Raw genomic sequence first — 56,670 nt, 5'->3', positions numbered from 1 at the left:
GCGGCGACGTCGGCGTACACCCCGGCGCACGCCCACTTGCCCGCGACCTCCGGCTTCTCGATCATGATCCGGTTGTTCTTCGCGACCGTACGCAGGGTGTTGCGGTCGTCGGGCAGCTCCTCCTGCGCCATCGTCGTCATGACGCAGCGCATGGTCTGGAACGTGTAGGCCACCCGGACCCCGTCGCCGAGCGTCATCTCCCGCCCCGGCCAGTCGTTCTCGGCGAAGCCGGGCTCGGTGTCGGCGAGGACGATGTTGGGCCGGTAGCGCCGCACGTCGAACGAGCTCTCGGGCGCGAGCTCGGCCAGCCGCGCGAGCGTCGACTCCGTGACGACGTGCAGGGCGGCGAGGTCGTAGAAGCGCCCGGGCGGGGCGAACGCGGCGACGTCGAAGCTGCTGATGGCCTCGCCGGTGTCCTCCTGGCGCGACGTGGTGGCGTCGATGATGTGCTCGGGCGCGAGGCTCTCGCGGTCCATGTCGTCGAGGTCGGCCCAGAGCTCCTCGAACTTGGGGGCGTCGGGCGCGGTGGTGACCAGCCGGACCTCGCGGCCGAGGGCGTCGGACAGCGCTGCGTCGATGTCGGCGTCGTCGCTGCGGCGGGTCGACCCGTCCGGGAAGGTGATGACCACCGGCGGCGCGGGCTCGCCGGGCACCGGCTCGCCGGCGAAGGTCGCGGAGAACCGGAGCAGGTCGGCCCAGCGCTTCGGCACCTTCGCGCTCGCGATGATGCCGGTCTCGACGTCGAGCACGGCGTAGGCACGGTCGCCCACGACCCCGCGCTCGTCGAGCACGGCGCGGCCGAGGGACTCCCCGAGCATCGACTTGACGGGGTAGCGGTAGAGCGCGGCGATCGTCACACCGCAGGGCATATCACCCGCCGCGGCCCGCCGGGAACGGTCCGATCGATCAGGTCCGTCCGCGAGCCGCCGCGTGCACCGCAGCCCCCGCGCCCGCGGCCAGGACGAGCCCGGCGACGACGAGCGTGTAGGACCCGAGCCAGACGTGCTTGGCGAGCTCGCAGTACCCGTCGCCGAGGACGGCGACCAGCACGACGCCGACACCGGTGCCCGCGAGGAGCGCGGCGACCCGCAGGAGACCCACGGCCGTCGGGGTCGCCGCGCGCCCGAGCGCGGACGCGGCGACGCGGCGGGTCGGGAGCAGGGTCAGAGCGCCGGCGAGCAGGGCCAGCGTGACGACCGTCGGCGGTACCCAGCGGCCCGGGAGCGCGTCGAGGTAGGAGAACATCACGCCTGTGTAGGGCGAGCCCTCCGGCGCCCTGGTCAGCGGGACCTCCACGCCGTCGACGGTGCGCGGCCCGGCGGCCTGCGCGGCGAGGTAGCGGACCCTCGGCTCCAGGGTGGCGGTCAGGCCGCGGTGGACCATGCGGGCGAGCACGGGCGGGTGCTCGGCGACGTAGTGCAGGGCCGCGGAGCGGAGCTCCCCCGGGCGGGAGCCGACCGTGGCGTCCCAGTCGGGCACGCTGCGCCCGCCGTCGAGGAAGATGTCGTGACCGGCCTCGCGGAAGGCCTCGGGCCGCAGGCCGAGGGGACCGGTGGCCGACGGCCCGGCCTCGGTGAGCACCGCGGTGAACGCGAGGTTGTGCGCGTTGGCCTTGTCGTAGGCCGCGGTCTGGGCCTGCAGCGCGGAGAGCACCGGCGCGATCGCGACGGCCACGGCGAGCGCCGCGGCCACGAGGCCGGGGACGCGGCGCCACCGGCGGCGGACGCCGACCGTGACCAGCAGGCACGCCACCACCGCCGCGAGGCCGACGGGCAGGAACCCGGGCTTGGCCGTGGCCGCGGTGACGCCGCCGAGTGCGACCAGGCCGAGGGCGGCGACCCGCGCGAACCGGTCGACCGGGCGCGAGACGGCCAGCGCCAGCATTCCCCACGCGGTGCACACGGTGCCGACGAGCCCGGCCGGTTCGCCGAACGTCGACACCAGGAACCGCGACCACCACGGCACCAGGAGCAGCGGCGCCAGCGGGGGAACGATCACGGTCAGCAGGACCGGGAGGCTGCGCCGAAGCCGCCGGCCGGCCGTGGCCGCGAAGGCCGCGACGCCCGCGCCGGCCGCGAGCAGAGCGGTGTAGGCGGCCCCGAGCCACTCGAGGGAGAAGCGGGTGGAGCCGTCCGGGGCCGGGGGCGTGCCGTCGAGGGCGGTGGCGACCGCGACGGTCGACTGGAGCGCGAGCCCGGCGGACGACAACGAGGACGAGGGCCCGCAGGGCGGCCCGCCGGTGCGGTACTCGGTCACGACGACGCCGTGGGCGGTCGCGAAGCCGTCCGTGGTGTCGGGCACGAGCCCGGCGAGGCAGTACAGGCGCGGCCCGTCGCCGTTGTCGGCCGCCCCGATCGGGGCGCCGCCCGCCAGACCGAGCCGGAGCACCAGCGCTGCCCCCACCAGCAGGGCGACCAGGACGGCGAGGAGCAGCCGGGGTCCGACGCGCGACGGCGCGGCCGATACCACGTCCCCGGCGCCGTCCGGGTCCGCGAGCAGGGGGGACGCCGCACCGTCACGGTCGTACGGCCTCGTCCCGGCGGTCATCGTCCTCCTCGGGCGGCCCCGTCACCGGCCGCGGTGGTCCCGGCCGCACCCGACGGTGCTCGTGGCGTGGACGAGGGTGCCAGAGCGGGTGCTCCGGCCGACGGCGGCGTCAGCCCGTGGTGGCCAGCACCAGGGGGAGCACCGCGGGCGCCCCGGCCCGCCGCAGCAGCGCCGCCGCGACCGTGAGCGTCCAGCCCGAGTCGGCGACGTCGTCGACGAGCAGCACCGGTCCGCCGCTCGGATCCATGCCCGACGGCACCGAGAGGCGCGACCACACCTCGGCGAGGCGCTGGGCGGAGTTGGGGGCCTCCGGCTCGGCGTCGTCCTCCGGATCCTCGTAGATCGGGGGAGCGGTGTCGGCCAGGGCGCCGAGCAACGGGAGGCGTCCGATGCTCCCGATGCGCTGGGCGAAGCTCTCGACCAGCACCGGGCGGCGGCGCGAGGGCAGCCACACCACGCTCGCGGGCCGCTGCGCCCAGTCCCAGCCCCTGAGCACCTCGACCGCGGCGTCCACCGCGGCGTCGGGCACGAGGTCGTCGGCGCGCAGCAAGGGGCGCAGCCGGGGGCCCCAGCCCACGTCGGTGAGCCGGCCCAGCGCGCGGCCCTCCTCGGCGGCCTCCTCGGGCTTGATCTTGCCCTTGAGCGGCACGTCGAGGGCGTCCATGCCGCTGGGCCACTGCTTGCGCGCGGCCAGCGGGACGCCCGGCCGGTCGAGCGTCGTCTGCGCCTGGACGCGGACGTCCTCGCCGATGGTGGGGTCGGCGTGGCGGCCGGTGCAGTTGTCGCAGCGTCCGCAGGGGGCGGCGCCGGGGTCGTCGAGCTGGCGGCGCAGGAACTCCATGCGGCAGCCGTCGGTGGCGATGTAGTCGAGCATCGCCTGCTGTTCGACGCGCCGGGCCTTGGCCAGGCCGGTGTAGCGGGCGCCGTCGTACTCCCACGGCTCGCCGGTGGCCTCCCAGCCGCCCTTGACCCGGCGGACCGCCCCGTCGGTGTCGAGGACCTTGAGCATCATCTCCAGGCGCCCCCGGCTGAGCTCGACGCGCGGCTCGAGGGCCGCGGTGGACAGCGGGCGCCCGGCGTCGCCGAGCACGCTGAGGGCGACCCGGACCTGGGGCTCGGCGGGAAAGGCCAGGGACGCGAAGTAGGCCCAGATGTCCCGGTCCTCCGGGCCGGGGAGCAGGAGCACCTCGGCGCGCTCGACGCCGCGGCCGGCGCGGCCGATCTGCTGGTAGTACGCCACCGGCGACTGCGGCGCCCCGAGGTGGACGACGAAGCCGAGGTCGGGCTTGTCGAAGCCCATGCCCAGCGCGCTCGTCGCCACCAGCGCCTTGACGCGGTTGGCCAACAGGTCGTCCTCGGCGCGCTCGCGGTCGGCCGGGTCGGTCTTGCCGGTGTAGGAGGCGACGGCGTGGCCGCGCTCGCGCAGGAACTCCGCGAGCTCGTCGGCCGTCGAGACCGTCAGCGTGTAGACGATGCCGGACCCCGGCAGGTCGTCGAGGTGCTGGGCGAGCCAGGCGAAGCGGTCCGCGCCCTTCTCGAGCGGCAGGACGCCGAGGCGCAGCGACTCGCGGTCGAGCTCGCCGCGCAGCACGAGCGCCCCTGACGCCGTGGTCGAGCTCCGCTCCGCTTCGTCTCCCGCGTGGCTCTGCGACACCCCGAGCTGCTCGGCCACGTCGGTGGTCACCCGGTCGTTCGCCGTCGCCGTGGTGGCGAGCACGGGGACGCCGTCGGGGAGGTCGGCGATCAGGGTGCGCAACCGGCGGTAGTCCGGCCGGAAGTCGTGGCCCCAGTCGGAGATGCAGTGCGCCTCGTCGACCACGAGCATGCCGGCGGTGCGGCTGAGCTCGGGCAGCACCTGGTCGCGGAACTCGGGGTTGTTGAGCCGCTCGGGGCTCACGAGGAGCACGTCGACCGCGCCGGCCTGGACCTGGGCGTAGACGTCCTGCCAGTCGTCGGTGTTGGCCGAGTTGACCGTGACGGCATGGATGCCGGCCCGGCCCGCCGCGTCGATCTGGTTGCGCATCAGCGCGAGCAGGGGGCTGACGATGACCGTCGGGCCCTTGCCCGCGGCGCGCAGGAGCGCCGTCGCCACGAAGTAGACCGCCGACTTGCCCCAGCCGGTGCGCTGCACCACCAGGGCCCGCCGACCCTCGGCGACCAGCGCGTGGATCGCCGCCCACTGGTCCTCGCGCAGCGCGGCGTCGGGACCCGCGAGGCGCTGGAGCGTGGCCTCGGCGTCGGAGCGCAGATCGGCCTCGGTGGTCGTCATGTCCCCATGGTGGCCGACGGGTCCGACAGCGCGGGGGTGGTCCCACCGGGGAGGAGAAGTTAGGGTCCCCTCAGTGGATCAGCAGCAGACGTCGGAGATCACCGACGAGGCCGCGCTGCGCGCGATCGTCTCCGAGCCCCCGCCGGTCATCGCCGACAAGGCCATCGACCACGTCGACGCGCAGTCGCAGCGGTTCCTCGAGGCCTCGCCGTTCTTCCTGCTCGCGACGACGGGCGCCGACGGCAGCGTCGACGTCTCCCCGCGGGGCGATCCGGCCGGGCAGGTGCTGGTGCTCGACGAGGGGCGGGCCGTCGCGTTCGCCGACCGTCCTGGCAACCACCGGCTCGACTCGTTCCGCAACATCCTGGGCCACCCGCAGGTCGGGATGCTCTTCCTCGTGCCCGGCCACGACCACACGCTGCGGATCAACGGGCGCGCGCGGATCCTCGCGGATCCGCCGTTCGCGGACCGCTTCGCGGTGACGGGCAAGGTCCCCGAGCTCGCCGTGGTCGTCGACATCGACGAGCTCTTCCTGCACTGCGCCAAGGCGTTCCTGCGCTCGTCGCTGTGGGACCCGGCGGCCTGGCCCGGCAAGCGCGACGTGCCCTCGGCCGGGAAGATCGCCAAGAGTCAGTCGGGCACCCACGTCCCCGCCGCGGCGATCGACGCGGCGCTCGCGGTCGACGCGCGGACGAACCGCTACTGACCCGGGTCAGACCCGCGCGATCGGCGTGGTCGCCGCGACCATCGGGATCGCCTCGGTGGGGGAGTCCTCGACGACCGACTCCACCGACTCCTCGACCACCGGTTCCGGCGCCTCGCCCGCCCCCACGTACCGCACCGCGAGCGCCCCGGTGGCCCGGCGCACCGCCAGCGCGCTGGTCGCGGCGCCGATGAGCAGCAGGGCGCCGATGTTCTCGCCCAGCTCCTCGACGTGGTAGGCGAGGACCTCGACGGCGTGGTCGCCCGCGTTGCTCGCGATCACCGCTCCCTCGATGCCCTCCAGGCCGAGGGCGAAGAAGAACAGCACGCCGAGCCCGCCGACCAGGAGCCAGCGCGGCCGCCCGCGCAGGCGCAGCGCGAGCGCGCCGACGATCACCGCGATCACCAGCGCGACGCCGGCGCCCGGGATGACCCAGTAGAAGGAGAAGGTGCCGCCGGGCGTCGCCGGCGCCGCGGCGCCCTCGGGCTTGAGCATGTCGCCCACCCGCTCGTGGATCGAGGTCATGTCGTCGAGCGACATCCCCGCGAGGATCACGGCCGTGACGAGCCACCCGACCGCGGCGCGCGCGCCCTGGGCCCGTCCGACCAGTCCGGTGACCAGGTGCGCGACCGCCGCCGCGGCGAGCAGGCCGACGGCCCACCACGTGGGCAGGTTGCCCTCCGCGTCGACGTTGAGGTAGCCGATCCACTGCTGGAGCTTCGGACCCGGCGTCGGGAACGCGAGCGTCACGAGCAGGCTCAGCGCGCTGAGCGCGAGCGTCGGCACGACGAGGGCGATCCACAGCGTCCGGCGGCCGAGGTCCGGGCGCGCGTGGGAGACGCGGGCGTCGGCGGATCCGGCGCCGGCCGGCTCGACACGCAGGTCCGCTCCGTCGCGGACGACCCGGACCGCGCACACCGTCGCGAGGAGAAGGCCCGCCGCCCCGGCGTCCTGGAGCCCCTCGGCGACCTCGGCCAGCGCGCGGCCGCCCGGCCCGAGCGTCCGGGTCAGCAGCTCGCTCGCCAGGGCCCCGGCGCCGAACAGCGTGACGGCGGCGACCATCCACCGCCCGTGCGGGAGCCGCCGGGCGAGCACCACGAACGGCACGGCGAGCACGAGGCCCGCGATCACCGCCGTGGGCAGCCAGTCGGTGGTCAGCGGGTTGGAGCCGACGACCTGGCGGGCGAGACCGTCCACGCGGGTGTGGAACCCGGTCGCGACGCACAGCGACGCCAGCGTCGGCCCGATCGCGGCGCCGCCCCACCACCAGGCCGCGCGCCGGTCGCGGGTGCGCGCGGCGAGCCCGGCCGCGAGGCACGCCACCGCCGTGAGCAGCAGCAGCATCGCGTAGAGCCACGTCGGCAGGTTGTAGGGCTCGAGGGCGTCGACGTAGGCCCACAGCCCCGACGGAGCCGGACGCAGGAGTGCGGTGACGAGGCCCAGGACCGTGGTGAGCGCCACCGCGGCGGCGAGCGCCACCGCGAGCAGCCGCACGGGGGAGACCGTCCGGTTCACGTTCACCTGACGTTCAACGAGGTGACGTCCGGGTGGTTTCTCCGGGACGTCCGGGATTCCCCCGCGCGAGGGTGCGAGCGGGCCACATCGCCGGGACAACACGGGATACGTTGGGCAGGATGCGGCCCGTGAGCACCGAGCCGGTCGACCAGAGGGCCCAGAAGCCGCTGTTCGACTCCGTCGACGACGTGACCACCCGGCTCGCCGACGTCGGGTACCTCGCGTCCACCGCCGTCGCGACCACCGTCTTCCTGGCCGACCGCCTGGGCAAGCCGTTGCTCGTCGAGGGCCCCGCGGGCGTCGGCAAGACCGAGCTGGCGCGCGCCGTCGCCGACGCGACGGGCTCGGGCCTGGTGCGGCTGCAGTGCTACGAGGGCATCGACGAGGCGCGCGCGCTCTACGAGTGGAACCACGCCAAGCAGCTGCTGCGCATCACCGCCTCGCAGGGCGAGTCCTGGGACGACGCGCGCGACGACGTCTTCTCCGAGGAGTTCCTGCTCCCGCGCCCGCTGCTCACCGCGATCCGGCGTACCGACCCGACGGTGCTGCTGGTCGACGAGACCGACAAGGCCGACGTCGAGGTCGAGGGGCTCCTGCTCGAGGTGCTGGGCGACTTCCAGGTCACCGTGCCAGAGTGGGGCACGATCACCGCCAACCAGCGCCCGTTCACGCTCCTGACCTCGAACGCGACCCGCGAGCTCTCCGAGGCCCTCAAGCGCCGCTGCCTGTTCCTGCACCTCGACTTCCCCGACCCCGAGCTCGAGCGGCGCATCGTGCTCGCCCGCGTGCCCCAGCTGCCCGAGGCGCTGGCCGAGGAGCTGGTGCGGATCGTCGGCGTGCTGCGCAGCATCCAGCTCCGCAAGGCCCCGTCGGTGTCCGAGACGATCGACTGGGGCCGCACGCTGCTCGCCCTCGGGCTCGACACCCTCGACGACGAGACCGTGCGCTCGACCCTCGGCGTCGTCCTCAAGCACCAGGCCGACGCGCAGAAGGCCGTCGCCGAGCTGCGGCTGAACTGACATGACCCGGGAGACGGAGCGATCAGGGGAGCACGCCGATAGGGGAGCTCGACCGTGAGTGCCGTCGTCCAGGGTGGGCTGCCCGCCCACCTCGTCGACTTCGTCGGTGCGCTGCGCCGGGCGGGGATCGCGGTGGGCCCCGGGGAGTCGGTGGACGCCGCGGCGGTGATCTCCGAGCTCGACCTGCTGCGCCGCGAACAGCTGCGCGAGGGCCTGGCCGCGGCGATGCTGCGCCGCTCCGGGCAGCGCGCGGTGTTCGACGCGCTGTTCGACCTGTGGTTCCCGCTGGGGCAGGGCGCCGCACTCGGTGAGGTCGCGCTGCCCTACGCCGACGACGGGTCGGTCGACGTCGAGGCGCTGCGCGACCTGCTCGCCGGCCTGCTGCGCGACGGCGACACCGCGGCGATGGCCGAGCTGGCCCGCGCGATCGTCGACGGCCTGGGCGCCGTGGGACGCGGCTCCGGTCAGGGCGGTCAGGGGCAGGGCCAGGGCGAGGGTGGCGGCGACCGCGGCGAGGGCGGCGGCGGTCGCCCGTCGACGTGGTCGGCGTACCAGGCGCTCAACGCCGTGCGCCCCGAGACGCTGCTGGCCCGCGTGCTCGCCGACCTGCGCGGCGGCGCGGACGCGGACTGGGACAGCCCGTTCGCCGAGGAGGTGTCCCGCCGCCAGGTCCGCGAGCGCATCGCGTCGTTCCGCCGCATGGTCACCGACGAGGCCCGCCGGCGTGGCGCCGAGATCCGTGGACGCGAGGCCGCGGCGCGCACCGGGGTGCCGAAGCAGGGCGACCGCGTCGACTTCCTCACCGCCAACTCCGAGCAGCTCGCCGACCTGCGCCGCCGCGTCGCCCCGCTCGCGCGGCACCTGGCGTCCCGGCTGGCCGCGCGGCGCCGGCGCGCCCGTCGCGGGCCGATGGACCTGCGCCGCACCCTGCGCCGGTCGATGTCCACCGGCGGGGTCCCGATGCGGCCCGCGTTCCGCCGGCCGCGACCCGGGCGCCCCGAGCTGGTGCTGCTCTGCGACGTCTCCGGCTCGGTGGCGGGGTTCAGCCACTTCACGATGATGCTGGTCCAGGCCCTGCGCGAGCAGTTCTCCCGTATCCGGATCTTCTGTTTCGTCGACGGCTGCGTCGAGGTCACCGACCTCTTCGGCCCGAACGCCGACCTGGGCGGTGTCATGGCCGACATCACCGCGCGCCCCGGGCTGATCGCCTTCGACGGGCACAGCGACTACGGCGCGGCGTTCGGACGCTTCCGCGAGGGCTGGCCCGACGTCGTCGGCCCGCGGACGTCGCTGCTCGTGCTCGGCGACGGCCGCACCAACTACCGCGACCCGAACCTCGCCGTCCTCGGCGACCTCGCCGGGCAAGCCCGCCACGCGCACTGGCTCAACCCCGAGCCGCAGGCCCAGTGGGGCACGGGCGACTCGGCCGCGCGCCGCTACGGCGAGGTGATCCCGATGCACGAGTGCCGCACCGCGGCGCAGCTCGCGGGCGTGGTGTCGGGGCTGCTGCCGGTGTGAGGTGCGCGCGGCGATCTAGGCTGAACGGATGAGCGGCCGCCGGATCGGGGTCATGGGCGGCACCTTCGACCCCATTCACCACGGCCACCTCGTGGCCGCCAGCGAGGCCCAGGTCCGCTTCGAGCTCGACGAGGTCGTGTTCGTCCCGACCGGCCAGCCCTACCGCAAGGAGAGCCGCTCGGTCAGCCCGGCCGAGGACCGCTACCTCATGACGGTCGTCGCCACCGCGTCGAACCCGCGCTTCACCGTCAGCCGCGTCGACGTCGACCGGACGGGCCCGACCTACACCGTGGACACCCTGTCCGACCTCGCGACGATCTTCCCCGAGGACGAGCTCTTCTTCATCACCGGCGCCGACGCCCTCGAGCAGATCCTGTCGTGGCACCGCGCCGACGAGATGTTCCGGCTCGCGCACTTCGTCGGCGTCACCCGGCCCGGCTTCGACCTCGACGGCGACCACCTCCCGAGCGGCGCGGTCAGCCTGCTCGAGGTGCCCGCCATGGCCATCTCGTCGACGGCCTGCCGCGAGCGCGTCGCCGCGGGGGAGCCGGTCTGGTACCTCGTGCCCGACGGGGTCGTGCAGTACATCGCCAAGCGCGGGCTGTACCGCGAACGGGGTCAGGGTTGGGTGCTCGGTCCGACGGAACACGTCGCCCCCGAGTAGTGCCCTGGTCCACCGTTCGTCGCATCGACGACACGAACGAGTGACATGGCGGCGCGGCGACTAACGCCGCTCCGTGAGCAACCGAGATCCACTCTGAGTGCCGCCCGTGGGGGGCGGGTCCAGGGGAACGGATCTCGGATGATCATGCCGCCGCCGGCCGTCGCACCGGTCCAGCCACCGCCGCGCCGCACGTCCCGGGGGCTCATCGCCGCCCTCGTGGTGCTCGGCATGCTCGTCGCGGCCGCCGCGGGGATGCTCGTGGCCCGCGAGATGAGCGCGCCGACCAACGTCGCGCTCGAGCCCGTCTCCACCGCCGGCGCGGACCCGTTCATGCCGAGCGTGGGCACCGACGCCGTCGACGTCCGCCCCGTCGCGAACACCAGCGGACGCCACTCCGGCACGACCCCCGGCCTCTACGGCGGCTCCGGCAGCAACACGTGCGACCGCGAGCAGCTCAGCCGCTTCCTGGGTGAGCACCCGGACCGCGCGGCCGGCTGGGCGTCCGTCCTCGGCCTGCAGGACTCGTCGGCCTCGTCGATCTCGCGCTACGTCGACGGGCTCACCAGCGTCGTCCTGCGCTCGGACACCTACGTCACCAACCATGGCTGGGCCGGCGGCCACGTCACCTCGTGGGCCTCGGTCCTGCAGGCCGGCACCGCCGTCCTCGTCGACCGGTACGGCAACCCCGTCACCCGCTGCTTCTGCGGCAACCCGCTCTCCGCGCCGCAGTCCTTCAGCTCCGTGGCCTACTACGGCCCGCGCTGGTACTCGTTCACCTCGAACTCGATCACGGTGATCAACCACCAGACGACGACGGTGACGAACAACTACACGATCGTCGACGTGCACACCGGCCGCGGCTGGGACCGCCCCGTCGGCAGCGACGGGCACCACGACACGATCAACGTGAACGTCACGAACAACTACTTCCCGCCGCCGGCGAAGCCGAGCGACGAGAAGGACGGCGGCGGGCAGGGCGGCCCGGACAGCGGACCCACCAACGTCTCCGACCCGGACTCCGACACCGTCGCCGGCTCTCCGACGGGCGACTCTGCCGCGGGGGGTGGTGCCGGCGGCGCCGGGACGGGCGTCGACGCCGGATCGGACGGCGGGCCGCAGCCGCGGGTCGCCGTGCAGCCGGGGACGGGCAGCGAGCCGCAGGTCGACGCGCAGCCGGAGGGCTCGGAGGGTTCCTCGGACGGCGTCGTCCCGGCCCAAGCTCCGGCCCTCGCGCCGGCAGGGCTGCCCGAGGACACGCAGTCCGGTGGATCGGACGCCGCCGACACCCCGGTGACCTCGTCGACCACGACCACCACGACCCAGTCGGCCGCGGCGCCCAGTGGCACGCTGACCGCGTCCGGGTGCTTCGGCGACGGGTCCGTCACGTTCTCCGGCAGCGGCGGGACGAGCGGCAGCTACAGCGCCGGCGAGGCCGGGGGGACCTGGACCTTCAGCGGCACGATGCTCGAGATGACGCCCGCGTCGGGTGATGGCTCGGCGACCACACTGACGCCGTCCTCCTCGGGGTGGACCGACGGCTCCTGCACGCTGACCACGCCGTGAGCAGGCACCGCCGACCCGACGACGAGGACGACGAGGACGTCGTCCCAGGCGTCCTCACCGACGACGAGCCCACCACGGGCTCGCACGCCACACCGCCGCGGACGCGGGTCGTGATCGTCCCGCGGCCCCGGCTCTCCGAGCCGGAGCCCGGCGGTGGCGGTGTCGCGGACGCGCCGGACGCCGCGGCGTCCGGCGCCCCGCGGACGGGTCTGCCCGGGCCGGCGTCGGAGACCCCGGTGGCCCGGCGGCGGGAATGGTCGGACGCGCCGGGCGGGTTCGTCCGCGCGGGCGACACGGGGCCGCAGACGCTCCCGCCGACGCCCGCGCCGGTCGTCAGCACGCCGTTCGTGCCGCTCCCGCACGACGCCTGGGGTCCCTGGCCGCCCGACGGCCAGTACCCGTTGCCCTCGATGCCGTCGTCCCGACCGATGATCCCGACGACCCCGCCACCGCGGCGTGGACCCGGGCCTGCCGTCATCGGCGGGATCGCCGTGCTCGTCGTCCTGCTCCTCGGGCTCGGCGTCGCGCTCGTGCAGCCCGGTCTGGTCGGGCTCCACGGGTCGCCGCTGTTCGAGGTCGCCGGCGAGCCCGGTCCGGGCACGACCGAGGCGGGCACCACCAGCGAGGTCGCCCCCGTCGGGAGCGGGAGCCCGAGCGCGGCGGCCCCGGCCGACCCGGCCACCGAGCTGCGGGACCTCGCGCGGTCCGATGCGGCGTCAGTCGTGGGCGTCGAGAACACCTGGGTGCCCCAGCTCTCGTCCAAGCGTCCCGGCACCGTCGCCGACGGTCGCACGTGGGACGCCGCGGCGATCCTCGCCGAGCACCAGCAGCTCCGTGCCCGTTACCCCGAGGCGCGGCTGCTGTGGTCGGGCGACTGGCCGGTCTTCGGCAGCGGGGACTACTGGGTCACGGTGCTCGCGTCGCCGGCCCTGTCACCGGGCGGGGCCAACGGGTGGTGCGACCGCCAGGGACTCGGCGCCGACGCGTGCTTCGCCAAGTACCTCTCGCGTACCGCCGGCAGCGACGGCACGGCGGTGCACCGCTGAGCCGGTCGCTCAGCCCTGGCGGTGCACGGCGGTCGGGACGATGCGCAGGATCAGGCGCGTCTGCTCCCGGCCGCCGAACCACGGGTAGGGGCCGCCGAGGTAGCGCCGCGACAGGTGCTCGATGTGCTCGGTGGCGCCGTCGGGGGTGATGTCGACGACCCGGCCGCGGACCGCGATGTACCGGCTCGGTCGACCGGCCTCGGCGACGGCGACCGAGATGCGGGGGTCGCGGCGCAGGTTGCGGACCTTCTGGAAGCCCTCGACGGTGTTGATCACTATGTGGGTGCCGTCGGTGTCGACCCAGGTCTCGGTGGTCTGCGGCGAGCCGTCGGGCATGACCGTCGCGACGAAGCAGGGGTTCGGGCCGCGCAGGAGGGCGACGACGTCGTCGGGCAGGCGCCGCGGGGGCTCCGGGGTGCGCGGCGCGTCCTCCAGGGGAGGCCGGTCGTCCTCCGGGGAGCGCCGGCCGTCGGGCCGGTGCGCGGGGCTCATGGTGATGTCGTGCTCCTGGCGAGGCGATCGCGAACGGCGTCCACCGTAGGAGTGACCGCACCCGCCCTCGACAGGGCCCCCGGACGGACGGCCCCGGCTACGCGGAGTCCCCGAACGCCAGCACCGAGGCCGTGAAGGCGTGGAGGTGGTTGCGCGCGGCCACCGGTCCGATCTCGCCGGCGGCGAAGAAGCCCGCCACGCCCTGGGGCTCGAGGCCGCGCCGGACGGCGAGGACGTCGTGGTCGGCGTCGGGGAACATGGCCCGGCCCCGCCCGTTGCAGGAGAACAGCAGGGCGCCGGCCGTGCCGCCCTCGCCGCGGAAGCGCGTCATCAGCCAGTCGAGGTCGGCGTCGGCGCTCGCGGCGTCGCGCACCTGGAACCGCACGGTGCGGCCGACCTCCACGATGTCGCCCACGGTCACCGTGCCCTCGTCCGGGTCGGCGCCGACGACGCCGCGGATGAGGAAGTCGCCCTGGCGGTGGTCGTCGGCGTACTCGTCCATCGCGACCCCGAGGTGCAGGCCCTGCGCGACCATCTGCTGCTCGGCCTCGTCGAGCTCGCCGATGATCTGCTCGAGCTTCCGGTAGGCGGGCTGCCCCGCCAGACCATGCAGGTGCGGGCCCTCGGCCGCCGTGACCGTCATCGCGGGGCCGACGGGACGGCACCCCTGGCTGACCAGCGTGCGGACCCGCACGTCCCCGCCGATCGTCACGCCGACGACGCCGCGCTCGTACACCGTGCCGTCGAGGAACAGGCGCGTGCCGCCGGCCCCGCCCGGGCCGGACGCGAGCCCGCCGACCATCGGCAGCCCCTTCAGCGCCGTCCCGGAGTGCTCGACGAAGCCCTGGATGGGGAAGGTGTACGGGTCGGCGAGCACGAGGGCGACCTCGTCGGCGTCGGTACGCGCCGGCATGCCGCCGACGACGATGCCGGTGTCGGTGCGGCTCGCGTCGAGGTGGAACGGCGTGAAGGTCGCCTCCGGCAGCGCCCCCGCCCAGGCCGCGACCGCCGGCGCGGCCTCGACACCCCGCCCGTCGCCGATCACGCCACCGGCGCTGCACCCCACGGCGACGCGGGCCCCGGCGACCTCCATCGCCCGCTCCCCGGCGCGGGCGATCTCGGCGGGGTCGGGGTGGCAGACGAAGAGGGCGAGCAGGTCGGGTCGGCGGCCCCCGAGCGGAGCGGTGGCCTGTGAGACGGCGTTCTCGGCGGCGGCCACCAGGTCGGCGCCCTGGGCCAGCCCGTCCCCGTAGTCCGACATCGGCCCAGTATGCGACGGCCGCGCGCCCTTGATGGCGTCGAGTACCATCACAGCGCCGTTGCCGTCGACCTCCGAAGGGTTTCGTGGCCGTCACCGACCGCGCACGCCGTCTCGCCGAGACCGCCGCGCTCGCCGCTGCCGACAAGTTGGCCCAGGACGTCGTCGCCATCGACGTGTCCGAGCGGCTCCCGCTCACCGACGCCTTCGTCATCGCCTCCGCGCCCAACGAGCGCCAGGTGCAGGCCGTCGTCGACAATGTCGAGGAGAAGCTGCGGCCCCTCGACGCGAAGCCGGTGCGCCGCGAGGGCACGCAGGAGGCCCGCTGGGTCCTGCTCGACTTCGGCGACATCGTCGTCCACGTGCTGCACAGCGACGAGCGCGAGTTCTACGGGCTCGAGCGGCTGTGGAAGGACTGCCCGGCCGTGCCGTTGCCCGCGGAGGTGTACGGCCCGCCCGCCGACCAGTCCGCCGCCGGCGAGTGAGCCTGTCCCGACTCGTCCTCGCCCGTCACGGGCGGACGATGTGGAACGCCGAGAGCCGCATGCAGGGCCGCCTCGACCCCGACCTCGACGACACCGGGCGTGCGCAGGCCCTGGCCGCCGCACCGCTGCTCGCGGCCTACGAGCCCGCGCTGCTCGTCGCGTCCGACCAGGTCCGGGCCTGGCGCACCGCCGAGGCCGTCGCCAAGGAGGCCGGCCTGGTCCCGCGGCCGGAGCCCCGCCTGCGCGAGACGTCGCTGGGCGACTGGGAAGGCCTGACCGGGGCCGAGGTCGAAGCGGGCTGGCCCGGCGGGCTGGAGGCGTGGCGCACCGATCCCGCGTGGGCGCCGCCGGGCGGCGAGTCCCGTGTCGACGTCGCGGAGCGCGCCTTCCCCGTGCTCGCCGAGCTCGACACGGAACTGGGCGGCACCGACGAGCGCCAGACCGCGATGGTCGTCGCCCACGGCGGCACCATCGGGGCACTGACGGCCTCGGCGCTGGGGTGGCCGGTCGAGACGTGGCACTCGCTCTCGCCGTTGGGGAACTGCGCCTGGGCGATCCTCGAGCACCGCATCGACCGCTGGCGGCTGAGGGCCTGGGGCCTCGGCGCGTGACCGTGGGGGACCCGGTCCTCGTCGTGATCGCCGACTCGCTGTCCTTCCACGGCCCCGACCGCGCCGAGCCCGCCGACGAGCCGCGACTCTGGCCGCACGTGGCCGCACACGCGCTGGGCGGGCGAGCCGAGCTGCACGCGGGTCTGGGGTGGACCGCGCGGCACGCCTGGCGTGCGATGGTCGGCGACCCCCGGATCTGGGCGTCGCTGCGGCACGCCGACGCCGTCGTCCTCGGGGTCGGCGGGATGGACACCCTGCCGTCGCCGGTGCCGACGGCGGTGCGCGAGCTGATCCCGGCGGTGCGTCCGACGTGGCTGCGGCGCGCGGTGCGCGACGCCCACCGGCGGGCGACGCCGGAGGTCGCCCGGGTGCTCGGCCGCGTCGGGCCGGTCGCGCTGCCGCCCGCCGAGACGGTGCGGTACCTCGAGCGGCTCCGCGTCGCGGTGACCACCCTGATCCCGGGGCTCCCGGTGGTCGGCATGCTCCCCGCGGTGCACCGGGCGCCGGCCTACGGCGGCGTGCACGCCGGACGGGAGCGCCACGTCGCGGCGATGACGGCGTGGGCGGCGGCGCACGACGTCGTCCTCGTCGACCCGGTGCCGCACGTGGCCGCGCACGTCCTCGGCGGGCACGGCAACCCCGACGGCATGCACTGGGGCTGGACGGGTCACCGCGCCGTCGGCGAGGCGGTCGGTCGGGCGGTGGGGGAGGCGCTGGCCGGACGGTGACGGCTGCCCGCCCTTTGCCGGATGTGCCCCGACCTCCGGACGACGAGGATGGCGCCGTGACGATCGTGGTGAACCACCTGGACTCCGACGCCGACCCGGAGACCGTGTTCGACCACGTCGCCGACCTGCGCACCGAGGCGGTGTGGAACCCCGCGGCCCGGCGCATCGACCTGGTCGGCCCGGATCCCGTGGGACCCGGCGCGCGCTTCGACGGGACCTGGCTGGGGCTGGGGCGCGGGAGTGCCGAGATCCTCGAGTACACCCGGCCGACCCACTGGCGCACCCGGTGTCGTTTCCGCGGCCTCGACATCGACCTCCACGGTGCCGTCGAGCCCCGCGACCGGGGCAGTCGGCTGACCCTCACCCTCGAGCTCGCGGCCGGACGCACCCTGCGCCCGGTCCTGCCGGCGCTCGCGGCGGGCCTGCGGGTGGCGGGGCGCAGCAACATGCGCCGCCTGGGACGCATGCTGGCGATGCCGGGGGTCTGAGGGCGCCTGCGGCCCCCGGGCGGTTGGTGTCCGCCGTTCGGACGTGCCCCGGCCCCGACCGCGCCGCGGTCCGTCCCCAGCGTCGCCGGTTGTCCCCAGGGCCGCGGTCGACGCTGTCCGGGATGACGGGCGTGTTCCTAGCGTCCCGCGCATGGCCCGCCCCTCACCGCTCGTTCCCGACGGCGCCCGTGCCCGGCTGCGGGCGCTCGGGGATCCGCCGGCCGTCGTCGGCGATCGCCCCGAGCGCTGGGGCCCGCAGGAGACCGTCGAGGTGGGAGAACGCGGTGGTGCGGGTCGGGTCGGCTGGCCCGGCGCACCGCAGGGCACCCCCGCGGCGCGTCTGCGGCTGCCGCCGCGGTCCGGTGCGTCCCGGACGCGCGGGGACGACGAGTCGTGGGAGGACGAAACGCCGCCCGTGGCGCGCGGGAGCGGTTGGTGGGACGACGAGGACGACGAGTCCGTGCGTCCGGCCGCGCGCGGGAGCGCGTGGGACCCACCGGAACCGGGGGAGCGGGCGCGACGCTGGCTCGGGCGGTGGGTGCCGGCGTCGTGGGCAGGGGCGCGGTGGGACCCCGGGCGCACCGGAGCCCTGGCTCTCGCCGCGGTGGCCGCGGTCGCCGCGGTCGTCGCCGCGGTGGGGGTGTGGGCGGGGCGCCCGGTCGCCGAACCGGTACCCGCGCTGCCCGCCGTGGCGGGGCCGTCGTCCGCCACGGCCGGGCCGTTGGCCGTGCCGGGTGCGGCCCCGGCCGACGCGGGCCCGATCGTCGTGTCGGTGTCGGGGCGCGTGACACGTCCGGGGCTGGTGCGGCTCCCGCCCGGGAGCCGCGTCGGCGACGCGGTCGAGGCCGCCGGCGGCGCGGCGCCCGACGCCGACATGACCGGGCTGAACCTCGCCGCCCGCCTCTCCGACGGCGAGCAGGTCGTGGTCGGCGTCCCGGCCCCGGCCGCGCCGGCGGGTGCGGCGGCGGGCGGGGCGCCGGCGGGAGCTCCCGCGAACGCTGCGGCCGGCGCTCCCGGCGGTGGGGGGCGGGTCGACCTCAACACCGCGACCCTCGAACAGCTCGACCAATTGCCCGGCGTCGGTCCGGTCACCGCCCAGCGCATCCTCGAGTGGCGGACGCAGAACGGGCGCTTCGGAGCCGTCGAGCAGCTGCAGGAGGTCAGCGGCATCGGTGACGCCCGCTTCGCGACCCTCCGCGACCTGGTGACGGTGTGAGCGATCGCCGGGTGGTCGAGCCCGGCGATGCAAGCCCGGGGCGGGGGAGTCCGGGGCGGGGGAGTCCGGGGCGTGCGCCGGTCTCGGAGACGGAGCCCGTGGCGCCGCCCGACCTGCGGCTCGTGCCCGCGGCGCTCGCCTCCTGGGGCGTCGCCGTCGCGGCCCTCACCGCCGGGTGGGGCGCGGCGGCGGTCCTCGTGGCGGTGGCGGTGGTCGCGCTGGGGATCGCGGTGCGGCGGCGCGGAGCACGGTCCGGGGTGGCCGAGACTCCTCGGTCATCGGGATGGCGTGCGGTGGTGATCGCGACCGGTGGGTGCGCGGCGGCCGTCGGTCTCGTCGCCGGCCTCGGGGCGTTCGCCGTGGCGAGCCACCCGCTGCGCCCGGCCACCGGCACCGGCGCCTCCGCGCGCCTGGACCTCGTGCTCACCGCCGACCCGCAACCGGTGCGGTCGAGCGTGCCGGGGGCGGGGCGGGTCGTGGTGCGCGGCGAGCTCGTGAGCGGGCAGGTCGGGGCGGGGGTGACGTGGCGCGCGGGTGGGCGGGTCGTCCTGCTGGCTCCTGCCGACGGGTGGGGGGACCTGCTGCCCGGCCAGGTGGTGAGCGCCCGGGGCCGCCTCGCCCCGCCCGACCGCGCCGACCTCACCGTGGCCGTCCTCCAGGTCCGCGGTCCGCCTCGTGCGGTCGGGCCGGTGCCGACCGCCCAGCGCGTCGCCGGCGATCTGCGGGGCGGTCTGCGCGACGCGGCCCGGGCCGTGCTCGCCGAGGACCCGGCCGGGCTGCTGCCGGGGCTGGTGGTCGGCGACACCTCGGGGATCAGCTCGGGGCTCGCCGACGACTTCCGCACCGCCGGCCTCACGCACCTGACGGCGGTGTCCGGCACGAACGTGGCGATCGTCTGCGGTGCTGTGCTGCTGCTCGCCCGGTCGGGTCGTCTGGGTCCGCGGACGGCGGCGGTGCTGGCGGGGCTCGCGCTGGTGGGGTTCGTGGTCCTGGCCCGGCCGTCGCCGAGCGTGCTGCGCGCGGCCGTGATGGGCGGGATCACGGTGCTCGCGCTGGCGGTGGGTCGGCGACGGTCGGTGGTCCCGGCGCTGTGCGCGGCGGTGATCGTGCTGCTGCTCGTCGACCCGGGCCTCGCGACCGACCCCGGGTTCGCGCTCTCGGTGCTCGCGACCGGGGCGCTGGTGCTGCTCGCACCCGGTGTGGTGGCCCGGTTGCGGGCGCGCGGGCTGCCGGTGGGGATCGCGGAGGCGCTCGCGGTGCCGGTGGCCGCCCACGTGGTCACCGCGCCGGTGATCGCAGGCCTGTCGGGGGAGGTCAGCCTGGTCGCGGTGGTCGCCAACCTGCTGGCGGCGCCGGTGATCGCGCCGGTCACCGTGCTCGGGGTGCTCGCCGCGGCCGTCGCGCCGGGGTGGACCGCGGGCGCCCACGCGCTGGTGTGGCTCGCGGGTCCCGGGGTGTCGTGGCTGGTGTGGGTCGCGCGCCGGTGCGCGGCCGTCCCGGGCGCGACGTTCGCGTGGCCCGGCGGGGTCGCGGGCGCCCTGGCCCTGGCTGCAGTGGTGGTGCTCGTCGCGGCCGCACTGCGCTGGCGCCGGCTGCGCGCGGTGGTCGCCGCCGTGCTCGTCGGGACGCTGCTCGTCATCGTCCCGACCCGCGTGATCCCGCCGGGCTGGCCGCCGGAGAAGTGGGTGATGGTGGCCTGCGACGTGGGTCAGGGTGACGGACTCGTGCTCGCGACCGGCGAGCCGGGCCGCGCGGTGCTCGTGGACGCCGGGCCGGACGCGGGGGCGATCGACGGCTGCCTGACCCGGCTGGGTGTGCGCTCGCTCGCGCTGGTCGTGCTGACCCACCTGCACGCCGACCACGTGGGCGGCCTCGCGGGGGCGCTCGGCGGCCGGTCGGTCGGCGGCGTCGCGCTGGGTCCGGCGCGCGATCCGGGCGACACGCTCGTCCAGGTCATGGGCCGCAGCGCCGCCGCCCGGGCGCCCCTGGTCGCCCTCGGGCGCGGGACCGTGCTGCGGTGGCCGGGCCTGGCGCTCGAGGTGCTCGGCCCCGTCCGCCCCACGGTGCGCGTCGACGGCGAGGACGGGACCGCGGTCAACGACACCTCGGTGGTGCTGCGCGCCCACACCCCGGTCGGGCGGGTCCTGCTGCCCGGTGACGCGGAGCGCTCCGCGCAGTCCGGCCTGCTCGGCTCGGGCGCGGACCTCCACGCCGAGATCCTCAAGGTGCCCCACCACGGGTCGCGGTCGTCGCTGCCCACGTTCCTCACCGCGGTGCACGCCTCGCTCGCGCTGGTGAGCGTCGGCCGCGGCAACACCTACGGCCACCCGAACCCGGGGATCCTGGGCGTGCTCGCCCGCGGCGGAGCTCTCGTGCGTCGCACCGACGAGTCCGGCGACCTCGCGGTCGTCGTCTCGCCCGACCCGCGGGGTGGGCCCGCCGTCGTCGCGCGTGGCGACCCCCGCCCCGACCCTCGTCGGAGATGATCGGGTGCCCCTCGCGCCGAGGAAGCTAGAGGCCCAGCGCCTCGCGGACGGCCTTCGAGGTCGCCGGGATCGTCGCCTTCGGGCCGACCTGGTGCTCGATGGCATCGAGGGTCTTCAGCCCGTCGCCGGTGATCAGCAGAACGGTGTCGGCATCGGGGTCGAGATCGCCCGACTCGACCATCTTCTTCGCGTTCGCGACCGTCACCCCGCCCGCGGTCTCGGCGAAGACGCCCTCGGTGCGGGCGAGCAGCCGGATGCCGTCGCGGACCTCCTCGTCGGTGACGTCGGTGACCACGCCGCCGCAGCGGCGCACCGCGTCGAGCACGTAAGGGCCGTCCGCCGGGTTCCCGATCGCCAGCGAGCGGGCGATGGTGTCGGGCTTCTGCGGCCGGACGACGTCGGTGCCCTCGCGGAACGCCGTCGAGACCGGGGAGCACCCCGCGGCCTGGGCTCCGAAGACCTTGTAGTCGCCGCCCTCGACCAGCCCCAGCGAGATCAGCTCCGCGTAGGCCTTGTCGACCTTCGTCAGCTGCGAGCCCGACGCGATCGGGATGACGGTCTGGGCCGGCACGCGCCAGCCGAGCTGCTCGGCCACCTCGTAGCCGAGGGTCTTCGAGCCCTCGGCGTAGTAGGGCCGGACGTTGACGTTGACGAACGCCCACTCCTCCTGCTCGAAGGCGAGCTCGGTGGCGAGGCGGTTGACGTCGTCGTACGTGCCCTCGCAGGCGAGGAGGTTCGTGTCGTAGACCGCGGTCATCAGGATCTTCGCACGCTCGAGCGAGGCGGGGATCAGCACGACGGAGTCCCACCCGGCCCGGGCGGCCGCGGCGGCGGTCGCGTTGGCGAGGTTGCCCGTCGACGGGCAGGCGAGCGTCGTGAAGCCCAGCTCGCGGGCGGCGGCGAGGGCGACCGCGACGACGCGGTCCTTGAAGGAGTGCGTCGGGTTGCCGGTGTCGTCCTTGACCCACAGGTTCCTGATCCCGAGCGCGGCACCGAGGCGGTCGGCGCGCAGCAGGCGGGTGCAGCCCGGGTCCATGTTCGGGTGCTCGGCCACGGTGGTCGGGACGGGCAGCAGGTCCTTGTAGCGCCAGATGCTGCGGGGGCCGCGCTCGATGTCCTCGCGGGTGACGCGGCCGAAGTCGTAGGCCACCTCGAGGGGGCCGAAGCACTGGGGGCACGCGAACTCGGCGGCCAGGTCCATACGGTGCCCGCAGGCCCGGCAGGCGAGGGCGCAGGCGGGGCCCAGGTCGTAGCCGGTACTGGTCGTCGGCTGGGCGGTCAGCGTCATGGAAGGAAATCCTCCTCATCTTCCCCGCGAACGGGTCGGAATTGGCACCGTGATCGCCCGCAGAACGCTGGCGCCGGTTGCCGGGGTGTCATCGGGCCGGTCCCTCTACCCCTCTGGATGAGCCGTATTCGGTTGTCGGAGGCCCCTCGGGCACGTCCGGCGGAGGACTTTACGGCACCGGCCGGAGCCCGACCACCGAGCGGCGCGCGGTGGAGACCTGCCTCACGATGTCCCGGGCGGAGCTGTCGGGACGCCGTGACACGATCGACGGGTGAGTCCCGAGGCCCCGGCGCCGCTGCAGATCGTCGTCGGCGACGAGGCGCTGCTGGTCGAGCGGGCGGTGGCGCGTGCGGTCGCCGCGGCACGCGACGCCGACCCCGCCGTCGAGGTGTCGCACGTGCCCGCGGGGGAGCTCACCGCGGGGACGCTGGGCGAACTGGTCAGCCCGTCGCTGTTCGCCGAGTCGCGCGTGGTCGTGGTGGAGAACGGCCACGACGCGGGCGCCGAGGTCACGACGCTGCTGCTCGACTACGCCAGGACGCCGAGCGACGGGGTGACGCTGGTCGTCGTGCACCGCGGGCCCCCGAAGAGCGGCAAGGGGCGTCGGCCCGCGAAGGGCAAGGAGCCCGCGAAGCCCAAGGGCGACGCCCTGCTCGAGGGCCTGCGCTCGGCCGGCGCGAACGAGGCGTCCGCGGCGTCGCTGTCCGACGACCAGCGGGCCGACTTCGTGCGCACCGAGATCCGCCAGGCCGGCGGCAAGATCACCGGTGAGGCGCTCGGGCTGCTCATGGACGCCGTGGGGTCCGACCTGCGCGAGCTCGCCGCCGCGGCCTCCCAGCTCGCGTCCGACTCCGGCGGCCACATCGACGCGGACGCCGTCCGCCGCTTCCACCGCGGACGCGCCGAGGTCACCGGCTTCGCCGTCGCCGAGAAGGCGATCACCGGCGACCGCCTGGGCGCGGTCGAGGAGCTGCGCTGGGCGCTCGAGACCGGCGTGCCCCACGTGCTGCTCGCCGACGCCCTCGCCGACGCCGTGCGCACGGTCGCGCGGGTCAGCGCGGCGGGCCGCGGCGATCCGTACGCCATGGCGTCGGCGCTGAAGATGCCGCCGTGGAAGGTCCGCAAGGCCCAGGGGCAGGCGCGGGGCTGGGGCGCCGAGGGGCTCACGCAGGCGATGGGCGTCGTCGCCGACCTCAACGCCGACGTCAAGGGCGCGGCCGCCGACCCGGCGTACGCCATCGAGCACGCCGTCGAGCTCGTCGTCGCGGCGCGGGGCAGCACCCGCCGCTGACCGGTGATCGAAGTACCGATACGGACGCTCAGCGTCTGCGAAGGCACTTCGCTGACAACCCCGCACACGCACCACGGCCCGCTCCCGGCGAACCGGGAACGGGCCGTGGTCGTGGTCGTGCTGGGGGCCGGGCTCAGGCCGGGGTCTTGCCCGCCTTGGCGTCGACGGTGAAGCGCTCGGCGCGGTGAGCCATGCGCGACTTCTTGTTCGCCGCCTGGTTCTTGTGGATGACGCCCTTGCTGACGGCCTTGTCGAGCAGGCGGGCGGCCTCGCGCTGCCGGGTGGTGGCCACCTCGGTGTCGCCGGCCTCGACGGCCTCGCGGTAGCGGCGGATCGCGGTCTTGATGCGCGACTTCGCCGCCTTGTTCCGCTGGCGCGCCTCCTCGTTCTTGCGGATGCGCTTGACCTGCTGCTTGATGTTCGCCACGGGAGTCTTCGAACCTCGTCTGTCGGTGCCTGTCTGGCGTCACGGGAGCGCGCGGGGGCGCTCAACCGCCTCACGCAGTGGCGACCACGTTACCAACCCCGTACATCGCCGACCGCGCCCGGGGCTCATGGGACGATGGTGGCGACCCGGCCGAGCCAGAACGTGAGGAACCCGTTGAGCCAGACCACCCAGCAGTCCGACACGAACCCTGGGCGGCCGGGCACCAAGGGGTACGCGGACGAGACGTTCACGCCGCCGGACCGGATCCGCAACTTCTGCATCATCGCGCACATCGACCACGGCAAGTCGACGCTGGCCGACCGCATGCTGCAGATGACCGGTGTGCTGGGCGAGCGGGCCTACCGCGCCCAGTACCTCGACCGCATGGACATCGAGCGCGAGCGCGGCATCACGATCAAGGCGCAGAACGTGCGCCTGCCCTGGTACGCCGCGGGCCCCGACGGCGAGATGCGCGACCACGTCCTGCACCTCATCGACACGCCCGGCCACGTCGACTTCACCTACGAGGTCAGCCGGTCGCTGGCCGCGTGCGAGGGAGCGATCCTGCTGGTCGACGCCGCGCAGGGCATCGAGGCGCAGACCCTGGCCAACCTCTACCTGGCCATGGAGCACGACCTCGAGATCATCCCGGTGCTCAACAAGATCGACCTGCCGGCCGCGGAGCCGGAGCGCTACGCCGAGGAGCTCGCGCACCTCATCGGGTGCGAGGCCGAGGACGTGCTGCGCATCTCGGCCAAGACCGGCGACGGCGTCGAGGCCGTGCTCGACGAGGTCGTGCGCCGCGTGCCCGCCCCGGTCGGGGATGCCGACGCCCCCGCCCGCGCGATGATCTTCGACTCGGTCTACGACACCTACCGCGGCGTCGTCACCTACATCCGCGTCGTCGACGGCAAGATCACTCCGCGCGAGCGGATCCGCATGATGTCGACGAACGCCGTGCACGAGCTGCTCGAGGTCGGGATCATCTCGCCGGACCAGAAGCCCTGCCAGGGCCTCGGCGTCGGCGAGGTCGGCTACCTCATGACCGGCGTGAAGGACGTCCGCCAGTCCCGGGTCGGCGACACCGTGACCTGGGAGCGCAAGGGCGCCGAGAAGCCGCTGGGCGGCTACCGGGACCCGCAGCCGATGGTCTACTCCGGGCTCTATCCGATCGACGGGTCGGACTTCCCGCTCCTGCGTGACGCCCTGGACCGCCTGCGCCTCAACGACGCCGCGCTGTCCTACGAGCCGGAGACCTCGGCGGCGCTGGGCTTCGGGTTCCGCTGCGGTTTCCTCGGCCTCCTGCACCTCGAGATCACCCGCGACCGCCTCGAGCGCGAGTACGGGCTCGACCTCATCTCCACCGCGCCCAACACCGTCTACCGCCTCGAGCTCGACGACGGCTCCGAGGCCGAGGTCACCAACCCCGCCGACTGGCCCGAGGGCAAGGTCGCGGCGATCTACGAGCCGATCACCAAGGTCTCGGTGCTCGCCCCGGCGGACTTCGTCGGCCCGATCATGGAGCTCTGCCAGTCGCGGCGCGGGTCGCTCGAGGGCATGGACTACCTGTCCGACAGCCGCGTCGAGCTGCGCTACACCATGCCGCTCGCCGAGATCATCTTCGACTTCTTCGACATCCTGAAGTCGCGCACCCGCGGCTACGCGTCGCTGAACTACGAGCCCGCCGGCGAGCAGGCCGCCGACCTCGTGAAGGTCGACATCCTGCTGCAGGGCGAGCCGGTGGACGCCTTCTCGGCGATCGTGCACCGCGACGCCGCCTACGACTACGGCAACTCGATGGCCACGAAGCTGCGCGAGCTCATCCCGCGCCAGCAGTACGAGGTGCCGATCCAGGCCGCCATCGGGGCGAAGATCATCGCCCGCGAGACCATCCGCGCGATCCGCAAGGACGTGCTCTCCAAGTGCTACGGCGGCGACATCACGCGCAAGCGCAAGCTGCTGGAGAAGCAGAAGGAGGGCAAGAAGCGGATGAAGACGATCGGCCGCGTCGACGTCCCGCAGGAGGCCTTCGTCGCCGCGCTCTCCACCGACCAGAACGCCGTGGAGAAGAACAAGGCGAAGAAGTAGCCGCGGTCGAGGCGGTCACAGGGCGTCGGTCGGGAATGACCACTCGCGTAGACTGGTTACAGAGCCGAGCTGTCGGTCTGGGAAAGACGCCGGAGATGTGACCGGGTCCACGGACAGCTCTGCGTCCGTTTGCTCCCTCTCCTGAAAGAACTACGTGACCAACGCTGCTGTCCTGACCGATCACGACGTCGAGCTCGTCGACGTGATCGCCCCTTCCACCTCCGATGACGCCGACACGGCGCCGGAGATCCCCGAGGCCGCTGACGAAGCGACCCACCAGCACGACGAGACCCCCGAGCCCGACGCCTCCGAGCCCGACGTCCCCGCGTCCGGCTTCGCCGCGCTCGGGCTCGACGAGCGCCTGCTCGGCACCCTGGCCGAGGCCGGGTTCGAGACCCCCACCCCGATCCAGACCGAGACGATCCCGCTGCTGCTCGACGGCCGCGACGTCCTCGGTCTCGCGCAGACCGGCACCGGCAAGACCGCCGCGTTCGCGCTGCCGATGCTCTCGGCGATCGACCCGGCGCAGAAGAACGTGCAGGCGCTGGTCCTGACGCCGACCCGCGAGCTCGCCATCCAGGTCGCCGAGGCCATCGAGCGGCTCGGCACCGCGGTGCGCGGCCTCGAGGTCGTCCAGCTCTACGGCGGCGCGCCCTACGGCCCGCAGCTGCACGGGCTGCGCCGTGGCGGCCAGATCGTCGTCGGCACCCCCGGCCGCGTGGCCGACCACCTCGAGAAGGGCACGCTCGACCTCTCGCGCGTCGCGCACTTCGTCCTCGACGAGGCCGACGAGATGCTCCAGATGGGCTTCCTCGAGGAGGTCGAGGCGCTCTTCGAGCAGCTGCCCGACCAGCGCCAGGTCGCGCTCTTCTCGGCGACGATGCCCGCGGCGATCCGCGAGGTCTCGCGCCGGCACCTCAACGCGCCGGCCGAGGTCTCGATCAAGTCGAAGACGCAGACCGGCGTCAACACCCGGCAGCGCTACGTCGTGCTGCCCGAGCGGCTCAAGGCCGACGCGCTCTCGCGGGTGCTGCAGGTCGAGGACTTCGACGCCTGCCTGGTGTTCGTGCGCACCCGGCAGAACACCACCGACGTCACCGAGGCGCTCAACCGGCGTGGCTTCGCGGCCGTCGCGATCTCCGGGGACCTCTCGCAGGTCCAGCGCGAGAAGACGATCGCCGACCTCCGGTCGGGCAAGATCGACGTGCTGGTGGCCACCGACGTCGCCGCCCGCGGGCTCGACGTCGACCGCATCTCGCTCGTGGTCAACCACGACCTGCCCACCGACCCCGAGTCCTACGTGCACCGCATCGGGCGCACGGGTCGGGCCGGGCGCAGCGGTGAGGCGATCTCGTTCGTGACGCGCGGCCAGATCCGCACCATGCGCATGATCGAGGGCGTCACCAAGCAGAAGGCCGAGGAGATGTCGGTGCCGGGCACCGACGAGGTCAACCAGGTGCGCAAGCGCCGCTTCGCCGACCGCATCACCGGCACGCTCGACGGCACGGTGAACGGCGGCGACCCGATGGACGTGTACCGCGGCATCGTCGGCGACTACGTCGCCGAGACCGGCGTCGACCCGCTGGAGCTGGCGGCCTCGCTGGCCAAGATGGTCCAGGGCGACAAGCCGCTGCTGGTCGAGGACCTGCCGGCGCCGCCGCCGCGCGGCGAGCGTCCCGACAAGCGCGGTGCCCGCGACGGCAAGCCCGACCGCGGCCAGGGTCGCGGCAAGGCCCCGTCCTGGGACGTCGGCTCGGGTCGCGACACCTACCGCATCGACGTCGGCCACAACCAGCGCGTGCGGCCCGGCGCGATCGTCGGCGCCATCGCCAACGAGGCGGGGCTCGACTCCGCGCACATCGGGCACATCGACATCCGGCCCGACCACACGCTGGTCGAGCTCCCGGACAACGTGCCGGGCCCGGTGGTCAAGCGCCTGCAGCGTGCCCGCGTCGCCGGTCGCCCGATGGGGCTGCGCCGCGCGTCGGGCGACGAGAAGGCGTCGGACCGGGGGAACCGCGGCCCGAAGCGCCGCTAGCCCTCCCGGCAGTGCTGCGGCGTCCGTCCGCGCACACCGTCTCGACACGAACGGCGCTCTCGCTGCTACCGAGGCAGCGAGAGCGCCGTTCGTTCGTCTCCGGTGGGCGAGCACCTCGCCCGCCACATCGCTGGAGGCGGGACGCGAGGCGCCCGGCCCGATTCCACCCGGCGGTAAGAAGCTCAGCGCTATCCTTCCCGGCGCGGGGGAGTGTCCGACCGCGAGAGGAGATCGGGTGGCCACCGCGGAGCTCGGCGCCGGGGGCGGCACCCCGGACGACCCCTCGGACGACCCTCCGGACGACACCGGCAGCGGCGGGGCGGACGACGTCGACCGTGTCGAGCGCGACTGGCGCCGTGAGCGCCCCGACGTCGACGTCGGCTCGATCGGCGTCGTCAGCCGGGTCTGGCGGATCGGGCGCCATCTCGAGCACCGGCGCAAGGCGCAGCTCGACCGGTTCGGCACCGACCGCGGCAGCATCGACATGCTGGCGATGCTGCGGCGGGCCGGGCCCCCCTTCCGTCGGACGGCGGGCGAGCTGACGCGGTCCGCGCTGATCACCTCCGGCGGGGTCTCCCAACGTCTCGACAAGCTGGAGAAGGCCGGGCTCGTCACCCGGCACGTCGACACGGCCGACCGCCGCCGTGTCGACGTCGAGCTGACGCCGGCCGGGGTCGATCTGGTCGACACGGTGCTGGTCGGACTCATGGACTCCGAGAGCCGGGTGCTCGACGAGGCGCTCACCGCGTCGGAACAGGACCGCCTGCGCGAGCTCCTGCGCAAGCTGCTGCTGACCCTGGAGCCTCCCGACGCCGGGCGCTGATCGTCTTCTCACGAAGTAATTGACTCCTAAGAGAACCTCGCTAGTGTGTGACGCCAGACACATCCGGTGGCGCTCCGCGAGGTGAACGATGGCGGGTCCTCTGGCGGGCGTCCGCGTGCTCGACCTGTCGGCGATGCTCTCCGGCCCCTGGGCGGCGGACCTCCTCGGCGACCAGGGCGCGGACGTGATCAAGGTCGAGCCGCCGGGCGCGGGCGACCACGTCCGCGCGCTGCGCAACCAGGCCGAGGGCCTCGCGTCGATGTTCGTCAACGTCAACCGGTCGAAGCGCTCGCTGACCCTGAACCTCAAGCACCCCGAGGGCGTCGACGTCCTGCGACGCCTGGTCGGCTCGGCGGACGTCCTCGTCCAGAACTTCCGGCCCGGCGTGGTCGAGCGGCTCGGGATCTCCTACGAGGACGTGCGCGGGGCCAACCCGCGGCTGGTGTACCTGTCGATCAGCGGCTTCGGGGAGGACGGGCCGTACGCGGACCGCCGTGTCTACGACCCGATCGTCCAGGCGCTCTCGGGGCTGACGACCGTGCAGGCCGGCTCGGACACCGCCCGGCCGCGACTGATCCGCACTGTGCTGCCCGACAAGCTCACGGCGATGGCGGGCGCCCAGGCGATCTCGGCGGCGCTCGTGGCCCGCGCCCGCACCGGGGAGGGCCAGCACATCCGGCTCTCGATGCTCGACACCGTGGTCTCGTTCCTCTGGGCCACCGACATGAACGCCTACACGTTCGCGGACCGGCCGGTGGAGCCCGAGCGGGCCGCGAGCTTCATCGACCTCATCTACGAGACCGCCGACGACTACATCACCGTCTCGACGATGAAGGACGGCGAGTGGAAGGCGTTCTGCGCGGCGGCCGAGCGGCCGGACCTCCTCGCCGACGACCGCTTCGACACCGCCGCCAAGCGCGACGAGAACGTCGACGAGCGCCTCGCCGCGATCCAGGAGGTACTGCGGCGGCGCCCGGCCGCGGAGTGGCTGGAGATCCTCCCGGCCCACGGCGTGCCCTGTGCACCCGCCCTGCGGCGCTGCGAGCTCATCGACCACCCGCAGATCCGGGCGTCGGGCACGGTCGTCGAGACCGTGCACCCCGTCGCGGGGCGGCTGCGCCAGGCGCGGCCGGCACCACGCTTCTCCGACACCCCCGTCGACCCGCCGCGGGGAGCGCCACTGCTGGGCCAGCACAACGACGAGCTGCTCGCCGAGCTCGGGCTCGACCGGTCGGCGGTCGACCGGATGGTGGCGGCCGGCGTGGTGGGCGACGAGCACCGCGAGCCCGCACCCGCGCCCCACGAGGACGCCGACGCCGTCATCACCCGGGGAGCCTGAGCATGACCGTCGAGCTGGTCGTCGGGGCCGACCGCGGGATCGCCCACGCCCTGGCACGCCACCTCCACCAGCGGGGCGGCGAGGTCGTCGCCGTCTGCTTCGGCGACGGTGCCGACCTCGCCGCAGCGGGGGTCACCGTCGAACCGCACGTCGACGTGACCTCCGACGAGGCCGTCACCGGCCTGGCCAAGCGCCTCGAGCAGCGGGGGGCCCGGCTCGGGCTGCTCGTGCACGTCGCCGGGATCATGCATCTCGACACGCTCGCGACCGTCGACCTCGACGACGCCCGCCGCCAGTTCGAGGTGAACACCCTCGGCCCGCTGCGCGTCGTGCGCGCGCTCCACGGCCTGCTGGACGAGGGCGCGAAGGTCGGCATCCTCACCAGCCGCGTCGGCTCCCTCGGCGACAACGCCAGCGGCGGCGACTACGCGTACCGGATCTCCAAGGCCGGCGCGAACATGGTCGCCCTCAACCTGCACCACGACCTCGCGCCGCGGGGCGTGATGGTCCAGGCCCTGCACCCGGGGATGGTGCGGACCCACCTGCTCGACGTCATCGACCCCGGCGAGATGGAGCGCTACGCCTCGGCGTTCGCCGCGCCCGAGGACGCGGCGGCCCGGCTCGTCGCGGTGCTCGACGCCCTGACCCCCGAGACCGCCGGCCGCTTCCAGCACGCGGACGGCAGCTACCTGCCCTGGTGAAGGAGGACCGGAAGAAATGATCACCGTCTACGGATACGGCCCGGCGTGGGGCCTCCCGTGCATCAGCCCGTTCGTCACGAAGGTCGTCAACTACCTGACGATGGCCGGGGTGCCGTTCGAGTTCGTCCGGCAGGACCTGGGCACGCTGTCGCAGGACTCGCCGACCGCGAAGATGCCCTTCATCCGCGAGGACGGCCGGCAGGTCAACGACTCGACCCGGATCCTCCAGTACGTCAAGGACAAGTACGGCGACAAGCTCGACGACCATCTCAGCGAGACCGACAAGGCCGTCGGGCTGGCCTTCCAGCGGATGGTCGAGGAGTACACCTACTGGTCGGGTGTGATCGAACCGCGCTGGACGACCGTCGAGAAGTTCAAGATCTACACGCCGTACGTGGTCGGCGCCGAGTTCGACGACCTGCCGAAGGAGGCCCAGGACGGGCTGCTCGCGTTTCGCGAGAAGATCCACGACCAGCACATGAAGCAGGGCATGGGCCTGCGGTCGCACGAGGACGTCGTGGCGTGCCTCGCCGAGGACCTCGACGCCCTGTCGACCTTCCTCGGCGACAAGCCGTTCTTCCTGGGCGACGAGCCGACCTCGTACGACGCGACGATCTACTCGACGTTCCGCCACATCACCGACTCGCCGTGGGACTGGGCCGGCCGCGACCACGCGCGCTCCAAGAGCAACCTGGTGGCCTACGCCGACCGGATGCGCGAACGTTTCAACGTCTGAGCCCGTCGTGATCGACCTGTTCGCCTTCGTCAGCCCGAACGCGCGAAAGATCCACATCGCGCTCGAGGAGCTCGGCCTGCCCTACGAGGTCCGGTGGGTCGACATCACGCGCGGGGACCAGTTCGCGCCGGAGTTCCTGCGCGTGAACCCGAACGGGAAGATCCCGGCGATCGTCGACGACGACGGGCCCGGCGGCGAGCCGCTCGCCCTCTTCGAGTCCGCGGCGATCCTGCTCTACCTCGCCGAGAAGACCGGTCGGCTGCTGCCGTCCGACCCCGGTGCCCGGTGGGAGGCGATCTGCTGGACGGTCTGGCAGGTCGCCAACCAGGGCCCCGGGGCCGGCCAAGCCACGCACTTCCTGAACTACGCCCCGGACGGGGGGCACGTGGACCCGTACGCGCAGGACCGGTTCCGGGCGGAGGCGCAGCGGGTCTACCGGGTGCTCGACGAACGCCTCGCCGGACGCGAGTACCTGGCGGGGGAGGAGTTCTCGATCGCCGACATCGCCTGCTTCCCGTGGACGCGGCTGAGCCGCCACCACGGGATCGACCTGATCGACTACCCGGCGGTCGCCGCCTGGTCCGCGCGGATCGCGGCGCGGCCGTCGGCGACGGCGAGGATCGAGGACCGCCGCGACGAGGCCACGAGAAGGTTCGCGTACACCGCCGAGCAGCGCGCGGTGCTCTTCCCAACGGCGTCGGCGTCGGAGGATCGACGATGACCGCGTCGGTCACCGCCTGAGGTCGGAGGACCCGTGGGACGTGTGGGGTCGCGCGGCGTCGACCAGCCAGCGGAAGACGGGCTGCGGCGCGCCGTCCAGCTGCTCGGGGTGCCACTGGACACCGACCAGTCCCGGTGCCTCGACGCCCTCGACGACGCCGTCGGGCGCCCGTGCGGTGACCGTCAGGCCGGCCCCGAGCCGGTCGACGGCCTGGTGGTGGACGCTGTTGACGGACGCAGTGACGCCGTAGAGGCCTGCGAGCACGGTGCCGGGTTCGATCGCGACCTCGTGGCGCCGCGTGTGTGCGTGCTCGGCGAGGTGGACGTGGAGCGAGCCGCCCCACGCCACGTTCACCAGCTGCAGGCCGCGGCAGATCGCCAGCACCGGCCGGCCCCGCTCGCGGGCCGCGGCGAGCAGCGCGATCTCGCGGGCGTCGCGCTCGGGGTCGAGCGGCGACGTCGACGTGTCCGGCACCCCGCCGTACCGGGCCGGGTCGACGTCGCTGCCGCCGGTGAGCACCAGCCCGTCGGCGCGCTCCATCACGCTCGTCGGGGCGACCCCCGCGGGGACGTGGAACGGGACGGCTCCGGCGGCCACGAGGTTGTCGGCGTAGCCGGCGAAGTAGGCCTCGATCTCGAGCGCGTCGAGGGAGGGCGGTCCGCTGTGCACCCCGGCCGCGCTGCGGCGCCGCCCGGTGACAGCGATGAGGGGCGCGCTCTCCACGGGTCCGACGTTGCCACCCCGCCATCCCCACCGCGACGAGTTCCCGTCACCGGAGGACGTTGATGTCCCAGCCGAGGCCCGACCGCCCGCTCGTGCTCGTGTTCGTGATCGACCCGATCGCGTCGCTGAACCCGGCGCACGACACCAGCGTCGCGCTGATGGAGTCCGCCCAGCAGCGCGGTCACCGCGTCATGGTGACGACGATGCGCGAGCTCGCGGTCCACGAGGCGCGGGCGTACGCCGTCTGCACACCGGTGCACCTCTGCCCGGCGGTCCTGCGGGAGGGTCGGTGGTCGGTGTCGCCGCACTGGTACGCCACGGGCGAGCCCGAGCGGTGGCGCCTCGACGACACCGACGCCGTCTTCGTGCGGACCGACCCGCCGGTCGACGCGGCCTACCTGCGCGGCACCTTCATCCTCGACCTCGTCGACCGCCGGCGCACCGCGCTGGTCAACGAGCCCGCCGGACTGCGTGACGCGAACGAGCACCTGTTCGGCCTGCAGTTCCCCGAGCTCTGCCCGGACACCGTCGTCACCGCGGACGTCGGCGAGATCGTCGACGCGACCCGGGCCTGGGGGCGCGCGGTGGTCAAGCCGACCGAGGGCATGGCCGGCCGCGGGATCATGCTGCTGCGTCCCGAGGACCCGAACCTGCGGTCGATCCTGGAGTCGGCGACGACACGCGGTCGCGACCAGGTGGTGGTGCAGCGCTACGTCGCCGAGGTGAGCGAGGGCGACCGCCGGGTGATCGTGCTCGACGGCGCGCCGATCGGCGTCGTGCGCCGCGTCGCGACCGGCACCGAGTTCCGCTGCAACATGGCGGCGGGCGCGGCGCCCGTCGCCGACACCGTCACCCCGCGCGACAAGGAGCTCTGCGCGCGCATCGCCGACCGGCTCGTCGCCCACGGCCTGACCTTCGTCGGGCTCGACATGATCGGCGACTACCTCACCGAGATCAACGTGACCAGCCCGACGGGGGTCCGCGAGATCGACGCCTTCGACGGCACACGGCTCGGCGACCACGTCATCGCGAGCGTCGAGCGACGGGCCGCCGCGGTCTCCTGACCGGCGTGCGGGCCCGGTCACCCGGGCCCGTCGGACGGGAAGCGCTCGCGCTCGCGCGTGGTTGGCCCTGGAGGAGCAGGGATAATCGTTCGCGAGCGCGCAGTGTCGACGGCGGAGGGACGCACAGATGCCACGCTCGGTGGTGATCGTCGGGGGCGGACCCCGCGGGACCGGTGTGCTCGAACGCCTCGCGGCGAGCGCCCCCGAGTTCGTGCCCGCCGGCGACGTCCTCGACGTCCACCTCGTCGACCCCTACCCGGACGGTGCCGGTCGGATCTGGCGCGAGGACCAGTCGGCGCTGCTCTGGATGAACTCCATGGCCGCCGACGTCACGATGTTCACCGACGACAGCGTCCGGTGCGACGGGCCGATCGTGCCGGGCCCCTCGCTCTACCAGTGGGCCGTGGCGGTCCGCGACGGCGAGCTGCCCGGTGAGGCCGTCCCCGACGGCGCGGTCGGCGAGGAGCTGCGGGCCCTCGGTCCCGCCACGTTCGCCACGCGGCGGCTCCAGAGCCATTACCTGGACTACGTCCTGCGGCGCGTCCTCGCGGACCTCCCGCCGCAGGTCCGTGTCCAGCGGCACCGGACCCGGGCGGTCGGGCTGCGGCGCGGCTCGCCGGACACCGTCCTCCTCGAGGGTGGCGGGGAGCTGCCGTCCGACGTGCTCGTGCTCGCGTCCGGCCACCTCGACGCCGCGCCCACCGCCGACGAGGCCGCCCTGGCCGCGCACGCCGAGGAGCACGGGCTGCGGTACTTCCCACCGGAGCAGACCACCGACTCCGACCTCGACCGCATCCCCGCGGGCGAGACGGTGATCGCCCGCGGGATGGGGCTCGCGTTCATCGACCTCATGGTCCTGCTCTTCGAGGGCCGCGGCGGACGGTTCACCGACCGGGGCGACGGCACCCTGGACTACGAGGCCTCGGGCCGGGAGCCCGTCGTCCACGTCGGGTCCGGGCGCGGCGTCCCGTACCACGCGAAGACGGAGTACGCGCTGCGCGGACCGCGGCCGCCGCTGCCGCGCTTCCTCGGGCCGGACGAGATCGCCGGGTTCGTGCGGCGCGGGTCGGTCGACCTGCGCCGCGATGTGTGGCCGCTGATGGCCAAGGAGGTCGGCTGGGCGTACTACCACGAGCTCTTCGCCGGCCACCCCGACCGTGTGCGGGGCGTGTGGGACGACTTCTCCCTGCGCTACGCCGAGCTCGACTGGTACACGCCGGCGATGTGGGAGCTGGTCGCCGGGTTCGTGCCCGATCCCGCCGACCGGCTCGACTTCGAGCGGATCGACCGCCCGCTCGAGGACGTGTCCGCGCCGGACCTCGCCGGCCTGCAGGAACGGCTGCGCGCGTACGTCCTCGACGACCTCGCCCGTCACGTCGACGACCGCTACACCGCCGAGCTCGGGGCGTTCGTGGGGCTGCTGTCGGTGTTCGCGCAGGTCGCCGAGCTCGCGGGGACGACGGCTCTGACGCCGCGCTCGCGGGCCCAGGACCTCGCGTGGTGGCAGAACCTGTTCAGCTCGCTCGCGAGCGGGCCGCCGGGACCGCGCCTGCGCCAGCTGCTCGCCCTCTCGCGCGCCGGCTACGTCGTCTTCCTCGGCGCCGGTCTGCAGGTGCAGCCCGTCGACGGCGGGTTCCGGGCCACCAGCGCCTCGCTCGAGCACGTCGCCGTGACCGCGGAGACGTTCGTCGAGGCGCGTCTGTCGTCGCCGAGCGTGAGCCGCAGCGACGACCCGATGCTCGCCGGGCTGCACGCCGAGGGCCTGCTCGACGAGGAGACCCTCCGCGAGGAGCACGCCGACGGCGGCCGCGTCGTCGGGTCGGCGCCCGCCGTGCACGCCGCCGACGCCGCGGTCGCGCACTCCGGCGCGTCGGTGACGCTGCACAACACCGGCCTGGTGCGGGTGCGCACGACGGACTTCCGGCTCGTCGACGCCGAGGGCGAGCCCGACCCCGGGCGCTTCGCGATCGGGCCGCACACGAACGTCCGGCTGCCCGGCGCGTTCACCCGGCCGAACACCAACGCGCTGAGCTTCCGCGCCAACGACGCCCTGGCCCGCGCGGTGCTCGCCGAGGTCGCGCCGGCGGCGGGACGATTGTCGGCGTGATCCCCGAGCCGGTCCGCGTCTCCCTGCCCGACATCACGCTCTCGGTGCTCGACGCCGGCAGCGGCCCGGCGGTCCTGCTGCTGCACGGCTTCCCCGACCGCGCCACGCTGTGGCGCGCGCAGATCGAGGCCCTCGTCGCGGAGGGGTACCGCGTGATCGCCCCGGACCTGCGCGGGTTCGGCGACAGCGACAAGCCCGACGACGTCGCGTCCTACCGGCTGCACCACTCGGTGAACGACGTGCTGGCGCTGCTGACCGAGCGGGGCGTCGAGCGCGCCGCGGTCGCCGCGCACGACTGGGGCTCGGCGCTCGGCTGGGCACTCGCGCTGCGCAGCGACCGGGTCACCCGCTACGCCGCGCTCGCGGTCGGGCACCCCGAGGCGTTCCGCGCCGCCGGGCTCGAGCAGCGCGCCCGGTCCTGGTACATGCTCTGGTTCCAGTTCCCCGGCATCGCCGAGGAGGTCCTGCCCGCCGACGACTGGGCGCTCTTCCGGCGCTGGCTGCACCCCGGCGTCGACGACGACCTGGTGCGCACCCAGATCGCCGACCTGTCCCGCCCGGGCGCGCTGGTCGCGGGCCTGAACTGGTACCGGGCGAACATCGACCCGCGCACGTTCACCGACGACGCCCCGCTCGGCCTCCCGCCGCTGACGTGCCCGGTGCTGGGCATGCTCGGCGAGGACGACGTCGCGCTGGTCGAGGCGCAGATGACCGCCTCGCGGCAGTTCGTCGACGGCCCGTTCACCTACGTGCCCGTCCCCGGCGGCGACCACTGGCTCCCGGTCCGCAGCGCCGACACCGTCACCTCGACCCTGCTCGCCTTCCTACGTGAGTGAACTTCGGGGCTATAGCCCCGAAGTTCACTCACATACGTCAGCGGGTGAAGACGATCTTGCCGGCGGTGACGCCGTCGAGCATCGACTGGAAGCCGTTCTTCGCGTCGGTCATCGGCAGCTCCTGGCCGATCTCCGGGGCGATGCCCGTGGCGGCGACGAAGTCGAGCAGGTCACGCAGCTCGGCGAGCGTGCCCATCGTCGAGCCGACGAGGTTCTTCTGCAGGAAGAAGATCTGGGCGAGCTCGGCGGGGGGCTGGTTGCCGGACGTAGCCCCCGAGCAGACGATCGTGCCGCCGGGCACCAGCGCGCGCACCGAGTGCTTCCAGGTGGCCTCGCCGACGGTCTCGAACACCGCCTGCACCTTGCCGGGCAGCTTGCCGTTGGACTCGAAGACCTGGTGGGCGCCCAGGCGCAGGGCCAGCTCGCGCTTCTCGTCGGTGCGTCCGGTGACCCACACCTGCATGCCCGCCGCGCGCCCGAGCTGGATGAGCGCGGTGGACACGCCGCCCGACGCGCCCTGGACGAGCATGGTCTGCCCGCCGCGCAGCCCCGACTTGGTGAACAGCATCCGGTAGGCGGTGAGCCAGGCGGTGCCCATGACGGCGCCGGCCGTGGCCGTCATGCCCTCGGGGCGGGGCAGCGCGTTGCGCTGCGGGACGACGACGTAGTCGGCGAAGCTGCCCTGCGCCCACTCGGTGAGCATCTTGCGCTTCGGGTCGAGGGTCTCGTCGTCCTTCCAGTCCGGGTCGCCCATGAGCGAGTGCAGGACGACCGGCGTGCCGTCGTCGAGGGTCCCGGCGCCGTCGCAGCCGAGGATCATGGGGAACTGGTCCTCCTTGATGCCGACGCCGCGCAGCGTCCACAGGTCGTGCATGTTGAGGCTCGCCGCCTCGACCTTGACCCGTACCCAGCCGTCCGGGACCTCGGGGTCGGGCCGCTCGCCCACCACGAGGGAGGCGATCGGGTCGTCGGCGTTGGGCTCGGAGGCGTAGACCGCGAACATGTCCCGCAACCTATCCGGGACGCCACGACCGACGCCCGATGAGTCGGGGCTCGCCGCGAAGTCCTAGCCCACGACAGACCCGACTCGCGACGGAGGAACCGTCATGACCACCCTGAACGGCTCGTACGCGGCCCTGCCCGGCATCGACGTCTATTACGAGGACCACGGCGAGGGCGCCCCGTTGGTCCTGCTGCACGGCGGGATGCAGACGCTCGACCTCAGCTTCGGCGCCCTCATGCCGGCGCTCGCCCCGCGACGTCGCCTCATCCCGGTCGAGCTGCAGGGCCACGGCCGCACCGCCGACGTCGACCGCGAGATCACCCTCGCCAACCAGGCCGGCGACGTCGTCGGCGTGCTCGACCACCTCGGTCTCGAGCGCGCCGACGTGCTCGGCTTCAGCTGGGGCGGGCTGGTGGCCCTGGAGACGGCCGTGCGCCACCCCGACCGCGTCGGCCGACTGGTACTCGGCGCCGTGCACACCCGCGCCGACGGCTACCACACCGAGATCACCGACCCGGCGCAGTGGGAGACGTCGACCCGGCTGCCCACGGAGGAGGACTTCGCGGCCATGGTCGGCGAGTACGAGCGCTACGGGCTCAGCACGTTCGAGGCCGTCAACGCCAAGCTGCAGCACACCGTCGGCGCCGAGGAGAACTGGACGCCCGCGCAGCTCGCCACGGTCACCGCGCCCACCCTCGTGATGATCGGCGACCACGACTTCGTCCGCGTCGACCACGCCGCGGCGATGGCCGAGGCGATCCCGGACGCCGCCCTGGCCGTGCTGCCGCGGACCCAGCACACCGAGGTCTTCGCCCGTGTCGGGATCGTCGCGCCGATCCTCGAGGACTTCCTGACCCGCTGACCGACCACACACCTGCGCGCGTACCGTTCCGAGGCGTGCTGCACGCCGTCGCGACCTGGTGGGACGGGATCGAGCTCTGGCTGACCCAGCTCGACTTCACGTTCCAGGTCGTCCTGGTCGTGGCCGTCGTCGGCCCGGTGTGCTGGGGCCTCGCCGCGGTCATCGACACCGTGGTGGAGCGCTCCGTGGCGGCCCGTCTCGAGGCGGCCGAGCGCCGGGCGCAGCAGCGTGACCAGCAGCCGGACCAGCCCCGCGCCGACGCGAGCACCTGATGGACCGCCGCGTGGCGCGGCTGTGGGTCACGGCGACCCTCGTGGCGCTCCTGCTGATCGTGCTCCTCGTGAACGTGCTCTGAAGCCCGACCGCAGCCCTACCGCGCGGCCGCCACGGCCTCGTCGTGCAGCGTGCGGGTGATGCCGGTGACCGTCGACGACTGGGCCTCGTAGCTCTTCGTCTTCGGGCTCAGGGTCAGTACCACGATCACGCGCCGCCGGCCGTCGACGAGCCCGCTGGTGTGCAGGGCGCGCCGGCTGAGGTCGAGGGCCGGCGTGGCGAGCGTGGCCGGGCGGCTGTCGGCCACGACCTGCGGCGCCTCCTCGGCCGCCTGGCCGGAGGCGGCGTCGGGCGGGGTGTTGACCTGACCCTCGACGCACGGGCGCGCGGGCGCCGACCCGTAGCCCGACCAGCCCTGCTTGACCGCGCGCGTGCCCGTGACGGCGCGCGGGATGCCGAAGGACTGGTCGAACCCGTCCGCGGCGCACTGCGTCGAGCGCTCGAGGTTGCCGACGATCAGGTCGCGCTGGAACGCCGTGGTGCGGTCGAGGAGGAAGTTGTAGACCCGCGCGACGTCCGCGGCGCTGATCGCGGTGTAGCCCCAGTACCGCCGGTCGGTCGGCGGGGCGGTGTTGACGAGCCCGATCAGGCGCACCATGCGCACGACGACCTGCTCGTAGCCGCGGCGAACCCACAGGGTGCTCGCCGCGTCGTCGTCGCTCGAGCGCAGCATCGACGTCAGCAGCGCACGGTCGGCGGTGGACACGCTCGTCCGGCCCTGCAGGTAGTCCAGCGCGATGAGCAGCTTGACCAGCGACGCGGAGCGGAACCGCGTCGTCGCCGCCGACTGCGCCACGATGCGGCGCGTCGTGCGGTCGTAGACCAGGTAGCCCGCGGAGGTGTCGACGGGCACGACGGGCGCGGCCCGGAGCCCGGCGGCGTCCGCGGGGGCGGCGAGCGCCGCCGGGGTCAGCAGGCCGGCGAGCAGACCGGCGAGGACCAGCGCCAGCCCCAGTCGCGTGCGGACCCCACCCCGTGACCGATGCATCGTGTGCTCCCCCCGAGCGAGCGCCTCCCAGTGAGCGGCGGCATCGGTACCGCCGAGAGGCGTAGGGGCATCACGATGACATCACGTCCGGAACGATGTTCAGGCACCCGGTACCCAGGACGGCGCGCGCTTCTCGGCGAACGCCGCCATGCCCTCCTGACCCTCCTCGGAGGCGAAGAACTCCGAGGACAGCGCGGTCATCGCCTCGAGGTCCTGCTGCAGGTGCTCGCCGCGGTCGCGGCGCAGCATCGCCTTCGTGGCGGCGAGGGCGTTCGGGCCGCCGCGGGCGAGCATCGCGGTGTAGCGCTCGACCTCGGCGTCGAGCCCGTCGGCGTCGACCGCGCTGTTGATCAGCCCCACGGCGGCGGCCCGGTCGGCGTCGAAGGTCTCGCCGGTGAGCATCAGCTCGTGGGCGGCGCGGGGGAGCAGGCGGGGGAGCACGGTCGAGGAGATCACGGCGGGCACGACGCCGATGCGGACCTCGCTGAACGCGAACGTCGCCTCCCGGGCGGCCACGGCGATGTCGCACGCGGAGACCAGGCCGACGCCACCGGCCCGCGCCGGCCCGGCGAGCCGGGCGACGACGGGAGTGTCGGACTCCCACAGCGCGGCGAGGATCGCGGGGAACTCGTTGACGCCCTGCTCGGAGGAACCGGCACCGCGCGACTCGCGCAGGTCCATCCCGGAGCAGAAGACCGGGCCGGTGTGGGTGAGGACGATGACACGGGCGGTGTCGTCGAGGATCGCGGCGTCGAGGTGGGCCGCGAGCTCCCGGCGCAGCTGGGCCGAGAGCGCGTTGCGGTTGCGCGGCGAGTCGAGCGTGATCGTGGCGGTGCCTCCCGCGATCTCGAGGTGCACCAGTTCGCCGGGGTCCGAGTCCATGGCGGCCACTGTGACACGGGCCGGATCGCCCGCCCGGTGGTGGCGTCGGGCCCGCCCGGGTGCGTAGCGTCCGTGATCGTGACCCAGGCGCCCTCCACCGTGTGGCACGCCTGGCGCCGTCACGTCGATCTGTGCCGGACCTCCGCCGCGACCTGTCGTCCCTGACCTGCTGAGCCCGCCCGGGCGCGTCCCGGGGCCGTCCTCACGCTCGTCCGGAGCACGACATGACCCTCGCGCAGCGCGTGCAGCGGGCCCTCGACGACCTGTGTCGTCTGTCGCCGCTGCTCGCCCTCGTCCACACCTCCTCGCCGGCCGCGGCCACCGTCCCGGGCGAGGTCCACCGGAGGAATCCCGCATGGCCACCGTCATCCCACGTTTCAGTCCCCGCGGCGCCGCCGTCGCCGAGCTCCTCACCGACCTGGACTCGCTGGTCCGTCGTGAGGTGAACCGCGACGGCGCCGGCACCGAGCACTGGGACCGTGACGCCGAGCGCATCGCCGCCGAGGTCGCCACGGCCCTCGCGCGCCTGCGCGACGACCTGCACCGCCACCCGCTGCCGCCGCGGCGGTGAGCCCGCCGTCCCGGCTGGTGCCGCTCGTGCGGCGCCGGCACCTCGACCACGCCCGGACGGGCGCCCAGCGATGTCGGACTCCTCGCCGACCTGACCCGTTCCTGATCGAGGAGAACCCGTGACCAGCACGCTCACCCGCAACCCCGACTTCGCCACCCTGCCCACCCCGCGCACCGAGGAGGAGTGGCTCGAGCGCGCCCGCCTCGTGCGCGGGCTCCTCGCCGCCGACGCCGCCGAGCGCGACGCGGCGGGGGCGACGCCCTACACCGAGGTCGCCCTGCTCAAGGACTCCGGGCTCGTCACCCTGCTCGGACCCACCGAGCACGGCGGGGGCGGCCAGGAGTGGCCGACCGCGTACCGCGTCATCCGGGAGGTGGCCGCCGGCGACGGCTCGATCGGCCAGCTCCTCGGTTACCACCTGCTGTGGTTCTGGGCGGCGCGGCTGGTCGGCACGCCGGAGCAGATCGCCCAGGTCGAGGCCGAGGCCACGCGGCAGCGGTGGTTCTTCGGCGGCGCGGTGAACCCGCGCGACGCCGACGTCGTCATCCGCGACGAGGGCGACGAGATCGTCTACTCCGGTCGCAAGTCGTTCTCGACCGGCAGCAAGGTCTCCGACGTGACCGTGCTCGAAGGGGTGGTCGAGGGCACCGACACCCACGTGTTCGCGATCGTCCCGTCCGACCAGCCGGCGATCACGTTCCACGACGACTGGGACAACATCGGCCAGCGCCTCACCGAGTCGGGCAGCGTCTCGCTCGACGGCGTGCGGGTGCCGTGGGAGGCGGCGGCCGGGTTCCGCGACAAGGTGTTCACGCCGCGCGTCTACAACACGCTGAACGTGCCGGTGATCCAGCTCGTGTTCGTCGCCTTCTACCTCGGCATCGCCCGCGGGGCGCTCGACGAGGCGGCCGACTACACGCGCACGACGACCCGGCCGTGGCTGCACGGCGGGCAGTCCCACGCGGTCGACGAGCCGTACGTGATCGACACCTACGGCGACTTCACCGCCAAGCTGTGGGCCGTCGAGGCGCTGGCGGACGCGGTGGCGCAGGAGGGGCTGGTGATCCATCGGGACCCGGACGCGGTCACCGAGCGGGCCCGGGGCGAGCACGAGGTCCGGGTCGCGGCGGTCAAGGCGCGTGCTACCGAGGTCGCCCTGGAGATCACGGGCGGGATCTTCGAGGTCACCGGGGCGCGCTCGACGGCGGCGTCCCTGCGCTTCGACCGGTTCTGGCGCAACGTGCGCACGCACACGCTGCACGACCCGGTGGCCTACAAGCGCCGGGAGGTCGGGCGCTTCGTCCTCGTCGACGAGCTGCCCGAGCCGACCTGGTACAGCTGAGGCTCACGTCCGGGCGGCGTGCGGGCGCCAGCGCAGGGGGCGGGGGAGGATGACGATCTTCCCCGTCGCCCGGTCACCCTCCATGATCGAGTGGGCGTCGCGGATCCGTTCGATCGGGAACACCTGACCGAGCGGGACGGTGGCGCGGCCGCTCGCGACGTCGTCGAGGAACTGCTGCAGCACCGCGGCGGGGAGGTCGCTGGCCTCCCCGCCGTAGGCGGTGAGCCGCACCCCGCGGGGCAGGTAGTCGATCGGGTAGAAGTCCGGCACCGTCCACTCGTTCGACAGCATCCCGGTGAAGCACACGACGCCGTGGCGCCGCGTGGCACGCAGGGTGTCGGGCAGCGTCGGGGTGCCGACGAGCTCGAGTGCGGTGTCGACGCCGTCGCCGAGCACGTCGCGCACCTGCCGGGCCACGTCCCCGTCGTCGACCAGCACGTGGTCGACGCCGAGCGCGCGCAGCTTCTCGGCCTTCGCCGCGGTGCGCGTCGTCGCGAGCACGGTGAGCCCCCGCGACTTCGCCAGGACCGCGGCCGCCATCCCCACCGACGACGTCCCACCGCGCACGAGCAGGGACTGGCCGGGCCGCACGTCGAGCCCGTCGGTGAGCGCGCCGTGGGCCGTCTGGAGCATCTCGGGCACCGCACCGATCGTCGGCCAGTCGAGGTCGCTGTAGAACGCGATGACCTGCCCGGCCGGCACGCAGGTGTACTCCGCGTAGCCGCCGTCGAAGGTGCGGCCCATCCCGCCCATCATCGTGACCACCTGCTGGCCCGGGACGAACTCGCCGCCCGGGCAGTCGGCCACGACGCCCGCCGCCTCGATGCCGGGGACGCGCGGGAACGTCACGCCGTCGGCGAGCCCGAGCCGCGTGTGCAGCTCGGAGCGGTTGACCCCGAACGCCTTCACCGCGATGAGCACCTGCCCGGGCTGCGGCTCGGGGACGATCAGGTCCTTGATCTGCAGCGCGGTCAGGTCGCCCGGCCCGCTGAGCACGACGGCACGCATCCTCGCCACGGGCATGATCCTGCCGGGTGTCAGGCCGCCGTCAACGTGTGGATCCCGCGTGCGCGACCCTCGGCCTCGCGCTGGGCGACGCCGGCACGCACGAGCGGGATCACCTCGCGCCCGAACTCCTCGGCGTCGGCGAGCAGGTCGTAGCCGCGGGCCGAGAGGATGTCGACGCCGAGGTCCCAGTAGTCGAGCAGGGCGGCGGCCACGGTCTCGGGCGTGCCGACGAGCGCAGTGGAGTTGCCGCCCCCGCCGGTGGCCTTCGCGGTGACGGTCCACAGCGCCCGGTCGAAGCGCTCGCCGCGCTCGGCGACGGCGAGCAGGCGCCGGGAGCCGGCGTTCTCCGGGTCGGTGAGCCGGTGGCGGTTCGTCAGCGGCCGGGTGCCGCCCTCGGTGCGCTCCTCGATGCGGGCGACGGTGGCGTAGGCCTTCTCCCAGGCCGCCTCCTCGGTGGCGCCGAGGATCGGGCGGAACGCGACCTGGATGCGTGGCATCTCGGTGCGACCGGCGGCGCGGGCCGCGGCGTGCACGGTGGCGATCTGCTGGGCGGTGTCGGCGAGCGGCTCGCCCCACAGCGCGTAGACGTCGGCCTCGGCGCCCCCGACCGCGTAGGCCGCGTCCGACGACCCGCCGAACGACAGCCCGATGCGCGGCTGCTGGGCGGGACGCACGTCGAGCGCGAAGTCCTCGAACCCGTAGTGCTCGCCGGCGAAGTCCCAGGGCGCGGTCTCGGTCCAGGCCCGCTTGAGGATCTGCATGTATTCCCGGGTGCGCCCGTAGCGGTCGTCCTTCGACAGCCGGTCGCCCTCGCGGGCCTGCTCGTGCTGGTTGCCGCCCGTGATGACGTGCACCGTCACCCGGCCCCCGCCGATGAGGTCCATCGTCGCGAACGTCTTCGCCGCGAACGTGGGGATCGACAGGTTCGGGCGGTGGGCCACGAGCAGCTGCAGGTCGTCGACGTGGTCGAGGATGTACGTCGCGGCCTGGGCGGGGTCGGGGCTGCCCGACGAGTACGCCGTCAGCACGCGGTCCCAGCCGTTGTCGCGGTGGGCGCGGGCGAGGCGCAGCGTGTAGTCGGGGTCGAAGGCGGGACCGGAGCGTGGGGTGATCTCGGAACCGTCGTTGGTCGCGGCGATGCCGAGGAACTCGACGGGCACGGGGTGGCTCGCTTTCCTGGGAGGCGGGTCGGGTCCGGGGACCCGACTCAGAGCGCCGAGGACACGCGACCGAGGTCGACGTGCCGGCGTGACACCAGGAGCACCACGACTCCCACGCTCCTCCGGCGCCGGAGCCGGGTCAATCGCCCGCGACGAGACCGAGATCGCGTTGCGGCCGCAGCGCCGGGGTGGTCGGCTCGACGACGATGCCGATGTTGGTGACGCGCGCGCACGTCGACCTGTGCCGCACCTGCTCCGCGGTCTGTCCGGGGACCCGCCGTCCCTGACCGCCCGCCCCGAGGAGCAGAGCCGTGCCCCGCCGCATCCGCTTCAACGCCTTCGACATGAACTGCGTCGCCCACCAGTCACCCGGTCTGTGGCGCCACCCCGACGACCGGTCGGCCGACTACAAGCGCCTGAGCTACTGGACCGACCTCGCGCAGCTGCTCGAGCGAGGCGTCTTCGACGGCGTCTTCATCGCCGACGTCCTCGGCACCTACGACGTGTACGGCGCCGACGCCACCGCCGCGATCCGCCAGGGCGCGCAGATCCCCGTCAACGACCCGATGATGCTGATCTCGGCGATGGCCGCGGTGACCGAGCACCTCGGCTTCGGCGTCACCGCTGCCACCGGGTTCGAGCACCCGTACCCCTTCGCGCGCCGCGTCTCGACCCTCGATCACCTCACCGAGGGACGGTTCGGGTGGAACGTGGTCACGGGGTACCTGCCGGCCGCCGCGCGCGCGATGGGGGAGGCCGACCAGCTGCCCCACGACCAGCGCTACGACCACGCCGACGAGTACCTCGAGGTGCTCTACCAGCTGTGGGAGGGTTCCTGGGAGGATGACGCGGTGGTCCGCGACGCGGAGCGCGGGGTGTTCACCGACCCGGACAAGGTCCACGCGATCGACCACCACGGGCGGTACTTCGACGTCGACGGCGTGCACCTCTCCGAGCCGTCGCCCCAGCGCACGCCGGTGATCTACCAGGCGGGCGCGTCGCCACGGGGTCAGCGCTTCGCGGCCGAGAACGCCGAGGCGATCTTCACCGGCGCGCCGACCAAGGAGGTGCTGGCGCAGACCGTCGCGGACATCCGCAAGGCGCTCACCGAGGCCGGCCGCGACCCGTACAGCGCGAAGATCTACACGATGCTCACGGTGATCACCGACGAGACGTCGGAGGCCGCGCACGCCAAGCACGCCGAGCAGCTGGCCTACGCCAGCGACGAGGGCGCCCTGGTGTTCATGTCCGGCTGGATGGGCGTCGACCTCTCGCGCTACGACCTCGACGACCCCATCGGTGACGTCGAGTCCAACGCCATCCAGAGCGCCGTCGCGTCGTTCCAGCAGGCCGATCCGAGCGGCAAGGAGTGGACGGTCCGCGACATCGCGCGGTGGGGCGGGATCGGCGGGATGGGCCCGCGCGTCGTCGGGTCGCCGGCGGAGGTGGCCGACGAGCTGCAGGCGTGGGTCGAGGAGACCGACGTCGACGGGTTCAACCTGCCCTACGCGATCACCCCGGGGACGTTCGCCGACGTCGTCGAGCACCTCGTCCCGGAGCTCCAGCGCCGCGGCGTCTACCCCACCGGGTACGCGCCGGGGACGCTGCGCCAGAAGCTGTTCGGCGAGGGCGACCGCCTGCCCGCCGAGCACCGCGGGGCGTCACACCGGCGCCAGCTCCTCGGCGAGTAGCGCGACGACGTCGTCCCAGGCCCGCTGCGCGTGCCGAGCGTCGTACCCGACCCCGGGGAGCAGGGTGTGGCCGTACTCGCCCTCGGCGTTGACGGTGCCGTCCGCGTTCGTCGGCGGGTGGTGGAACGCGTGGAGCGCGCCGCCGTAGACCACGAGACGCCAGTCGACGCCGGCCTCTTGCATCTCGGCGGCGAACGCGTCGCGCTGCGCGGGCGGCTGGATCGGGTCCTCCGAGCCGACCCCGGCCCACACCGGGCAGCGGATGGCCGCCGCCTCGCCGCGCCGGCCCGTGATCAGCCCGTTGACCGTCGCGATGGCCCGCAGGTCGATCCCGGCGCGCCCGAGCTCCAGCCCGATCGCGCCGCCGGTGCCGTAGCCGATCACGGCGACGCGCGCGGGGTCGGTGCGCGGCTCGGCGCGCAGCACCTCGAGCGCCGCGCCGCCGATCTCGCGCATCCGCTCGGGGCTCTCGAGCAGCGGCAGGCAGCGCGCCAGCATCTCCTGGGGGTCGTCGAACCACCGGCCGCCGTGGATGTCGAAGGCGAACGCGACGTACCCGAGCTCGGCGAGGGCGTCGGCCCGGGCGCGCTGGAACGCGTTCAGCCCAGTGCCCTCCGGGCCGATCAGCACGCCGGCACGGCGGTCCGCACCGGCCGGGAGCGCGAGGTGCCCGACCATCGTCAGACCGTCGGCCGGGTACTCCACCGCGCGCGTCGTCACCGTCATGGCCCGGACGCTAGGGACCCGGCGAGCGGCGCGCGCCGGTGTTCGCGACCGGCGGACGAGGTGCCTTGCGGGCACGTGAGCACTTCGGAGTGCTCGAGCACTCCGAAGTGCTCACATGCGCCGCAGGCGCACCTCAGCTCCAGAAGCGCTCGGCGACCGCCGGGTGCGAGCGCAGCCAGCCGACCAGCGCGTTCTCGCCGTAGGCGGCGAGCAGGGGGTTGTCCGGGTCGTCGTTCGGGTCCCAGTCGCCGGTCTCCGTGGCGAGCTCCGGGGGCAGGTCGACGGGCTCGACGACGGCGTCGAGACGCGGGCCGAGGAAGAACGCCACCGAGTAGCGGTCGACGCCCGCGGCCGGGCTGACCACGCGGTGGCGGGTGGCGGTGAGGTAGCCGCGGGTCGCGACCTCGAGCATCTCGCCGATGTTGACGACGTAGCCGTCGGGGACCGGTTCGGCGCCGATCCACGCGTCGGCACCGGGCGCCTGGACCTCCAGGCCGCCGACGTCGTCCTGGTGCAGCAGGGCGAGGAACCCGTAGTCCTTGTGCGCCCCGACGCCCTGCGCGGTCGCGGCGCCGCCGGGGTAGTGCAGCACCTTGAGGTGCAGGTGCGACTCCTCGTCGAACCAGCGGTCGAAGTGGTCCTCGGGCTGTCCGAGGGACGCGGCCAGCGCGCGCAGGATCTCCCGGCTCACCCGCAGCGCCTCCTCCTGCCAGGCGAGCACGGCGTCGCGCAGCGCCGGCAGCGTGGGCGGCCACTGGTTCGGGCCGACGAGCCCTCGGTATCGGGGCCCGCCGCTCACCGGCTCCCGTTCGGGTCCCACGTCGATCTGCTCGCGCTGGTCGGCGGCGCCGGCCGTGCGCTCGGTGCCGACCCGGCTGTAGCCGCGGAAGTGCGGCGAGCTCGTGTTCTCGATCGCGAGGCGCTCGTCGAGCGGCAGCGCGAAGAACGCCCGGACCTCCTCGTCGAGCCGCGCCGTCAGCGCCGGCGGGATGCCGTGGCCGACGACGGTGAAGAACCCGACGTCCCGGGCGGCCCGGCGCAGCTCGTCGAGGAACGCCTCCTGGTCGCCGGACCGGAAGCGGCGCAGGTCGAGGACCGGGAGACCGGACACGGCTCCTCCTTCGCGGATCGGGGCTCGCCTCCAGCGTCGCCCATCCCGCCGTGCGGCCGCCAGCGTCGACCCCGCAGCGAACGTCCAGCTGAGCACGCCGACTGGACGTTCGCTGCGACGACCCCGGACCTCAGACGGCGGCCGGCAGCTCCGCGCGGGTCCAGTCGTTGACGAACTCCAGGCCCGAGCGCCGGAAGAGCTGGGTCACCGGGCAGCGGCGCTCGGTCTCGGAGATGAGGGTCGCGAACTGGTCCTCGCTCGCGTCGGTCTCGACGGTCGCGCGGACCTCGACCTTGTCGAAGTTCGCGTTGCCCTCGGCGCCGCCGACGAGCACGGCGGTGTCGAGGTCGCCCTGGATGTCGAAGGTCCACCGGCCGAGGCGCACGCCCAGGTCCTTGGCGACGAGCGACGCGGTGACCTGGTTGCACGAGGTCAGGGACCCCAGGGCGTAGAACAGCGGGCTCGGGGCCTCGTCGGCACCGCCGAACGCCGGGTAGGCGTCGGTGGTGAAGACGTGACCGCCGGCGGTGAGCTCCTGCGCGACACCGGTGCCCTCGCCGTGGACGGCGAACGGGACGACGGTCTCCTTGGGCTGGACAGCCATGATCGAACCTTTCGGGAAGGGGGCCCGGGCGCGCGGCAGCGCGCCGGAACGGGCGACGGATGAGGCGGGGCGATCAGCCGCGACGACACGTGGTCGTCGCGAGCCGGCAGAGGTCGACGTGCAGACGCCAGACCAGGAGGCTCACGTCCCCGTTCCTACCCGATCGCGCGCAACCGGACCAGTGCGCAGCGGACACGATCACGCACGGACCGTGGTCAGGGCGGCGTCGAGGTCGGCGATCAGGTCGTCGGGGTCCTCGAGGCCCACCGAGAAGCGCAGGTGCCCGTAGCGGCGGAACTCCCCGGGCCAGTACGCGGCGCGGGCGCCGGTCGCTCCCACGTGGACGATCAGGCTCTCGTCGTGACCGAGCGAGACCGCCGAGGTGACGACGCGCAGGTCGGCGACGAAGCGGTTCTGCAGGGCGGCGTCCCCGTCGAGCGCGAAGGCCATCATCCAGCCGTTCCCGCGGCCGCCGAGCTGCCGCTGCGCGAGGTCGTGCTGGGGGTGCCCGGGCAGCCCGGGGTAGGCGACGTAGGCCACCGCCGGGTGGGCGGCGAGGAACTCCGCGACCCGCTGCGCCGAGCCGACGTGCTGGCGCAGGCGCAGCGGCAGCGTGATGGCGCCGCGGGAGATCAGCCAGGCGTTGAACGGGGACACGACGCCGCCGACGTCGACCATCGCCTCGGCCCGGATCGCGTCCACGTGCTCCCGCGAGCCCACCACGACCCCGCCCATCGCGTCGCCGTGCCCGTTGATGACCTTCGTCAGCGAGTGCACGACGAGGTCCGCCCCGGCGGCCAGCGGGCGGTAGAGCGGGGGCGGCGTGAAGGTCGAGTCGACCGAGAGCAGCGCCCCACCGGCGTGCGCGACCTCCGCGACCGCGGCGATGTCGCACACCCGCGTGGTCGGGTTCGCGATCACCTCGGTGTGCACCAGCTTCGTGGTCGGGCGCATCGCCGCGCGGACGGCCTCCGGGTCGCTGGTGTCGACGAACGTGGCCTCCACCCCGTAGCGCCGGGGCAGGATCTCGGCGAAGAGCCGGTAGGAGGCCTCGTAGGTGACGTCGGAGATCACCGCGTGGTCGCCGGTCCGCAGGAACGTGAAGAACACGGCGTGCAGGGCCGCCACCCCGGTCGCGAGCACGACGGCGTCCTCGCCCTGCTCGAGCAGCGCGAGCTTGTCCTGCAGCGCGCGCTGGTTGGCCCCGGTGTTGCGGGTGTAGAGCGGGACGTCGAACCCCGACCACGAGAGGTTCTCGGGGTCCTCGGGCAGCGCGTACGAGTTCGCCATGACGATCGGGGTCCGGATCGCCCCGCTGCCGGCGTCGACGGCGTTGCCGGCGTGCACGGCCTGCGTGGCGAACCCGAGCGACTCGGGGCGTTCCTTGTCCGGGCGGATCACGCCCGCGATCGTGGCATCCGAGGCGGTCGCGGGCGGCCCTCCGTGAGTGATCCGAGGCCGTCGGTGACCGCCGGCACCCGAACCGCCCGGTGTGGGCCGCAAGTCCTTGGCCTGCGACGACGGTTCCGCTAGGAACGTCTGTGTGCGCGGTCACACGATGCTGGTGAGGCGGTGGCACGTCGACCTGTGCCGCACCGCCGGCATGGGCTGTCGGCCCGGCCGCTGAGCGCGCACCCGCCCGGCCCTGGCGCCATCCCTGCGACGTGCCGTCGTCGTCCGGCGGGGGATCGGACCGTGATCGGTACCGACCGACACAACGACCAACGAGCACTCCTGGAGCCCGCGATGACCGCGACCCCGACCGTCAACAACAACGTCAACACCGAGGCCCTGCTGCAGGCGCGCGACGCCCTGAAGGAAGCGCCCCAGGCCGCCGAGTTCGTGTGGAAGGTGACCTCGGAGTGGGAGGACGGCACCTACTCGAAGCAGACCATCGAGCACTTCTCGGGCCTGGGTGCCGCGCAGCAGCACAAGCAGGCCTACGTCCTCGAGGGCGACCATCCGGAGGTCTTCGCCTCCGAGGACCGCGCGCCCACACCCGTGGAGACGGTGCTCGCGGGCCTCGCCGGCTGCCTGACCGCGGGCGTCGCCGCCGTCGCGCAGAACCGGGGCATCCAGCTGCGCTCGGTCAAGGCGACCGTCGAGGGCAACCACAACGTGCTCGGCATCCTGGGCGGCGACCCCGAGGTCCGCAACGGCTTCAACGACGTCAACGTCCACTTCGACATCGATGCGGACGCCAGCGAGGAGGACATCGCCGCGCTCGTCGCCCAGTCGCAGAAGCGCTCCGCGGTGTTCGACGCCCTGTCCAACCCGACGAACGTGAACGTCAGCGTCGGCTGACCCCGGGCGTCGTCATCCGGCGGCGCGGACCCGGCCCGCGAGGTGGCCCGCGAGATGGGCGGCCAGCTCGGCGGTGTCCTGGTCCGCGCCGCCGATGTACGTCGAGCGCCGGCGGCGCAGCAGGCTCGTGCCGAGCACGTAGACGCCCGGCGCCTCCGTCACCACACCGCCGTCGTGCTGCAGGCGGCCCTTGTGGTCGAGCACCGGGAGCGCGAGCCAGGAGCGGTCGGCGCGGTAGCCGGTCGCCCACAGCACGGTCCGGATGCCCTCGCGCGCCAGGTCGATCTCGAGACGCGGTGACGCGTCGACGGGCGTCGGTTCCGGCCGCCTCGGCGCGTCGAGGTCGCCGGGCCCGTCCTCGGCCGCCCAGGCGTCGAAGCGGTCGAGCAGGCGGTTCTGCTTGAGGTCGGCGAGCCGGACCGTGTTGGCCAGCCCGCCGGAGAACTGGGCGACGCCGTCGCGCAGCCGCCCGAGCTTGCCGACCACCCGCACGCCGCGCGCCTGCAGCGTGCCGAGGTCGATGTCGCTGTGCGCGGGGGTGCCGATGAGCTGGGGCGACGGCGTGTGCCGCGCCCGGATGACGTCGTCGACCTCGTCGTAGCGCTCGTCGAGGACGCCGGCCTGCTCCATCCACCAGAAGGCGTCCCGGCCGCGGTAGGCCCGCGGCATGCGGACGTGCTCGCCGGCGGCGACCGTCACCGCCCGCCCGCTGCGGGCGAGCTCGTCGGCGAGCTGCACGCCGCTGGCCGAGGCGCCGACGACGAGGACGCCGCCGTCGGGGACGTCGTCGGGGGAGCGGTAGGTCGCGGTGCTGATCGACGTCACGTCGTCGGGCACGCCCTCGGCGGCGGCGGGCACGTTGGCCACGTTGCTCCCGCCGCTGGCCAGCACGACGGTGTCGCAGGTCCAGGTGCCGCGGTCGGTGGTGACCTCGTACCCCGTGTCGGTCGCCGCCACCCGGGTCACCGTGGTGCCGGTGTGCACGGGGGCGTCGACGGTCGCGGCGTAGCCGTCGAGGAACGACACCAGCTCCGGCACCGTGAGGAACCCGTCGGGATCCCCGTCGGCCGGGGTCGCGCCGGGGAGCGTGACGTGCCACGTCGGCGTCAGCAGCCGCAGCGAGTCCCAGCGCTCGGTGCGCCAGGAGTTCGCCACCTCGCCACGCTCCAGCACGACGTGGTCGATGGAGCGTTCGGTCAGCCGCCGGCTCATCGCGAGGCCCGAGTGACCTGCGCCGATGATGACGGTCGTCGCGTGCACGGGGCCCACGCTAGCGCCGGTACGTGAGCGAACTTTGGTGCTATGGCACCAAAGTTCGCTCACGTAGCACGATCGGCCTACGCCTCGACACTCACCGCAGCCACGGTGGTGGGGGAGGGCTGCAGACCGAGGTGCTCGCGCAGGGTCGTGCCCTCGTAGTCGGCGCGGAACGAGCCCTTCTCCTGCAGCAGCGGGACGACCTGGTCGACGAACGGGTCCATCCCGCCCGGCGTGATGTGCGGGACGAGGACGAAGCCGTCGCTGGCGTCGGACTGCACGAACTCGTCGATGGTGTCCGCGACGCGCTGCGGGGTGCCGACGAAGGTGTGCCGGCCGTTCTTGCGGATGACGACCTCGCGCAGCGAGAGGCCCTCCCGCCCGCCGAGCTCGCGCCACTCGTTCGCGGTCGCGACCGGGTCCCGGTACATCCGCACGCTCGCGCGGCCCTTGGAGATGTGGGCCCCGGAGTCGACGTCGTCGGCGGTCTTCGGGTCGAATGACGGCACCGGGCCGTCGGGGTCGACGTCGGAGAGGTCGCGGTTCCACACCTGCTCGGCGAACGCGATCGCCGTCGCCGGCCCGACCTGCTGGTACTGCACCTGGCGCGCGTTCTCCGCGGCCTCGTCCTCGGTGTCCCCGAGCACGAACGTCGCGGCGGGCAGGATCTTGAGGTCCTCGGGACGGCGACCGAACTTCGCCAGGCGCGCCTTGACGTCGGCGTAGAACTCCTTCCCGGCCTCCAGCTCGGCGTGCCGGGTGAAGATCGCGTCCGCGCTCGCGGCGGCGAACTCGCGGCCCTCCTCGGAGTCGCCGGCCTGGATGATCACCGGTCGTCCCTGCGGGCTGCGCGGCACCGGGAAGCGCCCGGAGATGTCGAACTGGTCCGAGCGGATCGCGAACCGCCCCGCGTCCGCGTCGCGCACGAACCGCCCGGAGGCTGCGTCGGCGAGGACCTCGCCCGGCGCCCACGAGTCCCACAGCGCCTGGGCGGTCGCGAGCATCTCCTGGGCGCGCAGGTAGCGCTTGTCCTTGGGCAGGTAGCCCCCGCGGCGGAAGTTCTCGCCGGTGAACTCGTCCCAGCTCGTCACGACGTTCCAGGCGGCCCGCCCGGCGGAGAGGTGGTCGAGCGTGGCGAGCTTGCGGGCGACGTCGAGGGGCTCGTTGAACGTCGAGTTGACGGTCCCGGCCAGCCCGATCCGCTTGGTGACGGAGGCGAGCGCCTGCAGGATCGCCACGTTGTCCGGGCGCCCCATGACGTCGAGGTCGTAGATCTGCCCGCCCTGCTCGCGCAGGCGCAGGCCCTCGGCGAGGAAGAGGAAGTCGAACTTGCCCCGTTCCGCGGCCTGCGCGAAGCGGCGGAAGGACTCGAACTCGATGTGGCTGCCCGACGCCGGGTCGCTCCAGACGGTCGTGTTGTTGACGCCGGGGAAGTGGGCGGCGAGGTGGATCTGCTTCGGCACGGCGTCCTCCTCAGGCGCGGGCGTAGCGGTCGGCGGGGCGGGCGAGGCCGAAGTGACCGCGCAGCGTGTGGGCCCCGTAGGCGCTGCGGAACAGGCCCCGGCGCTGGAGCTCCGGGACGAGCTCGCGGGTGATGCGCGGCAGGTCGGTCGACGTGACCGCCGGGCGCAGGCGGGCGCCGGCGAGACCGGCGCCGTGCCACGACTCGAGGACGTCGGCGACGTCAGCGACGGTCCCGGTGAGGATGCGGGCGTCGCTGCGCAGCTCGCCGCCGTCGGTCTCGTCGAGGCGGGCGAGGCGCTCGCGTGCCGCGTCGGCGGTGTCGTCGAGCACGACGAGCAGGTCGCCGAGGACGTGCAGGGGATCCCCGGTGCGACCGACGGCGGCCTCCTCCGCGCGCACCTGGCGCAGGATCGCCTCGGCGTCGCCGGTCGGGCCGTCGCGGCCCACGCCGCCGGGCGTGACGAAGACGAGGTCGGCCCCGCGGGCGGCGAGCCGGTAGGCGACGTCGACGTGCGCGAGCGCCGTGACGACGGGCTGGCCCTGCGGTGGCCGCGGGGTGATCGACGGGCCGCGCACCGAGAAGTGGTCGCCGGCGAAGTCGATGTAGTGGAGCTTCTCGCGGTCGACGAACCGGCCGGTCGCCGCGTCGCGGATCTCGGCGTCGTCCTCCCACGAGTCCCACAGCCGGCGCTGGACCTCGATGTGGTCGGCGGCCTCGTCGAACAGGCTCTCGCGGTCCTCGGTGCCGTACTCGCGGCGGCCGAAGAGCGCGTACTCCGGCTCGCGTGACGACACCTTGACCCGGACCCCGGCGCGGCCCTCCGTCGCGAAGTCCAGCGTCGCGATCTCGGTGGAGACGTGGAACGGCTCGGTGTGCGTGGTGACGACCGTGGGCACGAGGCCGATGTGGCTGGTCACCGGGCCGACGCGCAGCGCGGCGAGCTGGGCGTCGAGGCGTCCCTGGACGCGGTCGACCCGGTCGGAGTCGATCGCGAAGGAGTCCTCGAACGTCACCAGGTCGAGCAGCCCGGCCTCGGCTTCGCGGACCTGGTCGAGCCAGAAGCCCGCGGTGAACAGCTCGTCGGCGCGGGCGCCGGGCTCGCGCCAGGAGGCGGGGTGCCATCCGGTGCCGTCCAGGGCCACCGCCAGGTGGAGCCCGGGGGTCGGTGCGGCGGTCATGATCCTCCTGTCGTCAGGCGGGCGTGCCGGCCGGGACGTCGCTCGGGACCGTCAGGGCCACGAAGTCGGGCCGGGCGCGCAGCCGGAACCCGAGCTGCTCGTAGAGCCGGATGGCGTTCGTGTTGTCGGCGGCGGCGTGCAGCATCGGGACCTCGCCGCGCTCCCGGATGCCGGCGGCCACGGCGAGCACGAGCCGGCCCGCGAGCCCCCGGCCGCGGTACGCGGCGTCGGTGCAGACGGCGCTGATCTCGGTGTACCCGGGCGGGCGCAGGCGCTCACCGGCCATGGCCACGAGCACACCGTCGTCGACGACGCCGAGGTAGGTGCCCATCTCGTGGGTGCGCGGGCCGAACGGGCCGGGCTTCGTCCGGGCGACGAGCTCGCGCATCGCCGCGACGTCGGCGTCCCCGAGCCGGACCAGGTCGCGGTCGGGGCGGCCGGTCACCGCGTCGCCGATCATCTGGACCCCGGGGAGGACGCGCCCCCACGCGAGCCCGACCGGCGTCAGCTCGCCGAAGGCGGGGACGACGGTGGTCCCGCCGGGCCCGACCAGCGCGGCGACGTCGTCCCACTCGGCGGCGCTGCGCGGCTCGGCGAGGAACGGGGCGACGTCGGGGTCGTAGCGCAGCGCGTCCCCGCGCCCCTGCGCGAGGTGCGCGTGCGGGCCCAGGAGGGAGGCGCGGACCGGCTCGTCGAGCGGTCCCGTTGCTGCGGGTGCCACCTCCCGGTCAACCGCCCCGCGCTCGTGCCCATTCCGCCGGTGCGCCTCCGGCGCATGTGAGCACTTTCGGGTGCTCTGGCACTCCGAAGTGCTCACGTGCGGCGGAGCCGCACCCGTGATCGGGTGGCGCGGTGACCGCAGAGGTGGGGCAGGCCGACGCCGAGGTCGGGGCCGAGGAGGGGCGGTTGCGCCGCACGCTCGGGGTCGGCGGGCTGACCGCGATCGGCTTCTCGAACATCGTCGGCTCGGGTTGGCTGTTCGCCGCGATGTAAGCCGCGCAGATCGCCGGGCCGGCGGCGCTGCTGTCCTGGATCGCGGCCGGGATCCTGTGCGCGCTCGTGGCGCTGGTGATGGTCGAGCTCGGTGCGACGCGGCCCGAGGGCGGCGGCACCGTGCGCTGGCCGCTCTACGCGAGCGGTCGGCTGACCGGCACGGTCATCGGCGTCTCGGTGCTGCTCGCGGTCGGGGCGACGAGCGCCGAGCTCACCGCCATCGTGCAGTACGCCGGCTACTACCTGCCGTGGCTCTACGCCGATGACGCCCTGACCGGGTGGGGCGTCGTCGCCGCGCTGCTGCTCTCGATCGTGCTGACCGCGCTGAACTGGTTCGGGGTGCGGCTCTTCGGCACGCTCAACACCGCGGTCACCGTGGTCAAGGTCGTCATCCCGGTGCTG

At 74.1% G+C, this 56,670-nt stretch carries 54 protein-coding genes and 1 riboswitch (2 of these 55 running past the window's edge); of the genes, 32 read left to right on the top strand and 22 right to left on the bottom strand.

Translation table 11 applies throughout. The annotated features are described in order from the left end of the window. The 3 genes from ACR9E3_RS21300 to ACR9E3_RS21290 form a co-directional block, all read right to left on the bottom strand. On the bottom strand, positions 1-857 hold the 5' portion of the coding sequence (locus tag ACR9E3_RS21300; RefSeq protein ID WP_460382532.1) for an MOSC domain-containing protein. It extends 37 nt beyond the left edge of the window; only the first 857 of its 894 coding nucleotides appear in the window; the start codon lies at positions 855-857; its stop codon lies beyond the left edge, outside the window. Between the two features lie 49 nt (positions 858-906). Then, entirely contained in the window at positions 907-2,547 is a 1,641-nt protein-coding gene (gene wsfD, locus ACR9E3_RS21295; RefSeq protein WP_460382531.1) for a glycan biosynthesis hexose transferase WsfD, read from the bottom strand. Between the two features lie 109 nt (positions 2,548-2,656). Then, on the bottom strand, positions 2,657-4,816 hold the full coding sequence (locus tag ACR9E3_RS21290) for a RecQ family ATP-dependent DNA helicase (protein ID WP_460382530.1): 2,160 nt from the start codon (positions 4,814-4,816) through the stop codon (positions 2,657-2,659). 73 nt (positions 4,817-4,889) lie between these two features. Here ACR9E3_RS21290 and ACR9E3_RS21285 point away from each other — a divergent pair, with 73 nt between their 5' ends. Beyond that, on the top strand, positions 4,890-5,522 hold the full coding sequence (locus tag ACR9E3_RS21285) for an MSMEG_1061 family FMN-dependent PPOX-type flavoprotein (RefSeq protein WP_460382529.1): 633 nt from the start codon (positions 4,890-4,892) through the stop codon (positions 5,520-5,522). Positions 5,523-5,528: 6 nt separating this feature from the next. Here the strand turns inward: ACR9E3_RS21285 and ACR9E3_RS21280 are convergent, their stop codons facing one another. Next, a complete protein-coding gene (locus tag ACR9E3_RS21280; RefSeq protein ID WP_460382528.1) occupies positions 5,529-7,034 on the bottom strand; it encodes a hypothetical protein in 1,506 nt (501 codons plus the stop codon). A 128-nt stretch (positions 7,035-7,162) separates the two neighbouring features. Between ACR9E3_RS21280 and ACR9E3_RS21275 the strand changes: the two genes are divergently transcribed. The 5 genes from ACR9E3_RS21275 (at position 7,163) to ACR9E3_RS21255 (ending at position 12,844) form a co-directional block, all read left to right on the top strand. Further along, complete coding sequence (locus tag ACR9E3_RS21275; RefSeq protein ID WP_460382527.1) at positions 7,163-8,053, top strand: AAA family ATPase; 891 nt, start codon at positions 7,163-7,165, stop codon at positions 8,051-8,053. Between the two features lie 54 nt (positions 8,054-8,107). Further along, on the top strand, positions 8,108-9,571 hold the full coding sequence (locus ACR9E3_RS21270) for a VWA domain-containing protein (RefSeq protein ID WP_460382526.1): 1,464 nt from the start codon (positions 8,108-8,110) through the stop codon (positions 9,569-9,571). Between the two features lie 28 nt (positions 9,572-9,599). Then, a complete protein-coding gene (gene nadD / locus ACR9E3_RS21265) occupies positions 9,600-10,235 on the top strand; it encodes a nicotinate-nucleotide adenylyltransferase (protein ID WP_460382525.1) in 636 nt (211 codons plus the stop codon). Between the two features lie 138 nt (positions 10,236-10,373). Beyond that, a complete protein-coding gene (locus tag ACR9E3_RS21260) occupies positions 10,374-11,798 on the top strand; it encodes a DUF6777 domain-containing protein (protein ID WP_460382524.1) in 1,425 nt (474 codons plus the stop codon). Continuing rightward, entirely contained in the window at positions 11,795-12,844 is a 1,050-nt protein-coding gene (locus ACR9E3_RS21255) for a hypothetical protein (protein WP_460382523.1), read from the top strand. Before ACR9E3_RS21260 ends, ACR9E3_RS21255 begins: the two co-directional genes overlap by 4 nt. A gap of 9 nt (positions 12,845-12,853) precedes the next feature. On the opposite strand, the gene ACR9E3_RS21250 is transcribed toward ACR9E3_RS21255, so the two are convergent. After that, a complete protein-coding gene (locus ACR9E3_RS21250; RefSeq protein WP_460382522.1) occupies positions 12,854-13,336 on the bottom strand; it encodes a TIGR03618 family F420-dependent PPOX class oxidoreductase in 483 nt (160 codons plus the stop codon). Between the two features lie 97 nt (positions 13,337-13,433). Further along, positions 13,434-14,597, bottom strand: coding sequence for an FIST signal transduction protein (locus tag ACR9E3_RS21245; protein WP_460382521.1), 1,164 nt, complete (start codon positions 14,595-14,597; stop codon positions 13,434-13,436). A gap of 83 nt (positions 14,598-14,680) precedes the next feature. On the opposite strand from ACR9E3_RS21245, the gene rsfS reads away from it, so the two are divergent. The 6 genes from rsfS (at position 14,681) to ACR9E3_RS21215 (ending at position 20,608) form a co-directional block, all read left to right on the top strand. Beyond that, positions 14,681-15,079, top strand: a complete 399-nt coding sequence (gene rsfS / locus ACR9E3_RS21240; protein WP_460382520.1) for a ribosome silencing factor — start codon at positions 14,681-14,683, stop codon at positions 15,077-15,079. Next, positions 15,076-15,690, top strand: coding sequence for a histidine phosphatase family protein (locus ACR9E3_RS21235; protein ID WP_460382519.1), 615 nt, complete (start codon positions 15,076-15,078; stop codon positions 15,688-15,690). Before rsfS ends, ACR9E3_RS21235 begins: the two co-directional genes overlap by 4 nt. Next, positions 15,687-16,418: a diglucosylglycerate octanoyltransferase gene (gene octT, locus ACR9E3_RS21230; protein ID WP_460382518.1), complete on the top strand. Its 732-nt coding sequence runs from the start codon at positions 15,687-15,689 to the stop codon at positions 16,416-16,418. The genes ACR9E3_RS21235 and octT overlap by 4 nt, the downstream gene beginning before the upstream one ends. A 56-nt stretch (positions 16,419-16,474) precedes the next feature. Next, the gene (locus ACR9E3_RS21225; protein WP_460382517.1) at positions 16,475-16,906 is read left to right on the top strand and encodes an SRPBCC family protein; all 432 of its coding nucleotides are present in this window, start codon (positions 16,475-16,477) and stop codon (positions 16,904-16,906) included. A 151-nt stretch (positions 16,907-17,057) separates the two neighbouring features. After that, positions 17,058-18,122, top strand: coding sequence for a helix-hairpin-helix domain-containing protein (locus ACR9E3_RS21220; RefSeq protein ID WP_460382516.1), 1,065 nt, complete (start codon positions 17,058-17,060; stop codon positions 18,120-18,122). A gap of 98 nt (positions 18,123-18,220) precedes the next feature. Continuing rightward, positions 18,221-20,608 (top strand): ComEC/Rec2 family competence protein, encoded by a 2,388-nt coding sequence (locus ACR9E3_RS21215; protein ID WP_460382515.1) that lies wholly within the window; start codon positions 18,221-18,223, stop codon positions 20,606-20,608. A gap of 25 nt (positions 20,609-20,633) precedes the next feature. Here ACR9E3_RS21215 and thrC read toward each other — a convergent pair whose 3' ends face one another. Next, positions 20,634-21,896 (bottom strand): threonine synthase, encoded by a 1,263-nt coding sequence (gene thrC / locus ACR9E3_RS21210; RefSeq protein WP_460382514.1) that lies wholly within the window; start codon positions 21,894-21,896, stop codon positions 20,634-20,636. Between the two features lie 12 nt (positions 21,897-21,908). Continuing rightward, positions 21,909-22,020: riboswitch (SAM riboswitch) on the bottom strand. A 147-nt stretch (positions 22,021-22,167) separates the two neighbouring features. On the opposite strand from thrC, the gene holA reads away from it, so the two are divergent. Next, positions 22,168-23,187: a DNA polymerase III subunit delta gene (holA, locus tag ACR9E3_RS21205; protein ID WP_460382513.1), complete on the top strand. Its 1,020-nt coding sequence runs from the start codon at positions 22,168-22,170 to the stop codon at positions 23,185-23,187. Positions 23,188-23,320: 133 nt separating this feature from the next. On the opposite strand, the gene rpsT is transcribed toward holA, so the two are convergent. Further along, positions 23,321-23,614, bottom strand: a complete 294-nt coding sequence (gene rpsT / locus ACR9E3_RS21200) for a 30S ribosomal protein S20 (RefSeq protein WP_285654156.1) — start codon at positions 23,612-23,614, stop codon at positions 23,321-23,323. Between the two features lie 174 nt (positions 23,615-23,788). On the opposite strand from rpsT, the gene lepA reads away from it, so the two are divergent. The 7 genes from lepA to ACR9E3_RS21165 all read left to right on the top strand — a co-directional run bounded on the left by lepA (position 23,789) and on the right by ACR9E3_RS21165 (position 32,060). Then, positions 23,789-25,702, top strand: a complete 1,914-nt coding sequence (gene lepA / locus ACR9E3_RS21195; RefSeq protein ID WP_460382512.1) for a translation elongation factor 4 — start codon at positions 23,789-23,791, stop codon at positions 25,700-25,702. A gap of 154 nt (positions 25,703-25,856) precedes the next feature. Then, positions 25,857-27,740, top strand: a complete 1,884-nt coding sequence (locus tag ACR9E3_RS21190; RefSeq protein ID WP_460382511.1) for a DEAD/DEAH box helicase — start codon at positions 25,857-25,859, stop codon at positions 27,738-27,740. A 235-nt stretch (positions 27,741-27,975) separates the two neighbouring features. Then, a complete protein-coding gene (locus ACR9E3_RS21185) occupies positions 27,976-28,563 on the top strand; it encodes a MarR family winged helix-turn-helix transcriptional regulator (RefSeq protein ID WP_460382510.1) in 588 nt (195 codons plus the stop codon). An 88-nt stretch (positions 28,564-28,651) separates the two neighbouring features. After that, positions 28,652-29,902 (top strand): CaiB/BaiF CoA transferase family protein, encoded by a 1,251-nt coding sequence (locus ACR9E3_RS21180; RefSeq protein WP_460382509.1) that lies wholly within the window; start codon positions 28,652-28,654, stop codon positions 29,900-29,902. A gap of 2 nt (positions 29,903-29,904) precedes the next feature. Further along, positions 29,905-30,603, top strand: coding sequence for a 1-hydroxy-2-glutathionyl-2-methyl-3-butene dehydrogenase (gene isoH, locus ACR9E3_RS21175; RefSeq protein ID WP_460382508.1), 699 nt, complete (start codon positions 29,905-29,907; stop codon positions 30,601-30,603). A gap of 16 nt (positions 30,604-30,619) precedes the next feature. After that, positions 30,620-31,339 carry an iIsoprene-epoxide--glutathione S-transferase gene (isoI, locus tag ACR9E3_RS21170; RefSeq protein WP_460382507.1) on the top strand — a complete coding sequence of 240 codons (720 nt, stop codon included), beginning with the start codon at positions 30,620-30,622 and terminating at the stop codon, positions 31,337-31,339. A 7-nt stretch (positions 31,340-31,346) separates the two neighbouring features. Further along, positions 31,347-32,060 carry a glutathione S-transferase family protein gene (locus ACR9E3_RS21165; RefSeq protein WP_460382506.1) on the top strand — a complete coding sequence of 238 codons (714 nt, stop codon included), beginning with the start codon at positions 31,347-31,349 and terminating at the stop codon, positions 32,058-32,060. 9 nt (positions 32,061-32,069) lie between these two features. On the opposite strand, the gene ACR9E3_RS21160 is transcribed toward ACR9E3_RS21165, so the two are convergent. Next, on the bottom strand, positions 32,070-32,783 hold the full coding sequence (locus ACR9E3_RS21160; RefSeq protein ID WP_460382505.1) for a gamma-glutamyl-gamma-aminobutyrate hydrolase family protein: 714 nt from the start codon (positions 32,781-32,783) through the stop codon (positions 32,070-32,072). 62 nt (positions 32,784-32,845) lie between these two features. Here ACR9E3_RS21160 and gshB point away from each other — a divergent pair, with 62 nt between their 5' ends. The 3 genes from gshB to ACR9E3_RS21145 all read left to right on the top strand — a co-directional run bounded on the left by gshB (position 32,846) and on the right by ACR9E3_RS21145 (position 36,790). Further along, positions 32,846-33,847 (top strand): glutathione synthase, encoded by a 1,002-nt coding sequence (gshB, locus tag ACR9E3_RS21155; protein ID WP_460382504.1) that lies wholly within the window; start codon positions 32,846-32,848, stop codon positions 33,845-33,847. 127 nt (positions 33,848-33,974) lie between these two features. Beyond that, positions 33,975-35,954, top strand: a complete 1,980-nt coding sequence (locus tag ACR9E3_RS21150; RefSeq protein ID WP_460382503.1) for an FAD/NAD(P)-binding protein — start codon at positions 33,975-33,977, stop codon at positions 35,952-35,954. Continuing rightward, positions 35,951-36,790: an alpha/beta fold hydrolase gene (locus ACR9E3_RS21145; RefSeq protein ID WP_460382502.1), complete on the top strand. Its 840-nt coding sequence runs from the start codon at positions 35,951-35,953 to the stop codon at positions 36,788-36,790. Before ACR9E3_RS21150 ends, ACR9E3_RS21145 begins: the two co-directional genes overlap by 4 nt. 37 nt (positions 36,791-36,827) lie before the next feature. Here the strand turns inward: ACR9E3_RS21145 and ACR9E3_RS21140 are convergent, their stop codons facing one another. Further along, complete coding sequence (locus tag ACR9E3_RS21140) at positions 36,828-37,793, bottom strand: quinone oxidoreductase family protein (protein WP_460382501.1); 966 nt, start codon at positions 37,791-37,793, stop codon at positions 36,828-36,830. A 103-nt stretch (positions 37,794-37,896) separates the two neighbouring features. Between ACR9E3_RS21140 and ACR9E3_RS21135 the strand changes: the two genes are divergently transcribed. Both ACR9E3_RS21135 and ACR9E3_RS21130 read left to right on the top strand, forming a co-directional pair. Then, positions 37,897-38,655 carry an alpha/beta fold hydrolase gene (locus ACR9E3_RS21135; RefSeq protein ID WP_460382500.1) on the top strand — a complete coding sequence of 253 codons (759 nt, stop codon included), beginning with the start codon at positions 37,897-37,899 and terminating at the stop codon, positions 38,653-38,655. Between the two features lie 35 nt (positions 38,656-38,690). Continuing rightward, positions 38,691-38,927, top strand: coding sequence for a hypothetical protein (locus ACR9E3_RS21130; protein ID WP_460382499.1), 237 nt, complete (start codon positions 38,691-38,693; stop codon positions 38,925-38,927). A 98-nt stretch (positions 38,928-39,025) separates the two neighbouring features. Here the strand turns inward: ACR9E3_RS21130 and ACR9E3_RS21125 are convergent, their stop codons facing one another. Together ACR9E3_RS21125 and ACR9E3_RS21120 are read right to left on the bottom strand one after the other, a co-directional pair. Beyond that, positions 39,026-39,976 (bottom strand): hypothetical protein, encoded by a 951-nt coding sequence (locus tag ACR9E3_RS21125; RefSeq protein ID WP_460382498.1) that lies wholly within the window; start codon positions 39,974-39,976, stop codon positions 39,026-39,028. 99 nt (positions 39,977-40,075) lie between these two features. Continuing rightward, the gene (locus ACR9E3_RS21120; protein WP_460382497.1) at positions 40,076-40,858 is read right to left on the bottom strand and encodes an enoyl-CoA hydratase-related protein; all 783 of its coding nucleotides are present in this window, start codon (positions 40,856-40,858) and stop codon (positions 40,076-40,078) included. A gap of 355 nt (positions 40,859-41,213) precedes the next feature. On the opposite strand from ACR9E3_RS21120, the gene ACR9E3_RS21115 reads away from it, so the two are divergent. Both ACR9E3_RS21115 and ACR9E3_RS21110 read left to right on the top strand, forming a co-directional pair. Then, positions 41,214-41,429: a hypothetical protein gene (locus tag ACR9E3_RS21115; protein WP_460382496.1), complete on the top strand. Its 216-nt coding sequence runs from the start codon at positions 41,214-41,216 to the stop codon at positions 41,427-41,429. 118 nt (positions 41,430-41,547) lie between these two features. Beyond that, entirely contained in the window at positions 41,548-42,771 is a 1,224-nt protein-coding gene (locus ACR9E3_RS21110; RefSeq protein ID WP_460382495.1) for an acyl-CoA dehydrogenase family protein, read from the top strand. Positions 42,772-42,774: 3 nt separating this feature from the next. On the opposite strand, the gene ACR9E3_RS21105 is transcribed toward ACR9E3_RS21110, so the two are convergent. After that, complete coding sequence (locus ACR9E3_RS21105; RefSeq protein WP_460382613.1) at positions 42,775-43,779, bottom strand: zinc-binding alcohol dehydrogenase family protein; 1,005 nt, start codon at positions 43,777-43,779, stop codon at positions 42,775-42,777. A gap of 29 nt (positions 43,780-43,808) precedes the next feature. Continuing rightward, entirely contained in the window at positions 43,809-44,939 is a 1,131-nt protein-coding gene (locus ACR9E3_RS21100) for an LLM class flavin-dependent oxidoreductase (RefSeq protein ID WP_460382494.1), read from the bottom strand. Between the two features lie 311 nt (positions 44,940-45,250). On the opposite strand from ACR9E3_RS21100, the gene ACR9E3_RS21095 reads away from it, so the two are divergent. Continuing rightward, the gene (locus ACR9E3_RS21095) at positions 45,251-46,630 is read left to right on the top strand and encodes an LLM class flavin-dependent oxidoreductase (protein WP_460382493.1); all 1,380 of its coding nucleotides are present in this window, start codon (positions 45,251-45,253) and stop codon (positions 46,628-46,630) included. Here ACR9E3_RS21095 and ACR9E3_RS21090 read toward each other — a convergent pair. From ACR9E3_RS21090 to ACR9E3_RS21075, 4 genes are all read right to left on the bottom strand, one after another. Next, positions 46,601-47,356 (bottom strand): dienelactone hydrolase family protein, encoded by a 756-nt coding sequence (locus ACR9E3_RS21090; protein WP_460382492.1) that lies wholly within the window; start codon positions 47,354-47,356, stop codon positions 46,601-46,603. The genes ACR9E3_RS21095 and ACR9E3_RS21090 overlap by 30 nt on opposite strands. Before the next feature lie 133 nt (positions 47,357-47,489). After that, the gene (locus tag ACR9E3_RS21085) at positions 47,490-48,467 is read right to left on the bottom strand and encodes an isopenicillin N synthase family dioxygenase (RefSeq protein WP_460382491.1); all 978 of its coding nucleotides are present in this window, start codon (positions 48,465-48,467) and stop codon (positions 47,490-47,492) included. A 130-nt stretch (positions 48,468-48,597) separates the two neighbouring features. After that, complete coding sequence (locus tag ACR9E3_RS21080) at positions 48,598-49,071, bottom strand: OsmC family protein (RefSeq protein WP_460382490.1); 474 nt, start codon at positions 49,069-49,071, stop codon at positions 48,598-48,600. A gap of 198 nt (positions 49,072-49,269) precedes the next feature. Beyond that, positions 49,270-50,472: a trans-sulfuration enzyme family protein gene (locus ACR9E3_RS21075; RefSeq protein WP_460382489.1), complete on the bottom strand. Its 1,203-nt coding sequence runs from the start codon at positions 50,470-50,472 to the stop codon at positions 49,270-49,272. Positions 50,473-50,563: 91 nt separating this feature from the next. On the opposite strand from ACR9E3_RS21075, the gene ACR9E3_RS21070 reads away from it, so the two are divergent. Together ACR9E3_RS21070 and ACR9E3_RS21065 are read left to right on the top strand one after the other, a co-directional pair. After that, positions 50,564-50,698 carry a putative leader peptide gene (locus tag ACR9E3_RS21070; protein WP_460382488.1) on the top strand — a complete coding sequence of 45 codons (135 nt, stop codon included), beginning with the start codon at positions 50,564-50,566 and terminating at the stop codon, positions 50,696-50,698. Between the two features lie 119 nt (positions 50,699-50,817). Then, positions 50,818-51,375, top strand: a complete 558-nt coding sequence (locus ACR9E3_RS21065; RefSeq protein ID WP_285654123.1) for an OsmC family protein — start codon at positions 50,818-50,820, stop codon at positions 51,373-51,375. 12 nt (positions 51,376-51,387) lie between these two features. On the opposite strand, the gene ACR9E3_RS21060 is transcribed toward ACR9E3_RS21065, so the two are convergent. From ACR9E3_RS21060 to ACR9E3_RS21045, 4 genes are all read right to left on the bottom strand, one after another. After that, positions 51,388-52,635: a flavin-containing monooxygenase gene (locus ACR9E3_RS21060; RefSeq protein WP_460382487.1), complete on the bottom strand. Its 1,248-nt coding sequence runs from the start codon at positions 52,633-52,635 to the stop codon at positions 51,388-51,390. 77 nt (positions 52,636-52,712) lie between these two features. Further along, the gene (locus tag ACR9E3_RS21055; RefSeq protein WP_460382486.1) at positions 52,713-54,095 is read right to left on the bottom strand and encodes an NtaA/DmoA family FMN-dependent monooxygenase; all 1,383 of its coding nucleotides are present in this window, start codon (positions 54,093-54,095) and stop codon (positions 52,713-52,715) included. A gap of 10 nt (positions 54,096-54,105) precedes the next feature. After that, entirely contained in the window at positions 54,106-55,275 is a 1,170-nt protein-coding gene (locus ACR9E3_RS21050; RefSeq protein ID WP_460382485.1) for an LLM class flavin-dependent oxidoreductase, read from the bottom strand. A gap of 13 nt (positions 55,276-55,288) precedes the next feature. Continuing rightward, positions 55,289-55,996, bottom strand: a complete 708-nt coding sequence (locus ACR9E3_RS21045; RefSeq protein ID WP_460382484.1) for a GNAT family N-acetyltransferase — start codon at positions 55,994-55,996, stop codon at positions 55,289-55,291. A 131-nt stretch (positions 55,997-56,127) separates the two neighbouring features. Here ACR9E3_RS21045 and ACR9E3_RS21040 point away from each other — a divergent pair, with 131 nt between their 5' ends. Next, a complete protein-coding gene (locus ACR9E3_RS21040; RefSeq protein ID WP_460382483.1) occupies positions 56,128-56,268 on the top strand; it encodes a hypothetical protein in 141 nt (46 codons plus the stop codon). 9 nt (positions 56,269-56,277) lie between these two features. Then, positions 56,278-56,670 carry the start of an APC family permease gene (locus tag ACR9E3_RS21035; RefSeq protein ID WP_460382612.1) on the top strand. The gene runs 1,050 nt beyond the window's last position, so the window shows 393 of its 1,443 coding nt (coding positions 1-393); its start codon is at positions 56,278-56,280; its stop codon lies beyond the right edge, outside the window.

It is taken from the genome of Actinomycetospora sp. C-140, assembly GCF_054796175.1.
The sequence above is the reverse complement of the archived record's forward strand: the minus strand, read 5'-3'. Positions and strand labels throughout refer to the sequence as shown.

Bases quoted from the DNA above. Each gene is read 5' to 3' on its own strand.
- ACR9E3_RS21105 (WP_460382613.1), bottom strand. From the start codon at position 43,779: ATGCGTGCCGTCGTGCTCAGCGGGCCGGGCGACCTGACCGCGCTGCAG.
- ACR9E3_RS21115 (WP_460382496.1), top strand. From the start codon at position 41,214: ATGGCCACCGTCATCCCACGTTTCAGTCCCCGCGGCGCCGCCGTCGCC.
- ACR9E3_RS21290 (WP_460382530.1), bottom strand. From the start codon at position 4,816: ATGACGACCACCGAGGCCGATCTGCGCTCCGACGCCGAGGCCACGCTC.
- isoH (WP_460382508.1), top strand. From the start codon at position 29,905: ATGACCGTCGAGCTGGTCGTCGGGGCCGACCGCGGGATCGCCCACGCC.
- ACR9E3_RS21260 (WP_460382524.1), top strand. From the start codon at position 10,374: ATGATCATGCCGCCGCCGGCCGTCGCACCGGTCCAGCCACCGCCGCGC.
- nadD (WP_460382525.1), top strand. From the start codon at position 9,600: ATGAGCGGCCGCCGGATCGGGGTCATGGGCGGCACCTTCGACCCCATT.
- ACR9E3_RS21125 (WP_460382498.1), bottom strand. From the start codon at position 39,976: ATGCATCGGTCACGGGGTGGGGTCCGCACGCGACTGGGGCTGGCGCTG.
- gshB (WP_460382504.1), top strand. From the start codon at position 32,846: ATGTCCCAGCCGAGGCCCGACCGCCCGCTCGTGCTCGTGTTCGTGATC.
- isoI (WP_460382507.1), top strand. From the start codon at position 30,620: ATGATCACCGTCTACGGATACGGCCCGGCGTGGGGCCTCCCGTGCATC.
- ACR9E3_RS21250 (WP_460382522.1), bottom strand. From the start codon at position 13,336: ATGAGCCCCGCGCACCGGCCCGACGGCCGGCGCTCCCCGGAGGACGAC.
- thrC (WP_460382514.1), bottom strand. From the start codon at position 21,896: ATGACGCTGACCGCCCAGCCGACGACCAGTACCGGCTACGACCTGGGC.
- ACR9E3_RS21220 (WP_460382516.1), top strand. From the start codon at position 17,058: ATGGCCCGCCCCTCACCGCTCGTTCCCGACGGCGCCCGTGCCCGGCTG.
- ACR9E3_RS21050 (WP_460382485.1), bottom strand. From the start codon at position 55,275: ATGACCGCCGCACCGACCCCCGGGCTCCACCTGGCGGTGGCCCTGGAC.
- ACR9E3_RS21245 (WP_460382521.1), bottom strand. From the start codon at position 14,597: ATGTCGGACTACGGGGACGGGCTGGCCCAGGGCGCCGACCTGGTGGCC.
- ACR9E3_RS21065 (WP_285654123.1), top strand. From the start codon at position 50,818: ATGACCGCGACCCCGACCGTCAACAACAACGTCAACACCGAGGCCCTG.
- ACR9E3_RS21150 (WP_460382503.1), top strand. From the start codon at position 33,975: ATGCCACGCTCGGTGGTGATCGTCGGGGGCGGACCCCGCGGGACCGGT.
- ACR9E3_RS21140 (WP_460382501.1), bottom strand. From the start codon at position 37,793: ATGTTCGCGGTCTACGCCTCCGAGCCCAACGCCGACGACCCGATCGCC.
- ACR9E3_RS21180 (WP_460382509.1), top strand. From the start codon at position 28,652: ATGGCGGGTCCTCTGGCGGGCGTCCGCGTGCTCGACCTGTCGGCGATG.
- wsfD (WP_460382531.1), bottom strand. From the start codon at position 2,547: ATGACCGCCGGGACGAGGCCGTACGACCGTGACGGTGCGGCGTCCCCC.
- ACR9E3_RS21080 (WP_460382490.1), bottom strand. From the start codon at position 49,071: ATGGCTGTCCAGCCCAAGGAGACCGTCGTCCCGTTCGCCGTCCACGGC.
- ACR9E3_RS21090 (WP_460382492.1), bottom strand. From the start codon at position 47,356: ATGACGGTGACGACGCGCGCGGTGGAGTACCCGGCCGACGGTCTGACG.
- ACR9E3_RS21135 (WP_460382500.1), top strand. From the start codon at position 37,897: ATGACCACCCTGAACGGCTCGTACGCGGCCCTGCCCGGCATCGACGTC.
- ACR9E3_RS21120 (WP_460382497.1), bottom strand. From the start codon at position 40,858: ATGGACTCGGACCCCGGCGAACTGGTGCACCTCGAGATCGCGGGAGGC.